We start from the raw sequence: 57,671 nt of genomic DNA on the forward strand, positions 1-57,671 counted from the left end.
ATCTACCCCACCACCCAGGCCCCACGCCTGCCAAAACCTCACGAACAGCCCCGCCGCAGGCACCGACACCAATAGCCGTTCGACCAGCAGGCCGATCACCGTTCCATCCCGGCCCGTTCCGCCCGGCCTTGGCCAACGAACCCCGGTGTCCGCAGACACCGCCCGGCACCGGGTTCATCCCGGTCGCGAGAAACTGAGCTCGAGCCGAGCGCATCCGTGCCCGGTGAGGAGCGTCCGGAGTGCGGCCGCACCGGCCCACCGGGTGGTGCGAAGCCTCAAGCCGTCCGCAGAGGGATCGGCTTGCGGACAGCACGAGATGCCGTCTTCGTACGTCCTCGCTCCGAGGGAGTCGATGCGTCGTCCCCTATGGGGGCACCACTGATCGCCGGGATGCGGTCGCGCGAAATCGGATGGCACTCCAGGGCGCGACAGGCTTATGCTGTCGGGCAGACGTAGACAGCTCCGGGAAGGTCGACTTCGACGCACCCGGAGCCAGGACGCTGAAATGTGTCCTGGCTCCGGGTGCGTTTTTGTTTCCCGGCGGAAGGAGTGATGAGCATGCTGAACGACCCGCGACCGAGTGTGGATCTCGAGCCTCGCAAGTACTCCGACCGGCTTGGCGTGATCGATGCAGACCAGTTCCAAGCAGTGGCCGACGAGTTCGGACTCGGCCGCGTCACCAATGCCGAACCGGCACCTGGGGGACTGTTCGGGCAGGTCGTGTTCCTCACGACGACCGACGGCCAGTACGCGATGCGGGGAAATCCGCATGGGTACGTTCAACTCACCAAGGAGCGGCGCGTCGCGCAGATCATCCGTGAGCGATCATCCCTGCCCGCGCCGTGGCCGTACCACGTCAGCGAGAAGACTGAGCTTTTCGGATGGACGTACGCGGTGATGCCGAGGCTGCCCGGTAGGAGCGGATCGGAGCTGTGGAACGCCGCCGACGATGAGCAACGCCTCGCCCTCGCGAGGGCGTTCGGCGAGGCACTCGGGCGGCTGCACGAAGCGAGGTCGCCGTTCTTTGGACCCTATGACGCCGACCTCGACGACTTCATCGCCATGGACAACTTCTCGGATTGGGCGCTGTACCGTCTCGACGTCACTCGCACCAAGTGTCGGCGCATCAATGCCCTGACCGTGGAGGCTGAACTGTTCATCGACAGCATGATCGATCAGTGCGCGGGCGCGTTTGCCGTGCCGTTCGAGCCTGTGCTCGTGCATCATGACTTCACCCTGGGCAACGTCAACCTCGCGGAATCTGGCCGTGGCTACGCTGCGACCGGTGTCTTCGACCTGTTCGAGTCGTACTTCGGTGACGGCGAGGAGGATCTCATCCGATTCCTCGGTCACGTCCAGACAGACGAGCAGCGTCGGGTGTTCGCCGATGCCTACAGCGCGCACCGCTCGCTGCGTCCGGGTGCGTCGGAGCGGCTCGCGTTGTACGCGCTCGCGGACTTCCTCGTCGCCTGGGAGTACGGCAAACGTAACCGCGTGTGGTTCGAGGATGTCGCGTTCCTGGACGCCGTTCGTCCGAACATCGCCAACGCGCGAGCCATCGGCTCGATCCACGGACGATGAGCTCACTGGCGGCGAATGGCGGCGGTGCTGTCATTACTCAAAGACACGTGGGGTGCCAGTGGCGCGCCCTGGCAATCACGACCAGCCCGGCGTTGCGGCGCACATGATGGCCGATGCCGTGCGGCCCGTCCACCACCTGTACGCCGCAATCTGAGACGATCGGCGGCATCGCGCCTGGTCAGGCCTGTCAGCGGCTGCTCTTGAAGCAGGGGGGCGCCGCCGCGTCGTTGCAATTGCCCAATGCGTCCGCGTGTGCCCGAGCCTGCAGGTGATCCAGCCTGACCCGTCCGGACCGGATCGTCAGGCGGTCACGTCCAGCTCGGCGACAATCTTGGTCGCGCGCAGTCGGACCACGAGCTCGCCGGGAACCGCGTTGCGCCTGCCGAACTCCTCGGCACGATCGGCACCCATGTAGCGACCCCCGACCGCGGTCGCCGTGCGCAGCAACTCGGCAGAGTCGTCGGAAACCGCTGCCACTCCTTGCACCTGCACGAACGCGTACGGCGGCTCCTCCAGATCGACACAGAGCACCAACCGGGGATCCCGGGCGATAGCGCGGCCCTTGCTCGTGTTCTGATTCGTGGTGAACACCAGCTCCGGTGCCTCGTCGGTGCCCTCGAGCACGAACCACACCGGCGCCACCAGCGGCCTCCCGTCGGCCGCAACGTAGCCGACCTTGCCGGTCCGGGTGTCCTCGGTGAGAAGGGCGCGAATCTCGGGACTGATGAAGGTGGTCATGCCATCGACCCTACGGCGCGTCGAGCCCGACAACCGGTCGCCTCAGGACGTGAAGCGCTCGCCGACGCGCTGCGGTGTATCACCTTCCATGCACCCGCCAGGAGCACCACCAGTTCTTGGTCGCTAGCCGAGGCCGCGCTGGTTCCCAGGTAGCGGCAACCAATCCGTGTCTCAGTGGAGGATTGGCTTACGAACAGGGTTCGCCCGCGGGCTGTCCGGGCGTTCACCAGCGCGTTCGACCGTGGCTTATGTCGGCGTCAGGCCGGGCGGCCAGATGACGATGGGCACCGAGGCTCAAGTTCCCGACGCGGACGCACCGTGAGCGAGGCGGACTGCGAGGAGTCGATGGTCAGTCGACGCTCGAGTCCGATCCTGTCGCGGCAACTTCTGTCTGAGCGTTGAAGACCAGTTCCCATAGATGCCCATCGGGATCGGCGAAGTACCCCATGTAGGACCCGTCGTACTCGCTGGCCGTGCCGGATACTGTTCCTCCCGACGCCCCAGCGCGCGCGAGGATGTCATCGAGCTCTCCCTTACTGCCGATCGCGCAGGAGATGATGCATCCACCCGGCGCGGGAACGCGATCCAACGCTACGCCGGCGCGACTCGCGTACGTCGCAAACTCGCTCTGCACGATCAGAAACAGCGACAGATTTGGCAACTCAAACAGGATCATTGTCTTGTCGATCTCTGACGGCGAGAGACCAAGCCCGTCACGGTAGAACCGCAGCGATCTATCCAGGTCCATCGCGGGCAACGAGACAATCACGGTCGCCGGTTTCATGCCGTCGACTCTATCGGCCCGCCAAAGCATCGCTCCAGGACACCGGCCAACCGCCTCAACGATCACGAGATCTGCTACCCGGCGTCGGTGGCCCGATGAGGAGAAACGTCGCGACCCGCGGATGGGCAGTGCACGAAAGGCGACCGAATCGTCCATGCCCTCTGTTGAGGATCGCCGACCGGGCATTCTGTTGGGGATCGCCGACCGGCACGCATAGACCAAGTCTGTCACGAGCGCCGACGGTTCCACGCGTCCAGACGTCCCTGCTGCGGTCGCCATACCGACGTCCAGTAGTCGAACGTCCCGAGCGTACGGATAGGGATCCCCGGGCGGACAAGCTGCTGAGATCGTTGGACGACCGGGTGCCGTTGCGCTGCCGGTGGTCCGGCCTCTTGACGGTGAGTTCTACGTTGGCATCCCCGCTTTCTCGCTAACCTGCTGGCGGACGTGAACCAGCTCGCCACCGAGGTTGGCAAGCACCTGGGCCCCGATGCATTCGCTCTCGCGGATCAGACCGAGCAGGATGTGCTCGGTGCCGACGTAGTTGACCCCATGCTGTGATGCCTCGAGCTGTGAGAGTTCGATTACCTGCTTGGCAGGTGCGGCGAACGGAAAGTACGCGCCGGTAGTCTTCGTGCGCTCGCCGACGATCGTCTTGACCTGCGTGCGTACCGCTTCGGTGGATATCCCGAGCTCCTGGAGGGTCTTGGCGGCGATACCTTCGCCCTCTTGGATCAGACCTATCAGGATGTGCTCGGTGTCGATGTACCTGTGACTAAACGTCTTCGCCTCATCGTGGGCGAGCACGGTCGCTCGCCTTGCGCGGTCGGTGAACCTTTCGAACATGGTCTGCTCCCTCTATCTGGTGGAAGGCAATCGGTGTCACGGCAAGCGTTTAAAGGTGGTGGACGCCGGTGCAGGTTCCTTGCCTCGCTGGCGCAACCGCAGACGTAGGTCGACGGCCGTCTGCGACAGTGGCGCGCCGGCCGCGACGCGAGCGAGCAGCTGGTCAATCTCAGTGACGGGCTCGAGGTTGAGGTCCCGGTTGTTCAGTGCGAACAGGTGCAGGGTCACCGCAACCGCAACTCGGCGGTTCGGCCCCTGGAACGGGCGGCGGCAGACGAGTCCGGTGAGCAAGGCAGCGGCCACATCGGCCTGGTCACCGCTGGCCGAGGCGGCCTTCGCCTCGACGAGTGTCACCTCTACTGCGCCGAGATCGGTCCGGTCGACGATCGTCTCGGAGTCACAGCCGACGACACAGCCAGCGACGGCAAGCACGTCCGGGAGCGTGAGGAGCATCACTGGTCGTCGTCCTCCCGAAGGAGGTCGAGGGTTCGCTCATGCCGGGCGAGACTCTCCTCGAGCATGCGGACGAACCGCTTGTCTGTTCTGCGGCTCTGGACCAGCTCTGTAATCGCCTCACGCGCGACATCGGACACCGATCGGCCCTCGACCTCGGCCACCGCCTGCAGCCGCTCGGCCAGCTCGGGATCTAGGCGCAACAAGATATTCTTCGTTCCCTGTGGCATGGATAGCATGATATCACGCTATCGTGGGGCCAGATCCGACGTGCAACAGTCCCGGAGGGCTGACGATGGCTGGTAACCCCCGCACCGGCCACTGCACTGATCGACACAAAGGTCAACGGAGGGTGGCGAATGACCGGGCCAGAGCTGATCGAGTCGACTGGTGATCGACTGTGCGACAGGATCGCTCAGGGTGTCATCGGGATCTTTGAGAATGCGTTTCCCGACAGGGTGCGCGGCTTCTACCTCCGTGGCAGTCACGCCAGTGGCACCAGCATCAACGGCAGCGATCTCGACCTGTTCATCGTCTTCAAGGACCGCTTCGCCGACGTAGCAGAGTACGAGCGTGCCCAAGCTCTGTGTCGTCATTGCGCTCGGCTGACGCCGATGCTGCTGGAGATCCTTCTATCCGGTGAACGCGGTCTTCGCCGACCGGACGCCCTCGGTGCAGTGCTGGGCCTCAAGCTCGCCACGCGCCTGCTGCACGGCGAGGACATCCGTCCGGAGCTGCCACTGTTCGACGCCGACACCTACGTGCGCTCGGTCGTCCACACGCCCTACTTCAGCTACACCTACCCGGTCCAGCGCCGGAACGCCGGCCATCTGGTCTACCCGCTGCAGCACTTCGACCCGGACGGCCCGTTCCTCGGCTACGACCAGTGGACGATTCCCGGCCCGGACGGCACCGACCAGCCCAGCACCAAGCTGCTCATCGCCACAGTCGGCTGGACCGCGAGCGCGATCATCGCGCTGCGCAGCGGCCAGTACGTCCGGGACAAGGCATCATGTGTCGAGCTCTACCAGAAACACGTCGCCGACGAGTGGTCTGACGTCGTTACCCAGGTGCACGACTTGTGCCGCAACCGCTGGCACTACCAACTTCCGTCCAGCAACGACGATCGGCAGACACTCCGCGCGCTGTGCGACCGGGCGCTGGGCTTCCAAAACCACTTTCTCATCCTGTACCGGCAGTACCAGCTCGCCGAGCTGGCATCCGGCGACCCGGATCGGCAGCAGCTCGCTGCCCAGCGGTTGAGCCACATCGTCTTCCCCGACCAGGAAGTAGCCGCCGCCCTGAACAACGCAGGCCACCCGAGAACTGGTTAGACGTGATGCCTGTGAAAGGCCCACACCTGCCCGGCCGAGCAAGACCTTCGAATCGCCACGGACACTCTGCGATCCTCGACAACCGACCCTGTGGAAGCGAGCGCAGTTGACCATTGACTCGTCGGTGAGGATTACGCCATGACCCGGCTGCAGGGTGAGCGAGTCGTCATACGTCCGCTGCTGCTGGATGATCTTGATCGTCTGTTCGAGGGTCGGCTGGGACTTGCTGAGCAGGGCGTTCTCGCGGCGCGCCCCAACCGTGAACAGCTGCGTTCCGATCTGGCTCAGTGGGGCAAGCTACGCGACGGCCGGATCAACCTCGGCATCGAGCTGGATGGCTGCCTCGTCGGCGAGATCCAGACCTTCCAACCCAGCGGCAGTCCACCGTGCCAGGCACGCGGCAGCCCCGAGCTCGGCATTTCGATCTATGACGTCGCCGACCGCGGCCGGGGCGTGGGAACCGACGCTGTACGGCTCTTCCTGGATTGGCTCTTCCAACAAGGCGTCGGGCAGATCCAGGCGAGCACAGCGCCGACCAACCAAGCGATGCGGAAGGTTCTCGAACGGGTCGGGTTCGCCCACGCAGACCATGGCGAACGGCCGAGGTCGGAGTACGTCCTCTACCGGCTCACGCGCGCCACGTGGAGGGCCGCGTCCGATGCGTAGAGCTGGAGATGTCGCAGCCATCGTCGCCTTCCTCTTCTCCGACGACGCCGCCTCGATCACCACCGGTGCCGTCCTACCTGTCGACGGAGGCATCCTCTCGAGTCGCCCGCCGGCCGAGCCCCGAGCTGACGCGCGCCGGCATCCGAGTTGATGCCGCTACCCACGGTTCGTGTGGGGAACCTCCCGCGTACGGATAGGGATCCCTTGCGGACACCCGCATGGTCGCCGTCGTTCTTATGTCTGGTTCCAACGCTCCGACACCACACATGCGCAGGGGGCCTGGCATCCCCACCTCTGGGTTGACCCGGCCCATGTACGGCCGGCACCGCTTCGACGCGGCCATGGCGGCCAGCGGAACGCAGATCAGCGACGAAGGAGCCCTCTCGGCCTGGTTGTTGTCCGATCCGGACGGCAACCTGGTCTACCTGTGCACATGGCAACCGGGGAGATACCGTCCTGTGCGACTCGCACTACCGACCGGGCGGAGCCAGCTGGGTGAGCGGAACCTGACCGCCTCGGGCTCGAAGGTCCGCCGCAGAATCCGCACAATACGCAGAATTGGCGGTTCGGGCGCGTCCCCGCAGGTCAGACAGGGTGCGGCCGTCGGTCCGCTCCGCGCCGCAGAATGCCACACAATTGCCGCAGAATTGCGGTGCTGTCGCCGGGCTCCTCGTGAGGGCGCCACGGATCGCGGTGGCGGAGATGGCCAGCAGGGTTTCTGCGGCAATTCTGCTGGATTCTGCGGAACCGGCTCCTCGACCTGGGACACCGCCGCTGGCCAGGGCAAACACCGCTAAGGCAGGCGTTCTGCGTATTGTGCGGATTCTGCGGCGGGACTCCAGCGCGGGTACGGAGTGACTGCCGGAGGTCCATCTGCATGGCTGCACTCCGAGATTCGGGATGCGATATCCGATCGGGCGGCACTGCCGAATCGGGCAGGAAGGGGGTGGGCCGAGGGATGCCGGACGTCGTCCTGCCACCCTCCCTAGCGACACACAGTTCCGTGCACATCGATCTTGATAGGCCGTCATCGCGGCGCCCACCAAGACTTTAGAGACGCGGTCCTCAGGAGGAACGAAGGCCCGCGACGGTACCCCCTACGCTCTGGACCGTTGCTGGGTCGAACTGAGGGTCCGTCTGGCCGCGCACTGCCTCAACAGCGGCGTCCACGGCGTGTCCCACCAGGGTAGGTACGTCGGTATGGACGTAGTGCCCACCCTTCCGGGCGATGAGCAGTGGTGCTCCCAAGTCGCCCGCGAGCCGACGCTGCCAGCCCTGCCAACGTTCGTCGACGTCGGCCATGCTGTACGGCGCGTACTTCTCCGGGGACTTCGCCGTCGACCACCGCCCGACTGGGCTGGCCACGACGACTGCTGGCACGTGCGGAACGCCGACCTGTGTGAATTCCTCCAGCCCGGCACGCCAGTCGAACACCATTCCGTGGTCGTTGTCGGCGACGGTGGGACCGAAGCCGGTGACATCGATGTAGAGCTCGGGGTCCGTGGCGTCGACGTACACGAGGCCAGCCACCTGGTCGGGCCAACGGGAGGCAAAGACGTGGATGATGAGCCCGCCAATCGAGTGCCCGACCAGCACCCGAGGAGCCGGAACGTCTGCGGCATCGAGGAGGCTGCGTAGCTGCTCGGCTGCCGCGCCGTACGACTGCGCCACACCGGCCGAAGCGTGCGGGAGGGGATCACTCTCCCCCAGGTCCGGGCGTTCGTACGTCACTGTCATGGTGCGCGCCTTGAGCGACGAGCGCACAGCGTCCCAAACGTGCCGGTCGTCGTTCAGGCCGGTCACGAACACGACAGGCGGAGTGCCGTCGCCGACGATCTCGGCTGCCAGCTTCAGGCCACCAACGTCCACACGGCGCGACAACGGCGTACCTCCTCGTGCCTTGCTCTCGTGGATACCTATGGATAACCTTCCAGAACTGTTGACCGCCTGTCCAGAGGTAAGGATTCCGTTCCGTGGCCAAGGCCCCACTCGACTCGCGGCGCCGGCTCGGCGGTGAACTCCGCCGCCTCCGACTCGCGGCGAAGCTGAGCGGCCCCGAGCTTGCCAGGCGGTTGGAGATCGGCCAGGCCACGGTCTCACGGATGGAGACGGGCCAGGTCAGACCAAGTGTGGACACGGTACGCGGCTGGCTGGAGGTAACGAAGGCACCGGCCAAGGTACGCCGAAGTGTCGTCGCACTCGCCGAGGATGCGCAGGTGGACGTCACCGGCTGGCGGAGCGTCTTCCGCGGAGGCATGGCGCCCCAGCAGCGGCAGCTCCACCAGTTCCATACTGCCGCGACCGCGATCAGGCACTTCCAGCCGTTCATGGTGCCCGGGTACTTCCAGGCGGCCGGGTACGCCCGGGGAACACTCCTCGGCTTCCGGCTCACCAAGGAGGTACCCGACATCGAGCAGACCGTCGAGGCCCGGCTCGAGCGCAGAAGGATTCTGGTCGAGCGAACCGACATCGCGTACCACCTGGTCGTCACGGAGCTCGGCCTGCGCACGCTCCCGGTCGGCGCGACGACCGATGACCGAGCCGAGTCGTGGTCAACGATGCTGGACACGGCGAAGCTTCCTCACATCACGATCCAGATCGTGCCCGCGGATGCGCAGATGGAGCAGATGCCGATCTGCGGCTGGACGACGTATGACTTCGCGGAAGGTTCGATCGACCCGACAATCGTCCAGGTCGAGACGCCTGCCGCGATGCTCACCTTCGCCGGACCAGACGTCCGGCCGTTCGAAATCGGCTGGGAGCGCATGCTCGCATCCGCCCTGAGTCCCGGGCAGTCGACGAAGCTCCTGCGTCGGATGCTCGGCAGCAAGTGAGGTTCCGATCCCGACAAGAGGAGAACCACCATGTCCAACGCACACACTCCACCGGCACTGGACGAGTTCGGAGCATGGAACACCCCCTCCGGCCCGTGGCGGGGCGGCGCTTGCACGGATGGGCCGTGTGTGGCGGTGGCGTACGGTCCAGATGGTTGGGTCGCGGTCACCGACACGAAGAACCCAGATGGCGCGGTCCTGACGTTCACCGCGGACGAGTGGAGCGACTTCCGCAAGGCAATCGTCGGCAACACCATCTGAAGAGGTTGAACACCATGTCTGGGGAGGACACGTGACGGCCGTCGGGCCGGTGCACGGATCGTCAGAGGTTGCATCTCGACCACGCGGTCTGCGGGCCCTCGTCACGGCGACGTACGTGTCCTCCCTGGGCGACGGCGCTTTCGCGGCAGCAGCTCCGCTGGCAGCGGCGGCCATCACCCGGGATCCGACCGCGGTTGCCGTCGTCGCTGCGGCGGAGTACCTCCCGTGGCTTCTGATGACGCCGTTCGCCGGAGCTCTGGTCGACCGCTGGCGGCTCCGGACGGTGTTGGTGGTTGCGGACCTGCTCCGCGCCGGCGGTCTTGCCTTGCTTGCGGTGCTTGTCGCCATTGGAGAGGCATCCATCCCGGTTCTGGCGGGACTTGCGTGCGCGATCGTGGTCGGCCAGATCTTCGGCGACACGGCAGCGCAGACCATCGTGGTGGACCTCGCCGGCCGAGACAGTGCTGCCCTCAACAAGGCCAACGGGCATATCTCATCGGCGACGACCGCTGGCAAGTCTCTCGCAGGACCGCCGCTGGGCAGCAGCCTTTTCGCGGTGGTGCCGTGGCTGCCGTTCCTCCTCGACGCAGTGTCCTTCGTCGCGAGTGCCGGCCTCGTTGCCACCCTGCCGAAGGGGCGGCCTGCGCCGCCTCGGCAAGCGCGCCCGCGGCTGCTTTCCTCGGTCGCCGAGGGTGCGCGGTTCCTGGTGCGAAATCCACAACTCCGTGCCCTGTGCCTGCTTGTGGCGAGTGCCAACCTGGCGAGCTTCATGTCGATGTCGACCTTCGTGTTGTACGCAACCGGTCGGCTAGGAGTGTCCACAGCCGGCTACGGCCTCCTTCTCGCGGCGACAGCCGTTGGCGGTGTGGCGGGCGGGTTCCTCGCCGGTCCGATCGCGAATGCCCTTGGCGCACGCACGGCGGTCGTCGTTGGGCTCGTTCTTCAAGTGGTTGCCTGGCCCGCGATCGGATGGACGAAGTCGCCGTACGTCGCTGGTTCCGTCCTCGCAGTGGTCGGACTGTGCGCGGCCGTGACGACAGTCGTCTGCATCACGTCACGACAGCAGCTCACCCCTCCGGACATGCTGGGCCGGGTGATCTCGGCGTTCCGGACGGTTGGCGCGGGCGCGGCACCCTTGGGTGCAATGCTGGGCGGCGTCCTCGCGGCGACGTTCGACCTGGTGACACCGTTCTACTGCGCTGGTGCCGTCCTCCTGGTCGCCGTGCTTCTCGCCCTACCTGGGCTCCGCCCTGTCGGTGCGGAATCCCGACCTACCGTCTGAGAGCCGCCGGCCTGGTCGCGTACTTGAGTTGACGCGGATCTGGATCTCGACCGAATGGCCTACCGACGCATCCTCGACGACATGAAGCCCCAGTTCGACGATCCTGCCATCGCGCGGATGCCAGTCCCTGTCTTCGTGTGTACGCCCAAGGAGTGGGTCGAGCGCGTCCAGAGTTGGCTTCCAGAGGTTGAGCCAGTTTCGTCGGCTGACGACAAACGCCAGCTCGAGCATGACCGGCCCATCTGGAAGCGGGGCCTGGCTGCGGATCTGCTCGCGGATCTGCTCCTTGTACGCGACCGTGCCAGCGGACTCGGTGGTTCGGACCTGAAGCCGCGCGCTGTCGGCGCGCTCGGCGGGTTCGGCGGGCTCGACGCGAACGCTGGACTCGGACCCATGCTGCTTGGTGCACCACGCGGACACCAGGCTCTCGCTGGTCTTGCTGGAGAGGTGTCGGGCTAGGGGGTAGAGGTAGTTGTCCAGATCGTGTTGATCGAGGAGTGGCACAGGCTCGGGTAGTCCGACATCGAGACGGAGTGCCCACGGAGCGCGCAACGTCTGCAGCTGCGGCGAAAGGGCGGCGCTCGCATACTCCAGGTAGTGCCGCAGCTCGACCTGGGCCGGATGCCCTGAGGCATCCCAGCTGGCCAATCTGGGGCGCAACCCCAGTCCGACAGGCTGCGCGTCCGGACGCTTGTAGGTGACGAACGGTCTGCGCACCGCTGAGTCGTCAGTTGCCACAAAGTCGCTCCCGCCAGAGACCTTCGTGCGCGTACCGAAACCGTATCTGCGCGGCTGGCTTTTGGCGCCGCTTCGGCCATGTTTGCGATAGCGGATATTCGCGGATAGCCTCCAGGCATCATGATCTATCCGCAATTATCCACGGAGGTTCCCCATGCATCTGAGGACCGCCGCGTCGCGCACTGGCCGACGCAGGGTGCGGATCTCCCGTGGAGGCTTCAGCGTCGCGGAGGTGGCCGAGATGTTCGGAGCCTCGGAGATCACGGTGCGTCGAGCCATCAAGGCTGGCGAGCTGAGGGCCTTCCGGCTTCGCGGTCGGGTCGTCGTCCCGGTCGAGGCAGTCGAGGCGCTGAAGAACGCTCACACCACCGGCAGCCGCGGACCCGAGGGCGGCGCGGCGTGAGGGCGGTGCACGAGTCGGTGGAGTCGACCTGCGATTGGAGAGTGCACTGATGGAGTACATCGATGAAGGTCGGCTTGCCGAAGCGAGTCGCCTCACCGAGTCCGTTCTTCGTGAGCGCACCCAGCGGAATGCCGACTGCTCCCGGGATCCGAAGCGCGCGGATGACTGGTTCCTCCCCGAGCCTCCGGCCACCTCGCCCCGGGCGCGTGCGAGTTACGAACGGACCGCCGAGAGGCTCTGCGCAGCGTGCCCGGTCCGGCCCGAATGCCTGGAGTTCGCACTTCGTAGGGAGTCCGGTCAACGCGCCTGGGGAATTTGGGGCGGTCTCGCTCCGTGGCAGCGGGAGCCGTTGGTTCGTGCTCGCCGCAGTGCCGCACCAGAGGAACTGGCTGCCGCGACCATTCGAGCTCTGTCGGAGGCGGCGTGACCTCCAACCACCAGCCCAGGACGGCCGCTGCCGACGCAGCGGCCGGGAACGGGCTGCCCTCGAACCGGCATCCGGGTGGCGTGTTGGCGGCCCGCCACCCGGATGCCACCCAAGCCGTCGCCCGCGGTGATGTTGCCCCCGCATCCCCCGTCACCGCGGGCGGCGCTCCACAGTGCGCAGACCAGGCTGTCGACCTCAGGCCGGCTTGGTTCCGACCGCCTGAGAGTCCGCCCGGGCGTTGCGCAAGTACGACCGCCGCCTACAACGGCACACCCGGGGCCAGCGCCGACCATGCCCGTGAGCACGACCGGTCGGACGCCGACATTGCAGCCGGGCGGGCGGCGGCGGAGTTGAAGGACTGGCTGTCCGACGCCGGGACGTTCGTGGTCGCGGGGACCGCCGGGTTCTCCTCGTGGGCTGGTTGGGTGAGCCTCGGCCGGTCGGTCGGCTGGGGGAGTGTAGGCGTGGTCGAGCTCGCTTGGCTGCTGCCGGTATCCGTGGACGTCTACGCCTTCGTGGCGCTGCGTACGTGGAACAACGCCCGGCTTCCGGAGGCGACCCGCACTGTCGGGAAGGTCTCGGCCATCGGTGCCCTGGCGCTCAGCATCGCCGGCAATGCAGCGGGGCACGCGGTGGAGGCGGGCACGTTCGCGCCGAACTGGATCGTCGTCGTGCTGGTCGCCTCGCTCGCTCCGATCCTGCTGTTCCTCACGCTCCACCTGCGGGTGCTCCGGACTCGCGACCAGGCGGCCGCCGCCCGGGCGGCACGCGAACGGGCCGAACGCAAGGCCGCCCGAACGAGCTCACAGTCCGACCGGCAACCGACGGCTGCCCAGTCGAGTCCCGACCGGCCGACCGGTCGCGACCGACGCCCGACTATCGACCGGTCGACCGCCGACCGGTCGATGGACACGGCCAGTGCGACGGAACGGTCCGAGGGTCGGAACCGCACCCGACCGGTCGACCGGACCGCCCGAGGCGACCGGCCGGTCGCCAGGAGTGCCGACCGCGAACTGGCCGAGCAGGTGCTCCGCCTGGACGAGGAACACGGTCGGCCCGTCGGGCGGGACCTGATTGCGAGTCGGCTGCGTGTGGGCTCCGGGCGCGCGACCCGGCTGCGGCAGCTGGCGGACGCCCGGGCGACGACCACGACCGCTACGGCCGACCTGAAGGCGACCGACCGATGACGACAACAAGCGCCGGGAGCGCGGAAAGTCCCTGGCAGGCCCGCGCTCCCGGCGTACCAGCCAACGACCCCAACAGCCAGCAGGCGGAAGGAGGTGGCGGTGCCCATGAGTAGACCAGACGGACGCGTGGTCGCCAAGCGACCGGTCGTGCGTCCGCTCACGACTGGAGTGGTCCCCATGCACATGCAGCTTCTCGACCTGACCCTGCTCCGCGCCGACGGCCACCGCTTCCCGACCGTCCGGGTGTTCACCGACCCGAAGAGCGGCCCGCTGCTGCGCGCCTACCTCGAGGTTCTCGCCCGGTCGCAGGACGCGAAGAAGGGCCGGAACGACTGGCTGGGCGAGTACCGCCTCGAGGTCGCCCGACCGGACCATCCCGACCCCGAGTTCACCTTCGCCGCTCTCGGCGACGAGCAGGAAAGGAGCCGATGAGAGGTGGCTGGCTACCGGAACCGGAAGGACCGCAAGACCACAGCCGAGCAGCGCTATCGGCGGCACGCCGCGCAGCTGAAGAGCAGGTTGGCGCTCGCGGCAACCGTCCGGGACCGGCTCTACATCGCCTACAGCCACTTCCTGTTCGCCTACAAGCACAGCCACAACCGACCGGCGACCCGCTCGATGGCCGAGAAGCTCGCCGCCGAGTACGCCCACGGCCTGCACCGCGCCGGCGACCAACTCATCGAGGAGCAGATCCGGAGCAGCCATGACCACGCGTGAGACGGCAACAGAGTGTGAAACTCCAACCTCCACTGGAGAGTCGGCCGCTACGTCGCCGACGGACCCCAAGGCGTCTCTGCACGCCCGTGCGCGCGAGGGTAACGCCGACTCTGCAGTCACCGACGGTGAGACACGCCGGGGGTGGGGCGATCTGGTCCGCCGCTTCGTGGCCTACTTCGACCCGCCGGAGATCGTGTCGGAGCGCAGGCCTTCGCTCGCCGAGGTGGTGCGGTACGCCCGCGAGGCGCCGTACGCACCGACGGAGGGTGCACTGCGTACGGCGGGGACCGGCTACGCGTTCACGGTGGCGGTCCCGGTATACGCGGTCACCTACATGCTCGCCTGGATCTGCGAGCGGCCCGCACGTCTCGCTTCGGCCGCCGCTCTCGTGGCCGCGTTCAGCTTCACGCCGGCCGGCGCATGGTGCCGGTCCGTGTTGGCGGTCGTACTTCGCTGGCTGGCGGGCCTACTCACCTGACGTCGGATTGCTACGTACGCAAGGAAAGGGAGGTAGTTCTGATGGGCTCGTGGTCCGCGGCGGCACTGGGCGCGATCCTGTTCGGGATCGGCTGTGTCTGCCTGAAGAAGCACAAACTGCTGCAGGGTACGCCGTGGCTGATGTTGTTCGCCGGCGCCTGCCTGGCAGGGATGCTCGGCGGCGTCATCGGCTGGGTGACCAGCACGATCGGGATGGTCGGCGGCACCGTCACCGGAATCGTCTTCGGTGTCGCGGTGCCCGCACTCGTGTTCGCCATCATCGCCACGATCCTCGTGATCGACATGCACCCGAAGCGCGGCCGTTCGACGAAGGTGACGCCGTGGCTCGCGCTGCTTGCCGTGCCGCTGGCGGTGGCGACGTTCGGTGGGGTGATGGCCGCCCTGCCCGACCGGATCAACGCGCTGGTCGCCACCGCGGGCAATGCGATCGCGCAGGCGCTCGGCGACGTCGTCGGAAAGCTGTAGGTGACCGCCGATGGAGATCTTGGTCTTGTGCTTCGTGGTCGCGGCGATGGTGCAGCACGCCGCCAAGGACGCCTTCGCGGGCGTCACGGGCAGGACGTTCCCGTCCCAGGCGTACCGGATGAAGCGCCTGGAACTCCGTGCCACCCGGGCGGGGGGCTCCGGTCAGACGCCGGCTCGGCGTTCGCCGGCCCGTGAGTACTTCGCCGGGTTGTGGGCGCTCGCGTGGGACACCCAGTCCCGCCGGCTCGACCAATGGAGTCAGGAACGCCAGGAGCGGTGGGAACGCAAACGAGCTGGCGAAGTCGTCGAGGCCGGCAAGCCTCGTCCGGCAAGGGAGTTCGCCCGGGTGTGGTGGCACACCGGGCCATCGCAGCAGTGGGCGAACGCCTGGCAGAGGGCGGCCGACAGGCGGCGCCGGAAGCTCGACGCCGCGGACGAACCCGCCGACCGTCAACCCGTCGACGAGCCACCCGCTCTGCCGGAAGGCGCTTCGGATCCCAAACCCGCCAAGCCCGTTGGGCAGGCGACGTCGAGCGAGAAGGAGGCACCCAAGACGGAGGAGGAGCCGGAACCACCTTCGGAGCCCGAGAAGGAACCGGCGGACGACGACCGCACTCGTGGCGGCGTCAATGACACCGACGCCACCACCGATGGAACGAACGAAGGGATCGATGAAATGACCACGACCACGATGGGCGGGCCGAGCCTGGCGACGGGCGAGGCGCCGGGTCTGGATGCCAAGCAGGCGTTCGTCCAGTCCTACGCCACGGTGTTCCCGGCGATCAAGCTCGCGTTCCTGAATTACGCGACGACCCTGGCGGCTGATGAGTACGGTCCTGCCACCCAGGCCGCGGCTGTGCAGGCGGCGGAAGCCGTGGAAGCGGCGGAGCTGGCAGTGGCGCGGCTCGCCGAGGTCGTATGCGGTGCCGCGGCCGATATCCGGGACAGGGCGGCTGCCTCCGGCTTCGAGGTCGGCCGCGACGCCCTCAAGCAGTAGCCCCTCCGACGGGTGCCCCCGGCCTTCCCCACCGGGGGCACGCCACCCGACTCCCTTGATGTCCGTACGCGCGAAGGAAAGGACCCGCCCAAATGCCCGCCGTTCACGGCTCGCCACGCCGGCTCCGGCACGGTCCGGCCGGTGCCCGCGATCTCGACGACCTGCTCGCCGGCCGTGCTGAGACGGCGCCGCCTGGAGCTGCGGACGGTACGGCCGACCGGGGACGTGACTGGTGGCGCGAGGCGAAGGCTTTCCTCTGGCGGCTTCGTCGTTCTGCCCTCCCGCATCTGGTTACCGCGTGTCTGCTCGCGGTCGCCGGCTTCCTCTGGGCCGTCAACCTTCGTACGGGTGGGACGTACGTCGCCGGCATCGCGCTCGGTGTCGCGACCGCTGCCGTTGCTGTTCTGGGCATCGCGTGGTGGTTGTGGCGTCGGCAGCTCTCATCCCGGTGGCGCCGTGACATCTACGCGGCCGCGGTGTTCGGCGCCGGCTGGCTGGTCGTCGCGTCCGTATGGCTGAACGCGACGACGGTCAGCGTCCTGCTTGCTGCCGAGTACGTGCTGGCTGCTCGGTGGTGGCGCACGACCCGGATCACCGCCGGCAGCCGCGACGACGCCGACGCCGACGGCGGATCAGTCCCGGAGCCGGTCGAGGACACGATCGAGGACTGGGACGGCTACATTGCCGGACCTCGTGGCGCGTTGCCGTCGGCGAGGCTCACCGAGCGACAGGTGATCGAGCAGGGTGTGCAGTACACGATCGAGTTCGTCCGCGGGCAGCAGTCGATCGGCGACGCGATCAACGCGATGGTCCGGATCGCCGGCGGGCTCGGCGTCAAGACCAGCCGCCTGGTGCTGGAGGACCACCCGTCGGACTTGCCCAACCTCGGCCTGCTCAAGCTCATGGACCGGACTCCGGTCGAGGACAACCCGCCGTACCTAGGTCCAGTCTGGACCGACGGCGCTGTCTCGATCGGCCCGTACGCGGACTGGATGGGCGAGGCCGGCTGGCGGCTGTGGACGCCGGGGGAGTCCGGCGACAACGACGGCTCTGCGTGGTCGGGTGCGCTGATCGGAGCACCGGGCTCGGGGAAGTCCCGCACGCTGGAATCGATCGCGATCGGCGCGATCTCCTCCGGCCTCGCGGTGTGCTGGTTCATCGACCCGCAGGGCGGCGCGTCGAGCCCGGCGTTGAAGGCGTACGCCGACTGGTACGTCGACCTGTCCGGTGCCGACGACATGCTGTGCGCGATCGAGCGGGTCGCTGCGTGGCGGGAGTTCGAGAACGCGACCGAGGGCTGGATCGGATTCACCCCGCGCCCGGACCGGCCGCTGCTCGTGGTCTTCATCGACGAGGCGCACGAGGTCCTCAAGGGGACGTGGGGGAAGCGGCTGTCGTCGCTGGCGCGGAAGATCCGCAAGCTCGGCATCTGCCTGATCATCGTGTCGCAGTACCCGGGCATCGAGACGTTCGGCGGGGACGAGGCGCTCCGGCTGTCGATCATGGCCGGGAACGGGATCTGCTTCCGTACCGCGTCCAACTACGCCGGCTCGCTGATGGCCGGGCTGGAGATGGACCCGAAGCGGCTGCCGGACGTGAAGGGCTACGGGTTCACCATCCGGGTCGAGGGATTCGCCCGGCTCGCACCGTTCCGGAACCGGCTCTGCAAGGAGCCGACGGAGTGGATGGAACGCTTCGCCAGCGCCTCCGCTGCTCTGGACCCCGGCTCGGCGAACGCGGCCGGCGAGGCGTACGGCGAGCGGGCGGTCAAGGCGGAGGAGTTCGCGAAGGCCTCCCGGGAGAAGCTCGAAGCCGTCCGCGCCGGGGAGCTGAGTGCGGCCGAGGTGATCGGGCACCACACCTCGCGAACGTCGGCTGGTTCGGCTGCGGACGCGACCACGGCTGCGCAGCTGCTCGAGGTGATGGGCCTGCCGGTCATGCCAGCGCCAGCGGGCGCGGCGGTCCCGGACGGCGGTGGCTCGGATGCTGGCTCCGGCCATGCAGCTGTGGTGCAGGCGCTCGGCGCCGGTGCGTCACGGCCGGGCGACATCGCCGGGGTGACCGGCTACTCGGCGTCCCGCGTCCACCAGCTCCTGGCCGACCTCACCGCGACCGGCCAGGTCGAACGGGTCGGTCACGGCCGCTACAGGCTGCCCACCACAGATTTCGACGCCGGCATCGACACAGGTCCCGACGTCGACGCGGACGGAGCCGCCGCATGAGACGCCGTGCTGCTGGAGCGGTGTCGCCGACCGGTGGCAGCCGAGTCGCCAGCAAGAGAACGGCTGAGGCGTACGTACCTTCCCTGCCCAGGTTCGTTGCGTACGCCTCAGCCACCCCACCAATGGAGGTAACGCAAGTGTCCATCACCACACCGACACCGGCCCGTGGCTGGTACAGCTACCGCTCTCGCAAGGTCCGTGGCGCGCTCGTCGGCAGCGGCCTGTTGGCTGGGCTGGTTCTGGTGGCCTGGTCGCCGATGCTGGTGGGCGGGCTGCTGTTCGGCTGGCTCGCCGCAGACGTACGCCGTCATCTCGTACGGGTGGCCGCATGAGGGCCAAGGAGTTCCTCGCCAGGGCGGTCGAGTGGACCCGGCCACGAGTCGGCGAGCTGATCGCCGCCGCCCTGATGGTCGGCGTCGCCGTCATCTGCCACCACGTCGCCGGCACGACCGGGCTGCGGATTGCCGCCGGGATCCTGCTGCTGGTCGGCGGGGTCGGTGGCGTGGTCTTCTCACTGCTGGGCACGAGAGACGACGCCGACGTGCCGCAGATGCTGCTCACCTCACACGTCGTCGACGTACTCGCCGACGAGCTGGGGAAGCTGGTCGAGGTCGCCGACCAGTGGCGCGCGACCTGCGAGCGTGCCGGCATCACACCGGTCCCGTCGATCGAGGTGCAGCCTGGCCACGGTCCGGCGATCCGGGTGGTCGGCGGCGAGCCGCGGCTGGTCATCGGCCCTGAGCTGGCCGACGAGCCGATGGCCGTTCGTGCGCAGCACCTCGCGCACGAGGCAGGCCACCTGGTGGCTGGCCATCATGTCCGCGCGTACGACGTGACCACCTGTCTGCGGGTCGTCCCGAGCATCGGGAAGTTCGCCAGCCTGGTCGCCGCTGGCGTCGGGTTGATCACTGGGATCGTCGGCTGGGTCGTCGTCGCCGTCGGCCTGATGGTGCTCGCGGCCGCGGTCCAGCTGGTCGGTGCGGCCTGGTCGCGCGACCGGGAGTACGCGGCCGACGCGATCGGTGCGCACGTCCTCGGCGCCGGACTCGATGGCGACATGACCCGCGCCTTGGTGGACCGGGATCCGCACAACCGCGAAACGGACCCGTTCGGCAGTCACCCCAGCTGGGCCGACCGCCATACCGCCCTCGTCTCCCACGCCGAACTGCTCGGTCGTGCCATCGAGCGGGAGGCCAGGAGGTGATCACCGACGGCCAGGCACGCCGGATCGCTGCGGAGTGGCACAGCGGGCAACGTTCCGCCATGTGTGCCTTCGCCACCTCTGGCGCAATCGAACGCGACAGGTTGTGCGGCGAGCTCTCATCCGAGCTGCAGACGGTCGGCGACGAACAGGACCGGCGCGACCTGCTCGCCCTTGTGGCGTACGCCTGTCGCTCCGGCGACCGATCACCGGTTCGGAGCTGGCATCGCCTGTGGGATGACGCACCAGTCCCAGCACGCGAGACCTGACCGGCATGTCAGCGCCCGGGGCGACCTAGCCGCCAAGCACGCCCGCCCCGGGCACCCAACCGAACAGAAGGAGCAGACACGATGTTCGAGATCGGAGCAGAGGTCCAGGTCGACGGCCGGGCGGGAGTGTGGCGCGCCCGCGTACTCCGTCATCACATCACCCGCGACGGTCACGCCAATGGGATCACCCGGGTGGAGGTTCTCGAGTCCGGTAACAGCCGCTATCGCGAAGGTGCCGTCCTCGACGTCGCCACCCCTCACCCTGTGGTCGCTCCGGTGACCGCCAACGACCGAGCCGAGGACGCGGCGGTTCGCGTGCTCCTGGCCGGGCTCCTGGAGCCAGCCGCCTGGACCGCTAGCGCCCTGTGCGCACAGGCCGATCCGGAGGCCTGGTTTCCGGAGGTGGGCGGCTCGTCGCGACAGGCCAAAGCCGTGTGCGCCCGCTGCCCGGTCCGCGTGGAGTGCCTGACCGAGGCGATGGCCAACCGCGAACCCTTCGGCGTCTGGGGCGGCCTGTCCGAGAAGGAACGCCGCGCACTCAGGCGCCGCAGCCACATCGACAGTGACGGTGGCCACGCCGACGCTGCATGACGGCCAAGCCCAGATGCGGTCCTGGGGCGGCCTAGCCGCCAAGCACGCCCGCCCCAGGACCTTCACCCAACCGAACGGAAGGAGTACGCACCAGTGTCCACACCCTGCTTCGTTCCTGCCCTCCGGGGCTGTCGAAGGGCGTCGAACGCCCATCGCCCGGCTGCCTCGATGGCCGCGCCGACCACCCTCCGACGGGTGGTGCGCTGATGGCCAGTGAACCGTTGAGCCCGGTCGACCTGTTCGGCCCGCCGCCGTACGACCACATCGTCGAGGACGTCTACGGCGACGGCGTGGAAATGTTCCTCGGCCACATCGACGCCGACACGGCGAACCAGCGCCTCGCGCGGCAGCCGTGGTGGTCGCCCGGCCTCGTCGTCGACGAGCACAGCCTCGACCACGCGCTGGTGACCTTCGACGTCCACGCGCCGCGCTGCGCCGCCGCGCCCGGGGCGGTTCCAGGCCGCGACTGTGACTGCGCGTGGGACACCTGGATCGCCTGGCACTACCGCGACGCCGAACCAGGCGACCCTGCTGCGGTAGAGGTCACCTTCGCCGAACTCACCAGGGAGGCGATAGCGGCATGACCCGTTTCCCTCACATGCCCACGGGCGGCGGGCAGGACGAGCGGTACGTCGTGGTGGGAGGCGACCTCCTCGTCGTCCTCAGCGACCAGGACAAGGCCGCGCTGCAACGCGAAGCCATGCTCGCGGCGAACCTCGACGTCGAGGTCCACGTGATGTCGGCCGCGACATGGCAGCAGGTCCGCGACCAGCTCGCCGCATCTCACCCCGACATCACCATCACCGATCTCACGGCGTAGCGACATAGACCGAACCGGGAAGGAGGCCTCGACGCCGTGGTCACCCCCATGGCAGTCGGCAACTCCGACGACGTCCGCCGCTGTGACGCCCACTGCCCCGAGGCCACCGAACCGGACTGCGACTGCATCTGCGGCAGCCGCTACCACGGCCAGGGCCTCGACGCGGCCCGCCAGCACCTGCACCAGGACCTGCGGGCGGGTCGACTCGGCCCCGACCTTGCCGCAGCCGTGGGCGACCTGGAGGCGCATGACCGGCAGGAGGTCCTGTTCTGAGCCTCGCCCGACCCCGTCCACACCATCCAGGCATTACGGAGGTCACGTATTCATGAGTGACGCCACTAGCAACAGGCAGAACTTGCTGTCGGCTGCGCTGGCGTACGCCAGACGGGGATGGCATGTCTTCCCGCTGCAGCCGGGGCGCAAGCGGCCGGCTCTACGGACAGACTGGGAAGGCCGCGCCACCACCGACCCCGACCGCATCCACGCCTGCTGGGAACACGACGCGTACAACATCGGCATCGCCTGCGGTCCGTCCCGACTCATCGTCGTCGACCTCGACACACCCAAGGGCCTCGACGACGGGCCGCCGCCGGAGTGGTCCATGCCTGGCATCACCGACGGCGCCGACGTCCTCGCCGAGCTCGCCGCCCGAGCAGGGGAGCGGCTGCCCGTCGACACCTTCTCCGTACGCACCGGCCGAGGAGGCCAGCACCTGTACTTCACCGCACCTGCTGGCCTCGACCTCGGCAACAGCGCCGGCCGCCTGGGCTGGCTGATCGACACCCGTGGCCGCGGCGGCTACATCGTCGCCGCCGGCAGCGTCGTCGACGCCCGGCCGTACACCGTCGTCCACGACGGCCCCGTCGGGAACCTTCCGGAATGGATCGCAGATCGGCTCCGGCCCTCGGTGCCGACTGGTCGGCCGGGAAATGCCGCACGTCTTCTCGCCCAGCTCGATGGTCGGCATGCCAGCGGCTACGTCCTCGCCGCACTCCGTGCCGAGGTGCAGCGGGTCCTCGACTCAGCGCCGCACACGCACAACGTCACCCTGAACGAGGCTGCGTTCGCGCTCGGCCAGCTCGTCGCCGACGGAATGCTGCCCCATGACCTGGTGGTCGAGGCGCTCCAGGTCGCCGGCGAAGCAGTCGGCCAGCCGCCTCGCGAGGCCGCAGGCACGATCCGTTCCGGCCTGGCGGCTGGAACCCGCAAACCCCGTCATCCGGCCGCTGGCGACATCCGGAGGGCGGTGCCTGCGTGACCTCTTCTGCAGCTGGAGTCCCGCTGTCTGCTGACCGGATCCTCGATCGTCTCGACGCCCGCCGCAGCGTCGAACAACACCACACCGGCCGCGAACCCATCCAGGAGCCGTGGGAGCCGCCGATCCCGCTGACCGGGCGCCGGCAGCTGCCACCGTTCCCGGTAGAGGTCCTTCCCGGCTGGGTCGCCGACCAGGTCGCCGCCGTGGCCGAGTTCACCCAGACTCCACCCGACCTGGCTGGCTGCGTCGCCCTCGCAACCTTATCCACCGCCGCCGGCGGCAAGGCCGAAGTCGTCGTACGCGGGTTCTGGCGCGAACCGGTGAACATCTTCACCGTCGTCGCCCTCCCACCCGGCGCCAGGAAGTCGCCGGTCTTCACCGCCATGACCGAACCGCTCCTGCTGGCCGAGCGCGCCCTCGCCGAGAAGACCCGCCCCCAGATCATTGAAGCCGAACTCGCCGCCTCCACCGCCCGCGCCCTCGCAGACCGCGCCGCAGCGGCCGCGGCCAAGGCCGACGCCGCCAACCGCGCCCAGGCGATGGCCGAGGCCAGCGACGCCGCCATGACCGCCCGCACCATCGAAGTCCCCGTCATGCCGACCCTGGTCGCCGACGACATCACCCCCGAAGCGGCGGCCGGGCTGCTCGCCGAGCAAGGCGGACGCCTCGCAGTCCTCTCCGACGAAGGCGGCATCTTCGCCACCCTCGCCGGCCGCTACTCCGGCATCCCCAACCTCGAGGTCTTCCTCAAAGGCCACGCCGGCACCATGCTCCGGGTCCACCGCCGCGGCCGCGACCCCGAACTCGTCGACAACCCCGCCCTCACCCTCGGCCTAGCCGTCCAACCCGACGTCCTTCACGACATCGCACAGATGCCCGGCTTCCGCGGCCGCGGCCTTCTCGCCCGCATCCTCTTCTCCGTCCCCGAGAACACCGTCGGCCGCCGCCGCATCGGCACCGCACCCGTGCCCGAACAGGTTGCGCACGCCTACACGCACAACCTGCAGAGTCTCGTTCTCACCCTCGCTGACCTGCGAGAACGCGCCCTGCTACCGCTCACCGATACCGCCAGCGAGGCTGTTCTGGCCCTCGAGGCCGACGTCGAACCCAAACTCGCACCCACCGCCGCCTGGGCCCACGTCGTCGACTGGGGCAGCAAATACGTCGGCGCCATCATCCGACTCGCGGGACTACTCCACCTCGCCGACCACCTCCGCGACGGCTACCAACAACCCATCACCGCCGCCATCATCCACCGCGCCGCCACCCTCGGCCGCTACTACGCCGACCACGCCCTCGCCGCCTTCGACGCCATGGGCGCCGACCCCCTCATCGAAGACGCCCGCGTGATCCTCGACTGGCTCCAACGCCACAAGCCTGACCGCCTCACCAAACGCGAACTCTTCACTGCGCTGCCAAGGCCGAGGTTCAAGAGGGTTACCGAACTTGATCCGGTCCTCGACCTCCTTGACCAGCACGGCTACCTCCGCCGACTCCCCGACCCACCCCGCACCGGTCCTGGACGTCCAGGATCGCCCGAGTACCTCGTCAACCAACTCGTCCGTTGAGTTCAAACACCGCTCACCGGGTGCCAGTGACACGCCAGCGAACGTGTGTGCGAGATCTGCACGCACCCGCTAATCTTCGTGATCTGACCGGGTGATCGACAGCCAGGGAAGGTACGCATGCAATCCGTCGTTGACCTCTTCGCCGGCTGCGGTGGCGGGTCGATGGGGTTCCACGCCGCGGGCCTGCGAACCGTCGGTGCGGTGGAGATCGACACGGACGCGGCGACCGCGTTCACGCTTAACGTCGGCATCCCTCCGATCGTCAAGGACATCCGCGACGTCAGCGGGGCGGATCTCCTGGCGGGTACTGGGCTCCGGCGAGGACAGCTGACCGTTCTGTTCGGGTGTCCTCCATGCCAGAGCTTTACCGTCCTCCGCCGAGGCGCAGCACCGACTCGGAAGGATCGACGACGCAATGCACTCGTGCACGAGTACCTCCGACTGGTCGACGAGTTGAAACCACGGCACATCGCATTCGAAAACGTTCCCGGTCTCGTCGAGGGCAGGTGGCACAGGTACTTCGACACCTTCCGGGACGTCCTCAGCGAACTCGGCTACAAGATTGACTGGCGAGTAGTTGACGCCGCGGAGTACGGCGTGCCGCAGAGGCGCAGACGGGTGCTCGTGATCGGCAGCCGTGTTACGGATCCGCGTCTTCCCGCCCCCACCCATGATGAGGTCGGCGGCGGCCGGCTGAAGCCCTTCGTAACCGTACGGGACACCATCTCCGAGCTCCGTGCGCTTTCAGCTGGAGAGTGCGACCCCGATGACGAATTCCACAGGGCACGCAGGCATAGCGACCTGGCCATCCGACGTCTTGCTTGCATCCCCGAGGGCGGCGCACGTGCCGACCTCCCGGAAGATCTAGTCCTCGCATGTCACAGGGAACACAATGGCCACTACGACATCTATGGCCGGATGTGGTGGGACCGAGTAGCTCCCACCCTCACCTCCGGCTGCACGAACGTAACGCGAGGACGTTTCGCTCACCCTTCCCAGAATCGAGCGATCACGTTGAGGGAGGCGATGCTCCTTCAAACCTTCCCACCGCGCGCCCGCCTGTCCGGTGGCATGGAGAAGATGAGTTTGCAGGTGGGTAATGCGGTGCCAAGTCGGCTCGCCGAACGCATTGGCAGGACGATCAAGTCAATGGAGAGAGCTGCAAGCCCAACGGCCAAGGGATCGGCTAAGAGATCTCGCTCTAGGTAGCGTGAAACCCTACCGAACTTGGCTAACACCGAGTCGGTCGCATACCTTGTCGGCGGCATCTGACGTGGACTCGTGGCACCAGAGTCGGAGCACGTTCCAGCCATGGTTCATCAGATGCTGCGTCGTCTCGCGGTCCCGCCGCTGGTTCCCATCCAGCTTTAACCGCCACCACTCACGGTTGTTGCGGGGCAACATCCCATGCCGTGGGCAGCCGTGCCAGAAGCAGCCGTCTACAAAGACCGCGAGCTTTGGGCCGAGGAACGCGATATCGATCTTGCGGCGAGCCATCCCGGGGACGGGTACATGCACGCGGTACCTCAGACCGCGAGAGTGAAGTGTCCGTCGCAACTCCATCTCGGGCGCAGTATCTTTGCGGGGATGGCGGCTCATCCGCTCCGAGACGTCCCGGGAAGGACGGACGATCTCGGGGCGCGCGGCGTCTGGGTGTCGTCCAAGTGCAGGCACCAGGTCCGAGCCTCCCTCCGCTGTGTGCGATCTGCCCGCAGTCTCCTGCGCACTGGTTCCAGCAGCCCATCCGGTCGGCCTAGCTGGAGAGTATCTCCTCCGGTCGACGATGCGTGATGGCGGCTTCGTATCCAGAGATGACATCGGCGAGCAGGCCATCCAGATCGCCGCTGTAGTCAGCTGCCGCAATCCGAAGGACCTGATCCACCAGCACACGGCCGGGGACGAGAACCAACGGGTACTGATCGTCGATTACTTCGATCTGGGCCCGCCTCGAGAAGGTACCGGTAGTGACGAAGATGCCGAGCCATCCTCGGCGGAGCCGAGCCACGACGCGAGCGACCTGGTCCGGGCTGACTGAGGAGTCGGGGATGATGCACTTCGCCTGACCCAACACGACAAGCGGAGTGCTGGTGGCGGTCGTGCCGACATCGAGCCGGCCGACGAAGTCCATGCCCCCGTCACCTCCGATCCGGGTAAGCCAGCCATCGCGATACACAGATCCTGAGCGGCTTAGGAGCTGGGCGGCAACCCGTGACGCGAGGTACTCGAAGGCGTGCTTGCGGCCGTCGAAGAAGTGGTAGAGCTTGCGAAGAGCGTTGTCCTCCAATGAGCCGGGCACGGGCAGTTGGGCATCGTGGGACTTGACCCGTGACGAGACAACGCGTCGCCGGATCCGGGGAATGGCTGCACTCCCTTCCTTGATCCACCGCTTCCACGCTTGCGGCGCATGCCGTGCGGCCTCCTCTGCAGTAAGCGTTGGGTCCCGTCGATCGTCAAGCCAACGCAGATCCAAGGTGTCTCCGCACTCGGACATGTCCACGACTGCGAGGTCGAGAAGGAGGTTGGGAAAGCTGCGTCCGGTTGCCGGATCGCGCTGAACGACATGCTCGAGGCCCTCGATAACTGCGGCGCCGCAGAACTCGACGTAGCCCTTCACGATGGCCCGACCTTCCTTACGGACGGTAATTGAGCGGAACAGCAGAAGCGGCGGTGCGAGCACCCGTTCGCCAGCGCTGGTTCCAGCATGGAACCGCACCGCTTCCAACAACGCCTTGTTTCCAGCTGTGACTCCCGGCAGGCCCATCGTGCGTGGCTTGTGGTCGCCGTAGTACCGCACGTGGCCGTGATCCAGGTCGAACTCGTCATGCCAGGGGTTGGTGATGTGTCCGGCCTTCCAGGGGCTCGACCGTATGGCGATGACTGGTCTCCGGGGTCCATCTGGCCCGCGGACGTGAGCAGGTGGGTTGATCCCTGCTTCGAGCAGGACCTTCGGTAGCGCCTTGCCTGGTGAGGCCATGAGATAGTAGAAGTTCGGGTGGCCATCCACCATCACCTCGACGGAACTGGCCGCGCGCGCATATCGCAGGATGTCGTGCATCGCGATCGGTCGAGGGTTCATGATCACATCATGCCTGGCGAACCGACGTCAGCGACCACAGTCGGGTTCGAAGCTGCAGGATCGACCTCATACTGCGTCGTCGCGATCGACTATCGCGCCTGCGTCGGACTTGCGGGTGCGGAAGCCAATCCGCCCGCTGGGTGCACAGTCATAAGGTAGCGCCAGAGAGAACAGGCTTGCGATGTCCTTGGTCGCGATCGTCGTGCCGGGCGGGAGAGTCGACGCACGTGCCTTCTGGTCGGCCGTGTCGAGCGCTAGCGTGAGAAGAAGAGCGCCACGGGTCGGACGTCGCAGTTCGACCGCGAGTGGACCGCCAGAGGTGAGAGGTACGCCACCTGCGCGCTTGCCGGCGATGGTCTCGATCGCAGGGCGTTGTCGCGGGGAACTGCCGGAAAAACCACCTCGCGTGCCGTCGGTACGTCGCGTACGAGTGAGGATTTGGAGCCTGTCGGCACGGCTGCCGATTGTCTGTTGACTGCCGCCGGCCAGATTGGGTAGCAGCACGGCGAAGTCGGTGAGCGACCCGGCGTTGATCGCCTCGCGCATGAACGTGAGGGTGGGAATGAAGGTGTAGTTCGGCATCCATCGGAATCCGGCCAGCGTGTCGCATACGGATTCGGCCGAGACGATGCCGTAACGCGCCTCGTACGTGACCTGCTTGTTGTTGACGTCGCAGTAGCGGAAAGTGCCGGTGTCGGTAAGTGAATCCAGCAGTGGGGCAATCAGCTCGAAGTGGTTGGCGTTGGTCGAGCCGTCACCGCGCTCCGGCTGGCGCGAGAAGTCGCGGAGTTTGCCGCCGATGCCTTCCTGGGTTAACTCGGCGTTGTACATCTTGTTGGTGGCCGTGGGCTTAAGCCAGGGCACCTGCTGGAACACCATCGGAGGTACGTCTTCCGGGGTGATCTGCGGGTGGCCCGTTTCTTCGTTGATGGCCGCGTACCGCTCGAGCTCCTCTCGGAAGTCCTCCTCGTCCCGGATGACCGCCTCGAACGCCTCATAGAGGTCCACTAACTGGTTACGGGGTGCGGGGACGTTTCGGCCGATGAAGAGGCGGACGAGATCGCTGTAACCTTTCCGGAAGCCGAACCAACGGCCCATCTGCATGAGACTGTCCGCTTGCAGCGTGCGCCGGGTGTAGTAGGAGACAGTAAGTCCTTCCACGGTGAAGCCTCGGCTGAGTTTGGCCCCACCGACGAGGATCTTCCAGACGTCGTCGCCCTGGAAGTCGAGGGCGTCCTGGGTGTAATCCTTCTCGGCGGCCCCGTTGACGACGATGACCGGAGATGTGCCGCGGTCGATCAGGTCGAGAGCCCTACCGATCCAGTTGCCGACACGTAGTGCATCGAAGGCGGGCGGCATGCTCGGAGTCGGTGGTGAAGGCGTGCCCTCCCTTCGTGCCGCAGAAGTCGACCGTCGATGCAGAGCTGCCGTCACTGGCGCGAAGTCGGTCTCGTACAGATCGTGTAGCCGTGTCAGGCCGACGCCGGTGTCGTAGCCCGAGCGACGCCAGATCTCCCGGATCTCCTCGGCGAGCGCGGCGTGCTCGGCCTGTTTCACCGACTCGTGTACGAGCATCGTGTGGTGCCGGAACTTGTGCTCAGTGTCTCGCCGGAACAGCTTCAGCGCTCCGGTGAGCACGAACGAGTCGAGCGCTTTCTGTATTTCAGGGCGCCGCTTGTCGGCGTCGTCGACAGCGACGAGATCGCGGACGTATGCTTTCTCGTTCGAGTTATCGATGGTTTTCGGCTCGCCGCCGAAGTCGGCGTCGAGGTCGTGGAAGTCGCGGGCACCCATGTAGTCGACGGGGCGCTCGAGGCTGACGATGAAGTCCCTGGGGAAGATGTCCTCGGAGTCGTCCGGGTCCACGAATACGTTGGCGAAGGGTGTAGCGGTGTAACCGACGTATTGCGCGCGTGTAAGCAATCCGAGCATGTCGGCGATGCGTCGGTTGACGGCGGTGCGTTCCTTCTCCTCGGGGGTTTGCGTCTTCTGCTTCTTGGTGTTGACCGAGGCCAGGTCCGCCTCGTCATCGACGATGAGAGTGGGGATCTCGCCGAGCTCGGCGCGGATCTCACTGAGGTCGTCGACCAGCCGCTTGAGGACGGTGCTGTTCTTCTTCACCACCGCGATGCGGACGTCGCTGCGGAACAGGTTGACGGGGTCGTACAGCGGTCGGCCGCGGTCGGCGAGTTCGTGGCCGGCACGGAAGTCGAGCGTCGACAGTCCCTGCTTCAGACGGCGGTATTCGCCCTTGAAGGTGCTGAGCCGGCGGATGGTGGGAACGTGGTCGAGATTGTGGATCGGCACGCCGTGTCGCAGGAACTTGCCGCCGATCCAGTCCTGGTCGGTGTGGTAATCGGTGGTGGCGACCTGGTCGGCATTGTTCTCGTCGATGCCGCCGAGGATGTTCTCGACGCCGACGAGTTCCATGTCCAGGCGACGTTGGGTCTGGCGTCGCAGGATTTCGACGGTGCCCGTGAGGACGATGATCAGCCGATACCCGGCATCGATCGCCTTGGCGATCACGCCCGTGAAGTTGGCGGTCTTGCCACTTTGGACGTAGCCGACGACGAGGCCCTTGGACTGGTACCGCTCTGGCCAGGCGGGATCGGCGAGTCGGCGAACGACCGACGTGGTGGCGCCGTCGAGTCGTGCGATCGCACCGCAGTCCCAGCCGGGGTCGGCCTCGAGGAGGCCGGAGTAGGCCTTCCAATAGAAGTCGCGCTCGGCTTGCCGTGCGGCGTCGTACCACGGCTTCCAGGCCCCGCCGTCGCCCTCGATGACGATTGCGCCCGGATCACGTGGAAACGCGGCGTCGAGCCGGGAGCGGGCATCGTGGCCAAACTCCAGCAGCTCGTGGATCAGTGCGCGACGCATTGCGCTATGAGGGACGGTCGCCGCCACCCACTTCTCGTCCGTGGCCCCGTTCCAACGACTGATCAGGATCTGGAACCGGACTCTGGCCGCGGCGTTGAGGTCGTCGGTGGTGAGAATGTCGACCAAGGCGCTCTCGTCTATCTGGGGTGTTGCCGACCTTGTTAGGTACCGGTTGACCTCGTCCAGCAACGGTTCGGGCGCCTCACCCTCGAGACTCTTCAGGGCGCGAAGCACTGCAGGTGTCGCGTCTGTCATGCAGATCCACCTTCCACGAATCCGCCCAAGACACCGGGCGGGACACCGGCGCTGAGTCCGGTGACGTCCAGACGGTAGGAAACCGGACCGACAAGTTCGACCCGCGGTACGACGGCCCCCAGCCGCGTGCGGGTGATGGCCGGGAACCCGTCGTCAACGAGGTATGCGCGGGGCCGGGTGCGGGGCATATATCGCTCGAGGTAGAGGTCGACATCGCTGTCGCGCCACCCCAGTCTCCCGAGATGCGCATCCATCACGGCTTCCGACGTGGCCAGCCGTGCTCGGACCCGTGTGATCAGTGACGGCAGTGTGAAGGCTTCTGTCGCCGCTCCGGCGCGGGTCAGTTGGATCGAAACCAACCACAGCGGCCGGGTCGCGCTGGGCTGCAGCTGTGTCTCCGAGCCGATGACGTGACTTCGGCGTTCGGAGAGCGTGGTCTTGACCTCGGCATCGAGGTCGGCGAGTACGAAGTCGTGCTCTGCGGCATGGGGGCCGAGCCATGCCCGAACTGAGCTGCCCTCGTCGCAGACGCTCAGCAGGTGCTCGAGGACAAGCAATTCTCCGATCAGGCCGAGGGTGCGTTCCTGGCTGAGTCGACCGCGTCCGGCGAGGAGGTCGCGGAAGGAGGCGAGCGAGCGGGCAACCGCCATGTGAAAGGTCCGGCCGGCTGCGAGATCGTCGACGACGGCGGCGAGCAACGAATAGGCCTCGAGGTGTGCGCCGCGGGCGTCGACCGTCAGGACGAACCAGAGTCCGTCGTCGAGGTCTTCGGTGCTGATGGAGACCCGGTTCAATGTGCTGACGTCGGGCTCCGGCCCGGCCGCGGGCGTCCAGAGCTCGAGCCGCTCGCTCGGTGCGTCGATCCGCAGCGTGCAGGGCGGTGTCGTCGCGAGGCTGAGCGGGACGATGGAGCCGGAGCGGAAGTAGGTCCCCAGGGTCTCGGCGGTGAGCCGGACATTCAAGCCGTCGGCGGCGCCGGTCATGACTTCTCCTCCGGGACGCTCTGGGCACGTAGCGCAGCCAGCAGGATCGTCTGCCAGGCGGCGATCTCGCGCTTGTCGCGGTCGCCGAGATGTGAGCCGGCAAAGTAGGTCTGCATCAGTAGGAACATCAAGCTCTTCAAGACGGGGGCGTCATTTGGGTCGAGGCTGCGGGTGCCGACCAGGGCTGTCCGATGGCGGAGGTTCAGCTCGAGGGTCCTGTGCTCGAGGTCGATCCGGAAGACCTGGGCATCGGGAAGCAGTCGCCACCGGACGTCCACGGGGGGGTAGTCGGGGTTGTACATGACTGCGTCGTGGAAGGCGTCGAGAACGGCCGCCGGCAGCCCGATGCGGGGCTCGACCAGCGTGACCGGGCGGCGGACCCTCGCGCGGCTGCGCCGCTCCTCGCTTGCGGCACGGTCGAGGTACTCCCGAATAGAGGTGCCGGATGCCCGGCATACCGCGGTTTCCAACGCTCGCCGCAGGTCGGCGGAGAACTCGATGCCCGATTTCTCCGGGTTGATGGTGACGTGCGCGGCGGCGGTATCGGTGAGGTCGACCGCGATGCGGGCGAGTTCCCAACCGGGACGGGCGGGCCACAGGCCGCACCAGCCGCCGATCTGCAGCAGCCGGTCTCGGCGGTAGACGAAGAAGCCCTGATAGTCGACGCCGGGCTCGCCGCCGATCTTGAATCCGGGATCTTGTGACCTGGGTGGCCAGACGTGCGCGGTAGCCTCCACCGGTTCGGTACGGTCCGGCAGTCTGATGACGAGCTCTTGGGGGAAGTCGGGATCGCCACTGCGGACGTAGCCGAACGGGTGGATGGGGAAGACTGCGCGGGCGCTCCCGGGTGTCCGGTCTGCAACGCCGAGGGTATCGACGGCGACGTCCGGGCCGCCGTCGGACAGGACGCGGTGGAGAACCAGGCCGATGTGGGACCGGACTTCCCGGATTGCCTGCTCGAGCCACCGCGCTCGCTCGTCGTCGTCACTGGTGCTCGGAAAGGCGCGGACGTCGCGCCATTCGACGACCGTCCCGGTGTCCAGTGGGACGCCGATGTCGGCGTCATCGAGCCGTGCCGCGGCGTCTTCGTTCGTGAGATCGCCGACGGTGGGTTGGGCGCCACTCGGGGACCGGGTCAGCTTCCGCCCGACCGGAGCCGACCCCCAGGCGCGCGAGCAGATCAGGACGGTGTCGGCCTGACTAAGCGAGGCGGCCTTGAGCCCGACTCCGAAGTGCCCGAGGTCCGACTGGCGGTACGCGCGGGTCCCGGCGTACGTCATGGCGCGGTCCACCGCGATGGAGTCCATGCCCTGGCCGTCGTCGATGACCTGGACCCCGACGGGCGCTGTCCCTTCGAGGAGGATCCGGATCCGGATGGTGCCAGCGCTGGCGTCGAGGGAGTTGTCGACGAGGTCGGCGATCGCGGTGGCGAGCGAATGGTGGAGCCCGATGCTGTTGACCAGCTTCGGGTCGAGCTCGACCGGTCTCGTCCCCGTGGCGGCGGGGATGGCGGAGATCATCCGTCGTCCCGGAAGCGGTTGTCGGCGAAGCCGAGGGTGGTGCCGTTCTCGGTGACGGTGCGGACGGTGCGTTCGTCGAACCCTTCGAGTCGCGTGGCGTCGATCTCCAGGGTTATGTCGAGGGCGTCCGGGTCCGCGGCCTTGAGGTGGTCGAGCAGTTCCTGGGTCGCATCTCGCAGCTGGGCCGCGATGTCGGCGGAGGCGTCGACCGTGAGCCGCGCGCGGTAGCGGACGTTGCGGACCGGTTCGAGCGCCTGCACTTCAGGTTGGTTGGGGGTCTGCGGTGTTCTCGATCGGGCCCCTGTGCCCGGCTGCTGCCCGATGCCGACATCGTCAACGTCGCCCTGCTCATCGTGTAGCGTGCTCTCGCGTTCACGCTGAGCGAGGGCGAGGTGGGGAGCGACCAGCAAGGTCTTGTCTGTGACCGGTCCGAACGTGTCCGAAGTGTTGGGCAGGGCGAGTCCGGTGAACTCGCCCGTGGCATCGTCGTAGTTGGTGGCGAGCGCGAATCCGCCGCCGTGCCACTCCATCTCGTCCAGGGCGGCCGCGACGGCTTCGTCGAGGACCCGGCGGTTGCGCAGGCGGTCGAGGTAGGGGTAGCGGCGGTAGTAGTCCCAGAGGGCACCGACCGTGATGCGGCCGTCGTTCCACCTGGCCCGGAGCCGCTGGTCCAAGGCCAGCCGCACGTTTTGAACGCCGAGACCGGTCAGCAGCAGTTGCTCCTTCACGAGCCGGTTCGCGGTGCGTACGGCCAGCCCGGTGTCGTTGCCGTCGACCTTGAGCGCTTTGGTCTCCAGCGGCTTGGCCCCGTCGGGCTGGGCGGGGTGGAACGTCCAGATGAAGGTTGTGGGGATGCGCTGATCTACGACGCGGCTTGTCTCGTCCCGGCGGCGATTCACCATCGCCTCGTTCTGCTGGGTGAGGTCGAGTTCCGTGATACGGCCGGCCATGTCGCGCCAGGCGAGGTGTTGCCGGACGGCGGACTCGAGCTCGGCGTAGCGCTGGGTGTCGGCGGCCAGCGCGATCAGCAGGTTGCGCCTCTCTCGGGGCGCCGTGCCGCGTTCGGTCATCAGGCGGCTCGCGAACTCGGCTGCGTCGGACGCGGCGTTCTTCGCCGAGTGGGTGAATCTGGGGTGCAGGATCACCAGGCGCACCCCGTCCGGCTCCCCGACCTCCGCGGTCGAACTCGGAGCCACTACGACGTCCACGAAGTGCCCGGGGCGCACGCGTTCGACCCGGTTGAGGCGTTCGACGAGTTCGGCCCAGACGTCTTCGGGCGTGAGACTCTCGGCCTTCTCGGCGGCCTTGCGGTTCAGCGATGGCTGGGTGTCGTACCAGTACCGGTCGCCCTCACTGTACAGAAACGTGGCGCGGTCGGAGAGTAGCTGCAGTGCCGAGCCGAAGTTGCCTACCGTGTCGCCGGGTTGGGCCACGCCGAGGAACAAGCGGTGCCGCTCGATGCCTTTGTGGGCGCTGCGCAACGTGGCCGCGGAGCCGAGGAACAGCGCCCGTGCGATCCGCCTGCTGAGGGCTCGGGTGCCGAACAGCGGTCGCTCTGCGTCCACGCGGGCTGGGACGGAGTCGCCGCCGTCGACGTCGGAGTCGACGATCGGCTTCCAGTTGTCGTCGAGGTACTTCGCAATTTCATCGCGGACGCCGATCGCATCCAGGGGGATCGAACCGGGCATGATCAGCGGGGACTTGTCGCCGTTGGTGTACAGGCTGTGCACCACGCTGCTCATCAACCGCAGAACGCCGCGGGTTCGCTGAAACTTCTCCAGACTGGACCAGTCCGTGTACAGCCGGTCGAACAGCTCGGGATGGATCGGGTAGGCGATGCGGATGCGGCGCTCGTAGTCCGAGTCGAGCGTCTCGCGGGGGAACTCGCCGCGCGAGCGGCGGTAGAACTCGACGAAGGCCTTCGCCACTGAGCCGATCCTCGTGCGGGCGGTGCCATCCGGGTCGGAGAACAAACGCCGCCGGACGATCTCGAAGGACTCCTGCGAGGACGCCGGACGCCACTCGTAGGAGGTTCGGCCGATGACGTTCTGCAGACGCTCCAGTGCCTGCCGCCCGTGCGCGCCACCGATCTCGAGGTCGGACGCGTCCCGGCCACCGGCCTCCTGACGGACGTCCGACGCAGGCACGGAGACCAGCAGCAAGGCCCCAGGCGTCGCCGCAACGGCCTCGGTCAGCGTCTGGGCGAAGGTGAACTGGGTCTCGAAGGTGCCGCCGCACAAGTCGTCACGGGCGTACAGGCCTCGGGCGTATGCGACCCACTCGTCGATCAGGATCACGCACGGGCCGTACCGTGCGAGCAGGTCCTTCAACAACGCGCCCGGGTTGGACGCACTGGCGTCGGAGCCTGCAACCAGGTCGTAGGCCTCGCGGCCGCCGAGCTGCCAGGCCAGTTCGCCCCACAGCGTGTTGACCTCGGTGCCGTCCGCCTTCCGCATCGGCTGGCCCGGCGGGATCTCGTTCCCGACGAGTGCAACACGGCGGACGGTCCGGTCCCAGCCGGAGACGTCCGTGCCGGACAAGAGCTCCTGAACCTCCTGCGGGTAGTCCCGGGCGTGGTGCCCGGAGACGAGGTGCCAGACCGCGAGCATCGAGTGCGTCTTGCCGCCGCCGAAGTTCGTTTGCAGGTTGATCACCGGGTCGGCCGCGGTATCACCGGACAGCCGAGCTGTGGCGCGGGTCAGTAGCTGGCGCAGGCCCTCGGTCAGGAACGTGCGACGGAAGAACTCGACCGGATCGGAGTATTCGGCCTCGCCTCGCCCACCGGCGACCTCATGCAGGTCGGCGGCGAACTCGGATGCGGCGTACCGCCCGGCTGCGATGTCCGGGTGTGGCGTGAGAACGTCGCTCCACGCCGGCAGTCCTTGCGACTCGAGGCCGGGTAGGGAGGTCTGTGCCCGCGAGGTGCGAGCGACTTCGCTCTCGAACTCCCGACGCTGCAGGTCGATCCGGATCGCCCGTACCTCGTCTGCTTGGGCGACCGCGTTCGCCGCGCGAAGCAGCCGCTCGGTGGTGTCCAGTGCCCGATAGGTGTCGTCGGCCGTGAATGGCTTTTGGTGGGCCCACTGGTTGCGAACCTCGCGGAGCTCGCTGGCCAGCGACTTCTCCGCGCGCGAGAGGTGGTTGTCGAATGGGAACCACCCGGGTGCGAGGTTCTCGGTGAGCACCCGGAGCTGGTTCTGCACGTCCGTGCGGTCGTAGCTGCGCGACGTCCCGTTTCCGGCGTCCTTCGTGGCAAGGACTAGCGTCCAGTCCTTCCCTGTCGGCACACGGTCGGACAGTGCGTTCTCGATGAAGGGGTCCAGCCCGGCGGACAGCAGGGTCAGGCCGCGTTCGATGCGGTCCCGGTTGCTGGTGGCCATACCGTGAACTCCTCGTGGTCCGGCTAGTAGGTCGACTCGAGTGTCAGCTGCTCGGCGTGGTCGTCGGTGATGCGCCGGGCGGCATCGACGACGTCGGCCCACGAGGCAGCGAGCATGTTGAAAAGCTGGGCGATCCCGGACCACCTCTTGTCGTTGGCGATCGAGAAGACGAGGTAGGCGAGTTCCTTGGCCGCGTCCAGGTCGATCCGGGTGCTGGCCCGCGACATCATCTGGCCGGCCGTGTCGAGACCCTTCCCGTCCAGCGCCTTCGCCAGATGCAGCACGACCTCCCACAGCGTGACATGATCGTCGGCGCGCGGGTCGTAACTGGCCGGCAGGCGCTCCGGCGGGACAAGTTGCACCTTGCCGGCCCCCGATGTCAACCCACCGGAGCGGGCGAGACCGGCCACCGACGTGTTGTACGCGGACGCAAGCGTCTCGGCGTCGCCATACAGCCCTTCGCCGAAGCCGTTCGACTCGAACCACTTCAGGCACCATCGGGTCCCGGAGTCGAAGTCACCCTCCTGCTCCGAGAGCACTTCCCCGAGGATCTGATTGATCACCTGCAACGCAGATCGAACGGTCATCGCCGACCCATCCGCCTCGACCACCCTGGCGTACTGCGAGAAGACCGTCATGCCCGGACCTATCGCTGCCTGCGGCAGGTCGACCGGCGCGATGGACCCTTGTTGCAACTCACGCAACTTGCCTGGCAGGGACTCACGCAGATCCGCCACGAAGCCCCGTCGATCGGTCACGGTGACGCCCTCGGGCCGCGGCCGAAGCGCGAGCACAATCGACGACGCCAGTGCGTTACTCCCAATGTCGCGCATTCGACCCGCACGCTCCGAACGCATCGGCCACGTTCCAGTAATACGCCACCCACCACGAACCATGCCTTCCAGCAGAGTCTCCCAACCAGTCGATGCGTTCCCGGACACGTCCGACTCGGATTGCTTGAACGCGTAGTAGACCGTCATCGGAACGTCATCTCGTGCGCTGCGCCTCGCCATAGCGAAGACATCGCGAAAGCCCGCTTCGAAGAAGGTCCTGGCCCCGGACCAACCGGCATGCCGGAACGGGTTGGCTACAAGCTCTTCTGCCTTGGGAACGAGAAGCGTACTGAGCAGATCCGGGTATACGTCCCGAAGAGAGCGACGGATCCACACGTAGAAGAAATCCGAGAGGTCGGAGTACCCGATGTTGTCGTAGTAGGGAGGGTCTGTCGCGACTACGGCAGGGCTGACAGGAGGAAGGTCACGTGCGTCGGCCTGCTGGGCAGTTGCAACAAGTGGGCCGACCACGTCGATCACTTTCATCATGTTCCGAACTGTTACCACGAAGGAACCAGCCGCAGCTTTGCCAAATGGACAAGTTTCGGCGAAATCCCAGATCATTGGGATTGCCTGCCTCGTGAAGAGGTGTGTTGCCTGATTGGCTGATGGTGACCAACTGACCAATCGGTTGGATATATCAGCCATCTTGCTTACGGCGAGTCCTAAGAGAGTAGCGACCGCGTCGGAGTAGGCGGCGGCGTCAGCGCCGCCCGCAGCGAGTCGCTCACCTTCCGCCATCCCACAGGCAATGGCATCTTTCAACACCTCCTCCCGAGCCTCAGCGACAAGGTCACTGAACGTTGTCAACGCGACCAGCTGCCGATTCGTAAAGAGGTCTGCGTATTCGGTCATGCCATAGGCTTGGACTCGGAACCCCAACGCTGCTTCAGGTAACCTTCCAGGCGGTAGATTCGTAGGGCGATCGATTTCCGTCGCCTCGACTTGATCATCAGACGGTGCCAGGTAGATTCGCGATCGCTTTCCTTCCGCGACAGTGGCAGTGAGATGGGCTCCGATGCGACCGGCCCGCCCTTCGGCACGGATGTAATCGAAGGACACGGCCGCACCGCAATGGATGCAAGTTGTCCCGCTGCGCATCACTGTCCCGCCGTCATTCCCAGACGGGCCGCGTTTGGGGTCGTGGCCGATCGTGTAGCGCACCACGCCGTCGAGGACCTCCGGGACGACGTAGGCCTCCTTTCCCTTCTTCTTGCCGAGCCACCACGACCGGACCAATGGCATCCGGATGCCACATGCCGGGTTAGGACAGGTGACCGTCCGCGCCCAGATCCAGGCGATGGCCGTCGCTTGCGATCCGTCCGGGAGGGTGACTTTCGGGTACCGGTGTCCGATCCGGCGCTCAGCTTCGTCTCGCATCCACTGCCCGTATCGGCGTACGTCCTCGGCCAGTCCAGTCGCACGCGGCCACGCGCCGAGTCGCGCGTCAGCCGCGCCGGGGAACACTGGCGGGCGCCCGGCGAACTTCGGAGGGATCTCGATCAGAGCCTTGTTGATCAAGACTGCTACGGGGTTCAGGTCCGAGGCGTGGGCCTCAAGCCCGAGCCGCTGAGCTTCGAGGGGGATCGTTCCGCCGCCGGCGAAGGGGTCGAGGATGGCGGGAGGGCTCCCGTCGGTGGACCGCATGATCTCGGCGCGCGCCGCGGCGAGCACCCGCTCGTTCGTGGAGTTCTCCCACGTCACGAGTTCCTCGATGAGCCGGAACAGGCGGGTGCGTTCCGCCGCCACCCAGGCTGCCCTGTCGTCGGGGTCGGAGATCGCCTCAGCTTCGGGACGGGAGTCGGGGTCGTCTACGAGCTGCGCGAACAGGACGGCACGCGCTGCGGCGAGGGGACGACGAGCCCACCAGAGGTGCAAGGTTGACGGGTGGCCGTGGCGGATCGACTTCTCCCGTGCCGCCTCTTTGTTAATGGCCTCGAGCGGCAACGCCACCTCGATCAACTTCCGCCGCTCCATCCGAAGTCCTCTCGTTCCACAGCCCGATTCGTCGACGATCACCGACTCGCGACCTTCACATTCGATCAGACGACCACGCCCTCTGCCGCTCAACGCTGCCACGGCCATGGCCACCGCGTCGAGCGCCACGCGCTCCCAGAGTCGGGGCCGTCCCAGGCGATAGAGCGGAGATGCTCGTCGGGCTTGCAGCCGGGGTACCTTCGCGACGAGCCAGGGCGCTCCTCCGGTGCGCCTGCGGGACAGTATTGCGTATACGCAACGCGAGTGCAAGCCATGCCACCGACCTGCTTGCCGCGGCCTCGTGTTGCGAGTCGGAAGGTGAACGGCTGCCGGTATCCGCATGACGCGCGCGTGTCATCCAGGAGAGTCATCCAGCTCGCTTCGGGCGAGCCGGCGTTCGTAGGCGCCGTTGGGTGTGAGGAAGACCAGGACAGCGTACTCGACGTCCTGCCCTGTGGCCGCCTCGACGCAGCGTACGTACGCCGCCATCTGCGGCCGGTAGAGCGCCACTCGGGCGTTGATCGCACCCAGCGGGACCGCGTCGGTCTTGTAGTCGACGATGACGAGGCCGCGGTCGGATCGGTAGATGAGGTCGACGAAGCCCTCGAGCACGACCTCGTCGTCACCTGTGTTGGTGCCGAGCGCGGCCGCCAGGCGGGCGGTTGAGGGACCGGTCACGACGGTGCCGACGTAGGTCTCTTTCCAGTGCGGCCGCCGTGCCGCGACCTGGACGACGTCGGCCGCGAGCGCCGACCGGGCCAGCTCAGCCACGAGGTCGGACTCCTCGACCACGCCTTCGGCGAGTGCCTGAGCGGCGACGGCGTCGTCGAGGCCGGCGTCGGTTGCCAGGTCGATGGTCTGCAGCACGCCGTGGACGGCGCGTCCGATCGCGGTACCGAAGCGGCCTTTGGACCACGGTGGTAGCTCGAGGTCGCGGGCTCCCTTGGCGAGACCCGGATCCAGTGTCTCCTGGTCGGGTCCGACTAGCGGGTCGGTGCCTTCGAGCCCAGATGCGCTGACGGACGAGCTTCGCGCGGCCCGTTGTCGGACGCCGGTGACATGTGCCCGCCAGTCCTGCCAGCCGGGCGGTGGGCCGAAGCTGGGCGGCGCGACGGGCAGGGCAGCAAGGGCGTCCAGCGCAACGAACCACTCGGCAGGAACGCCATTCCCCGCCGACGCCAGCAGCGCCGCGTTGGTCTCGGCCGTCGACTGGGCGCAACGGTGCGTCGATACGACGAGATGGTCGCGGGCACGTGTGCACGCGACGTACAACAGCCGTCGGCGTTCGTGCTGGTCCATCTGTTCGTCCACCGGCTGGGCGGCCTCGAAGTCGCCGGTCTGGACTCCGCGTCCGAGCTTGACGGCGAACCCGCCGGTCGGTGGCCAGAGGACCTGGACGCCGTTCGCGCCGCGCGGTTGGGAGGTCATGCCGGACAGGACGACCATCGGGAACTCCAACCCTTTGGCGGCGTGGATCGTCATCACGCGTACGGCGTCGGCGTCTGTCTCCGGTAGCACCGCCTCGGCAACGCGCGACGATTCATCGCCTTGGTGCCCGGCCCATGCGAGGTAGGCCCGAAGCCCGCCGTGTTCGGCCTCTGACCATGCCCGGGCCTGGTCGACGACGAACCGGAGTCGCCGCCAGGTGTCGCGCATCCTGGGGCCGCCAGCCGCCGTCTCCAGCATGCGCCGGTCGGTGACGAGTGCCCCGAGCAGCTCGCTCGGTGTCATCCAGCGCGCCCGGCGGTGCAGCCTGAGCAGGTAGTCGATGGCCGCTGCGACCGGGTGCGCATCGGAGGCGCCGGACGGTGGTGGAGCAAGCAGGTTGAACACTCCGCCGGCCTGCTTCCACGTCCACAGGTCGTCGTCGCCGCACCCGAACAGGGGAGACCGGAGCGCGGCGACGAGGGCGAGCGCGTCGGAGGGGTCGTTGATCGCCCGTACGCTTGCGAGGAGATCGCGGACCTCCTGCGCCTGGTAGACGAGGGAGGTGGTCTCGGCCCGGTACGGCACGCCGGCGGCGTCGAGGGCGTCCTCGAGCTGGGGGAGCGAGGTTCTGGCGGGCACGAGGATCGCGATGTCGCCGAGCCCGACGGCACGCCACCCGCAGCTGCCGTCGTCCCAGACCTGCCACCGCTGCGCGATCGCGGTACGGATGACGGCGGCCACCTCGGCGGCTTCGCGTTCGCGGAGCTGGTCGGCGGACAGTCTGGCGGGGTGGGGGGTGGCGCCGAGGAGCGTGACCGGCGGTCCCGAGGGCGGCTGGCCGCGGTGGGGGTCGAGTGATTGGTAGGCCGGTTGGGAGTCGGGTGTGTAGGTGATGAGCTGGCCGAACACGGCGTTGATCCAGTCCAACACGGCGGACGTGGTGCGGAAGTTGGTGCTCAACCGCACACCCGTGCCGAGGCGAGCCTGGGTACGCAGGTAGGTGGCGATGTCGGCGCGGCGGAAGCGGTAGATCGACTGTTTGGGGTCGCCGACGACGAACAGCCTCCCGGGTGGAACGTCGACGTCCTCCCATCGGTCGGCGACCGCGCCGGCTCCGCCGGCGATGCGGACGGCCAGCTCGATCTGGATGGGATCGGTGTCCTGGAACTCGTCCAGCATCAGGCGCTGGTAGCGCTCGCTCAATGCCTCGCGCACCTCGGTGTTGCTCCGGAGCAGGTTGCGCGCCAGCACCAACAGGTCGTGGAACTCCAGCCGTCCTTCGCGCCTGCGAGTTTCTGCAGCCGCGACGGTGTCGGCCGCGATCCGCCTGGCCATCGTCCGTAGCACTGCGTCGACGATCGTGTCGGCATGCCCCTTGGCTTCGGAGGCGAGGGACCGGCAGCTGTCCTTGAGCTCGTCGAGGCCGCCGCCCCAGTTGGCCTTGCGACCGTAGCCCCAGGTGAGGTCGGCCGCCTGGGTGAGGCAGGTCAGGCGCGCCGGATCGTCGGGTGCGGCGGCGAGCCGGTCGGCCCACCGGCTCAACGCGTCGAGCCTGGGCAGGAACTTGTCCGTGTCGTCCGTACAGCGCTCGGCCATGTCGGCAAGCCGCCGAGCCTGGGCGACCAGGGCTTCGACGCTCGGCAGCCCCGGCATGGCCGGCTCGGGCCCTTGCAGAACCCGATCGGCCACGAGGTCCCAGTCCGCGGTGAACGACTTGGCCAGCGACCGTAGGTGCTCGAGCTTGAGTCCGGCAGCGAGCCCGAGCAGGAGCGGGCGGGCGAGCGCGTCGTCATCGAGGAGTGCCCGGCGTTGCTCGGCCCATCGTTCCTCGAAGGCCACGCTCGATCCGACCTCGTCGAGCACCTCGATCAGCGGTGGTAGTCCCGCCTCGACCGGGTGCGCGGTCAGGATGCGTTGCGCGAACGAGTGCAGGGTCCCGATGGCTGTGCCGTCCAGGCCGTCGAGGGCGTCGTCGGCACGTTGCCGTCGTACGACGTCATCCGGCGCGGACCGGTGCGCTGCCTCGAACTCGGTGCGCAGCCGGTCCCGCAGCTCGGCGCCGGCTTTCTCGGTGAAGGTCACGGCCGCGACGTTCTCGATCGGCACGCCGGCCAGAACAGTGTGAACGACGCGGTCGACAAGGGATTTGGTCTTGCCGGAGCCGGCGCCGGCCTCGACGAAGAGGGTCTCGTCCAGCGCGGCGACGATCCGGGTCCGCGCCTCGGCATCGGCGAGCGGGGTGGCGGCAGCCGGGCTCGTCATCGCTGCCCCTCGAGCGCTGTCTCGACGAGGGCGTCGGGTTCGGCGAGTCGCACGTACGCCTCGAGTGCCGGGTCGTGACGCTTGCGTTCCCAACGGGTCCGAGCATCCTTGTGCCCTGCGCCATCGGGATCGCAGTACGGGCACTCGACGAAGCCCCAGCCCGGCGTCTCTGGCGGGCGATGCGGAAAGAGCCCGCGGGCGATGCTGTCGGCGATCACGGCCAGCGTGTCCGCATAGAGTCGTTCCACCTCCGGCGTCAGGTGCACGTCGATCCGGGCGCCGCGGTCCTTGCGGACGAACCAGTACGCCGCCTCCACCGGAGTAGCGGCATTGCCATATCGCCGCCGGGCCGCGTAGGCGTACACCGGAAGCTGCAACTTCGTCCCACCCAGCACCGGGTCACGATCCAGACCCTTGTACCTGCGGGTGCTTCCGGTCTTGAGGTCGACCACGACCAGCGTTCCGTCCGCCGCCAGGTCGACCCGGTCCGCACTGCCCCGGAATCGGATCGTCCGCCCGCCACTGATCGGCACCTCCACGGCAGGCTCGCCGTCCATGCCGAACGTCATCTCGCTGCACAGGAGCGTCGCCTGCCGCTCCGCACGCCACAAGTCATCGGCGTCGAGCAACCACGCCAGGTCTGCCCGGATGCGCGTCCACTCCTGAGCCCACAGCCTCGGGTGGCCGACGAGTCCGTGCCGCTGCAGCTCCTGCGCCCTGGTCTCGGCAATAGTGAGCAGCTGCCGCCGCTGGTCACCGGTCCAGCCTTCGCCGGGTCGCGGCGCCGCGTCGCCCACTGCTTTCACGAAGGCGTCGAATGCCTCGTGCACCAACGTCCCTACCGTCAACGGGCTGATCTCCATCAGCTCCTCGGGTGCCTCGACAGGGAAGACGCGTAGCAGCCGTTGGACAAAGTAGGCGTGGGGACAGCTCGCCCACGCCTCCAAGGCTGTCGGGGATACGACGCGGCGCCCGTCGGCGATGTCTGGAAGGGCGAAACCGGCGAGGTTGCCGTCGTAGCGGGTGAACGCCGAGCTTGCGCGGGCCCTGATCATCGCCTCGGCGGCCGCGAGGACCGGGTCGTCGATGGCCGCTCCGGCCGTCAGGGTCCGCAGCCGCCACTCCTGCTCCGTGGACGGAGCATCGGTGACGACGAGACTGCCGGCGTACGACGGCGAGCCGACCAGCCAGCCACCTGGCGGCACAGTGTCCCAGCCTGTGCCGGCAAGCTCACGGTCACCGGACAACCGACGCAGCGCCGGAAGGAGCCACCGACTGGGCAGGCGATGGCTGTGCCGGCGCAGATCACCTCGAGGGAACGACGCCACCACCACCGGTGCGGCGGCGAACGCGGCCAGCAGCTGCCGGTGCTCGCGGTCCAGCCGGTCACGCGACGCCGGCAGCTCACCTGCGGCCGCAAGGCGTACCCGGTCAGGAAGCAACGCGTCCTCGTGATGCCGGCCGGGGTAGAGGTCTTCGGCCAGTCCGAGGACGAACACCACGTCGGCGTCGAGCCCGACGGCGGACGAGATCGGCGCGACCAGGACGCCCTCGCCGAATCGGCCGAGCCGGGGCAGGGTGTCGGCGAGCTCGAGCTCGACCACTTGGCGCAGCGCCTGCAGGTCGGCGGACGGTTCGATGTCGTCCAGCCCCTGCAGGCCCGTCAGCACCTGCTCCACTCGGACTGCCGCCCGCGCCTCCTGCTCCGGAAGCCTGCTCAACGCTGCCTCGTCGCCGAACAAGCCATGGAACAGACCGAGTGCCCATGGGGCGAGGTCCCGCCAGGTGCGCGCACCGGCACCTTCGGCGAGCCTGGCCGCGAGATCGGTCACGAAGCTCCGCAGCTGCTCGGCGGCGTCGGCATCGCGGACGTGGCGGGCGATCAGGCCCTCCGAAGCGTCTTCGGCGCCGCGTTCGCGGTCGGCCGCGGCCCGCTCCTCCTCGACGTACAGGCGGAGCCGGGTGTCCCAGTCCTCGCCGCGTACGACGCCGGCGCTGCGGGAGATGCGCTCCCAGCGGGACACGGGCACCCGGTCCCCGTTCGCGTCACGCACCGGTGCGTCGGCCAACAGCCGGAACAGATCGTCGCGGCGCAGCCCGTGCGCGGGTAGGTCGAGCAGGTCGAGCAAGCCACGAGCGAGCGCATGCTCGTGGGTGGGACGGACTCCAACGCCATTGACGGCCACGCCGGCTGAGGCGAGGTGCTCGTGCAGGAGCCGCGCGTACGGGTCGGCGGACCCGTACAGCACGGCGACCCGGTGCGCAGGCGTTGCGGTCAAAGTGTCGACGACCTCGCGGACGACGCACCGCACCTCATCGTCGGCGTCGGAGGCATGCACGATCCGTGCCGCGGTCGCCTGGCCATCCACAGCCGAAGCGTCCGTCTGGTCAAGGCCGAGGCGCTCCAGCGACCGTCGTACCGCCCCGTCCGCACGTGCCGCCCCGGTCAGGCCAGCAATGACGATCACCCTCGTGCTCTCCGCGAGTGCACGGGCGAAACCTGCCGAGGCCTGGTCCAGGTCCTGCGGCAAGAACAGCACCGCGGTCCCCACCGACGAGGTGATCCTCTCACCGGCCGCCTCGATGGCGGCGCGGAGCAGGTCCGTGGTGTCGTACCACCTGTCGGCGAGCCGGTCACAGACGCGCTGATGCAGCCGAACCATGTGCCCCGCGAGCGCCGTGGCGGCGGCGACCTCGGCGAGAGCGGGCACCGACAGATCCCGAAGCGTCCGATGCGCCTGGACCAGGGCGCGGACCGTCGACGGGTGCGTCGCAACCGGCTCGAACGGACCCGGATCCTCAGCAAGCGCACGACGCCACGCCGCTGCCAGAATCGGGCCCGTCACCGGACGCCGGCCCTGCCCTGTCAGCGTGGGTGCGGCGATCAACTCCGCCAGCCGCGGAAGAGTGGCTACAGCGAGACCGGCGATCCCTCGATGCGCACTCCCGTACCCGCGGGCAAGCATGCGGCGCGCGACCAGACCGCACAGGTTGGTCGGAACGACCAGGGTCACCGGAGCCAACGGATCGTCCCGCTTGACCTCCGCAACCGTCCTACGGAGCACCTCGTACGCGGCCGCACCGTAGCCAGTCGTCACCGCCTCGATCGGAATCGCCCCCTGCCGAACGGTCGTGCGACCCACCGTAGACCGATCCGTACACCGACTGGGATGTGGCGCGCAGAACTGCGCCACATCCCAGCCGCGGAGCACGGTGGTAGTGGTGAACCATCGGCCAACTCTGACGCCGAACGGCTGCAGTGCAGGGGCAGGGCGCCGAACCGGCGCAGTGACCAGGTCGTGGAGGAGGTACGCGCCATGCCACGCTGCCTTGACGACCGGTCAAGATGCATCGAAGGGTGACCTCTGTGTTCGTCCCGGCTCGAGCTCACCGGTGTCGGACATCTCTTCCAGGTGCGGTGCTCTCCTTCAGGTGCCCGAGAACGACTCCACCCACGCCTGATCGCCCGGCGTGGGTGGAGCGGACGAAGTGCTGCGCGATCCGCACCGGCCGCGGTGAGTCAGCCTCCGGTGCGAGAGGTCGATCTCGCCCACTGCTCCGGCCAGTTTGACGATTGCCTCGCGGGTCAAGCGCCCAGCAGCGCACGGAGCGGATGTCCAAACCAGGCATGGCATCGGCGAGCCGATCGGCTGCGGGCCTGGGAACTACCGATAAAGATCGCCAAAGAGGCCCGCCGTGCCAAGGCTGCCTGGGAGTCCCACGAGCGTGGCACGATCGAGTGTCAGATTGAAGCGCTCACAGCTTGTCTCGGGCAGCAACAGGCAAGCGTGGCAAGCCGCAACGTTCATCCCGTTCACCCCGGACCCGGTGGACTCGATGCACACCGGATCCGCGGTGCACCAGCGCGCGCGGCGGATGCCGTTGGCGAGAGTCTGCCGGAACCGGTCCTTGTCGCTCAGTCCGGCTAGCCCACCCAGGCTGCCTGCCCCGTCCGCAGTTGCTGTGTAGATGAGAATCCCTGCCTGCTCAGGCTCGTCGTAGATGCGCTCGCGCAGCGACGCCGCCGGGTAGCCGCAGGTAAGGGACATCTCGTCCACCAGGACATGCGCTAAGGAGTGCAGGGCCAAGACACGCGGTGACACGTCAAGTGCGGCAGTCAACGTGCTTCGTCCCAGCTGTGCCTGTGATCGCAACAACGCCCTAGATCGAGAGCGTGCGAAGTCGCTCGCCGCCCATCGGTTGAAGATGGTTTCGTTCAACCGTAGGAAGATGCCCTCTCCGAGGACCTCCACCGCCGGTAGCCAGCTGGGCTTTCCTGAATCGACAAGTGGTGCCACCACAACGTCGTCGTTGTCACCCGTCGACGGAACCACCCGCGTGAAGCCCGCTAGGGCTCTCACTTCTCGGAGTCTGCTCACCCGTGATACCTGGGCGATAAGTTCCGGTATCCCGCTATCGACGAGGTCGACTTTGACGCACAGAAACTGGTCGTGTGCGTCGACGGCACCTCGACCACGGACGAGGGCGGTGTACTCCTCAGTGCGCAGTTCTCGATCCGAGGGGGCGGCGGTCGTAACAGCGGGGTTCCTCCACCGCTCAATGGCGCGGATCAAGTCCTCCGTCGTGCAACCGTCCGGGGGCCTGAAGCCGCGGGCGATCTCTTCTGCCGAAGCGTTTGGATTCGCATCCGGCATCCGCGTCTCGATGAAGGCGTCGGCGATGTTGGGCACGGAAGGGATCGAGATCGCAGACCGCACAACAGCAAACCAGACGTTCGAGGAACCACGCTGGAGCGTCCGCAGCTCTTGGTCGCATTGCGGATCTGGGCTCGTGAGCCAGGGCCGGGAGCCGGAGCACCTCTTCAAACCGCGCAACGCTCCGGAGTCAAAGGCGCCCAGCATGGAACGTCCGAGTCCGCACTCGCATTCGACGATGAGGTCCGACAGAGCGGACGTGTGACCGCGGGCGACCAAATTGAGGCCGTGTCCGTCGTGGCCGACGCCGGCGTCCTTATGGACCCATGCGCGGTAAGGGAAGTCCTCGATGTGGCCGTTCATGCAGCAGGACACGAATCGTGACGGAGACGTCGCAGCATTGCACCTGGCACACATCTTGGTCTCGCGGTCGGAGATCTCCCAGAAGGGACCCAGCCGTCGGCAGTCCGTGCAGAACGCCCACTCGGGAAAGCGGACGGCCGGCACATCGCCGTTGCTCTTGCGCCACGTCGGCGGGCTACGGAACTCCCTTACGCCTAGACTCCTTGCCAGCCTGGGCTCCGTGATGAGGTCGCCCTCGTGCCAGTCGTCGAGCCCGCACAGCATGACGCTGTCGTCCTGCGCCGGTAGGAGGGAACCGACTCCGAAAGTCGACACGAGGCTTGTACGCCTTACGTTGGCGACGATCTCAGCCATCACGACGCCTCCTCCTCCGTCGAACCAAGAAGACACTGGACTCTGCATCGACGTCACGCATGCTCGTGAGCGTCGGCCAAGGTGGATCCGCCGGGGGAAAGTCGATTTCTCGTTCCTCTCGCCCGAGCACGCGTGACGCCTCGACAAGTAGCGCACCCCGCTGGCGGTTGAACCACCCCTCGTAGTGAGACACGCGCGATTCGGCCCAATTGTCGATGAGGTCCAATAGCTCGCTGCGGATCGTCTGGTCGGACTCGTCGTCCGGACACTCCCCCTCGTGGGCCCGAACGGCCTTGGCACGGGCGAGGATGACGGCGACGAGCGCCTCGAGATCGTCGAGCCAGTTAGCGGCATCCGCGGCGGCGCGACTCGGACCGGCGGCGGCGACGCGGTGTCGGGCCAGGGAGACAAGGATCGCATGGAGGGCTCGGTCACGTGCCCGCGGTGCGAAGGGAGTGGCCCCCGTGGCCTCGACGTGGCGGTACAGCATCCGGTGGTAGGCGGCGAAGTTCTCATAATGCGACAGGTCCCGACTCCGGCCAGAGTTGTATACCGTGACCACGAGCCCTGGCATTCGGCGACCGACTCGTGAGGTCGCCTGGATGTACTCCGAACTCATCTGGGGCTGGCCCATGACCACCATGAGTCCCAGGCGGTCTACATCGACACCGACCGAGATCATGTTCGTGGCTAGAACCACGTCCGCCGCATCGGTCTCACCGCGCCGACGTTCCAGGATCCGGAGCTCCTCCGGGATCTCAGAGGAGCGCTTACGGGAGGTCATCTCGCGGATCGCCCTCGGATCCCTCATCTGTTCCTCGCGGCGACGCGCGATGACCTTCATCTGGTCCGGGACGTCGTCCAGGACCTGTATGTAGGCACCGCCGAGGACCCGCAGGCTGTTGAAGTACCCGAGCAGGGTCCAATAGAGGTCGGCAGACGGGTCCGGCGCTGGCACCATGGCTGCGGACTGCAGCAACGAGGCATAGACGCGGACCATGAGAGTCGTCTGGCTCGCTCCGGGCGCCATCGCTCCCACGTACTCGCGGCTGGCTTTGGAGCCCCGCGGCGCCTCGACTGCGAAATACGAGTCCCGATGGGTGAGTCCAGGCGGAGGAAATTGCCGGGCTTCCCTGGCGAAGACAGCCATGACCTGATCGTGCGCGCGCCGGATGGTAGCGGTGGACGCGACGACTTTTGCGGGGGCCTCCGCACCTGTGATCGCATCGACCGCCGTCTCGTACAGACCGACCATCGTTCCCAGCGGGCCACTGATGAGGTGGAGCTCGTCCTGCACGATGAGGTCGGGTGGTGGATGATGGAATCGCGCGTCTCTGACCGGGGTTGCGGACTCCACTCCGAGGAGTGCCCCAACCTCACGTTTCCACGGCATCATCGCGAATTTGTCGACCGTGCCGATCACGAGGGACGGTCGGTTGGTGTAGACATCGCTGTCGATGATGTGGACGGGCAGGCCGTTTCGGAAGGCGCAGGTGGACTCGCCGCATGCGACCCGCATCCAGGTCTTGTCGATGACCTCGTAGTTCCGGTGGTCGAGCGCGTGGCCGCACCACGGGCACTGGCGCAGCTGCACGGGGTCGCTGCCGTCCCCGTCAGCGTCCTTCGAGCCGGGCCGTCGAGCACGCTGAAGGGCGCGGCGGGCCGCATCCGCGTCGTTAGGAGTCGACGCCTGCCCCACCCACAGCCCGACTGAGATGGGTGCCGTTCGCGGCATGTGCTGGGTACGGATCGTCTCGAGCGCACAGATGAGACCGGTTGCGCGTTGGTACTGCTGCAGGGTGAGCAGGCGAAGTGTATAGCGCATCAGGACCGAGACGCCGGCAGCGTCCGGGTCGCGCAGCCTTCGAAGCAGGATGGCGATGCCGATGAGTCCGAGGTAAGCCTCGGTCTTGCCTCCGCCTGTGGGGAACCAGAGAAGGTCGGCAATACGACGGTCGGCGTGGTGACGATCCACCAATCCCCGCATGTTCATGAGGATGAACGCGACCTGGAAGGGACGCCAGGCCGCCCCGGAGGTAGACGTCGGGTTCCCCTTGCCACCCGATCGATGGTGTTCCTGCCTGCTCCGCTGCTGCGCCATCGCGAGATTCGTAAGCTGGAAGGCCCGACGAACGTCTGCATCGTTGCGGAGCAGCTCGAGACCCGACTGCATGCGGCCAGCGGCTTCCCGCGCCTCCGCGACGTGGCGCCGCACGGTCTCTGTCTCGTCGTCCGACGGACGGACGGCTGACGCGGACTCGAGCTCGTCGATCCAGGTCCGGTACATGGCAATCAGCCGCTCGAGCACGTCGAACGACTCCTCAACAGCTAGGGCGTCCATCGACAGGTCCAGGCCGTCGCCGCCCGCAGCTTCGCTGAGCAGCAGCTCGTGGCGGGGGAGGAACGTCGTCGCGACAGAGTCAGGCGTGTTCCCCTCCCACGTCACGGCGCATCCGTGTCCGACGGCGAAGGACCGGACGTCGCGGAACAGCATTCGTTGGGAGGCGACCTCGAGTTCGTCGACGCCAGCAACCGCAACCGGTGGCCGCTCGCGGAGCGCCGTGCCGGTGGCGCGGGCGACGATGCTTGGTCGGAACCAGCACGAGGCGTCTTTCTCACCATGCAGGGCGGTGAGGGTGTTGACCAAGGTCAGTGTGATTGCGATGGTGCCGTCGCGCGCCTCTCGTGAGTGGACGACGAGGTGGAGGCCCTCCTCGACCGCAATACGTTCCAGCCGGGGTGGGTGAGCTTCGATCACTCGACGCCACGGCGGCAGCTCGCGTACCCGCCAGCTTGTCTCATCCGACTGCTCGTAAGTCGACGCCGATACAGAGACCTCGAGACCCGCCCCTGTCTCGTCGCCGACGGCGAGGGTCAATCCCATCGATCGCGGGTACCGGACCCGGGACATTGACACACCGGGGTCGACGACGGTGTCCTGAGCCCCATTGCCCGCCTCGACCTCGACGTCGTTCTCGACGTCGTCCTCAACGGATTCGGGTTGGGCGGGCGAGTCGCCCTCGACCTCCGGGAAGAGAATACCCATGACGAAGCGCGACAGCGGGAGCTCGCTCAGTACGTCGTCAGCGGAGCCTCCGAGGAGATCCTCCGAGAGGCGCCGCAGCATGAACTCGCGCGTGTCGTAAGCCTGCTGAAGCCTGTTCATCTCGGTGACTCCCACTCGAACGATAGAGGACCGCTCACCATTGCCCCGATCCACAGACCATGCTGGCCGGGGCCATTCTGCACAGGAGATCCGACAAGGGTCTCCAGTCCCTCGAGGCGGCCGCCAATGAGTCGCGGTACTGCCCCTCCGAAGGACAGTCGCCGGATTAGCTCGCCGAAGTTCTCACCGGTCCGGGCGACGACGTGACCGCCAGCCGCCGCGACCCACGAGGGGACCTCGTACGCGTCGGCGGTGACAAGATCATCGGTGCGGGACCACGTAACCGATGAGCCGACCGCACGTGAGAGGTCGCGTGGCGCGGGTCCGAGGTCCCGGGCGAACGCCGGTTCGAGCAGGAGCCCAAGAGTCCCTCGGCCATTCGGAGACTTGCGGAGCCATACCCCGTCGCGCGCGTCCTTCCTCCAGAACTTGGTGGAGATGCCGCGGGTTCGCGTCAGCCGCGACCTCGCCCGGGACATCGCGACGAAGAGTCGACGCGCGGATACACCGACGTCGCCGGCGTCCTCGACCCACGACTCGGGATCGACCAGGACTACGTTCTCGAACTCCAGTCCCTTGGCACGGTGCACCGTCGATGAGATTGTCTGGGTTCCTGGGGTACGTAACAGGGACGCGGGGAACCTCCGCGAGCGCAGGCCGGATGAGAGCTCCCGGAGGTCGAGTCCCCTGCGCGATCGCGCCACTCGAACCAGGTTCCGCCACTTGTCCTCGGCCTCCTCGAGCTGTGCGCGTTCCGCCAGATCCATGAACTCGTCGAAGTCCACCACGCGCGAATCCTGATCGGCGAGCAGTCCGGCGATCCACGGTGCGAGAGACGGATAGGTCGTAGTCGCGGCCAACTCCACCGGTACTCCGAGGCCCGAGAGGCGTGCGCCGACCAGGCCGGCGCGGGCGTTGGTGTCACACAGAAGCGCCGTCGTCCCCCGCCAGGCGCGTAGATCGTCGGCGGCGTCCTCGTCGAGTTCGCCGAGGGGGGGAACTCCGGCAGAGAGGCGCCGCAGGCGGAGTAGCTGGTCCGAGGGCGCCAACCTGTCGAGGGACCCCCGTGCGAGAGCCACTGCACGCGCATCCGGCGTCCGCGACCGGTACTCACCCTTGAGCACGACAGTCTCCGCGCCGTAGCCCTCGCGCACGCGTTTGAGCAGGGTCTCCGACGTCCACGCACCCAGCTCGTCGAGCTGGAAGTCGTAAAGGCTCTGCATGGGGTCACCCAGGAGTGTGAAGCCGAATCCCTCGTCGAAGGCGTGGCCGAGGAGCGTCAGCACGAACTGGGCGCGGACCCCGACGACGTCCTGCACCTCGTCGACGATGACATGCCGCACCTCCGGGAGCACGGGTTCGTTGGCGCCCTCGAGCAGCCGGGTGGCGCGGACGATGGAGTCGTCGTATCCGGTGAAGGCGCGGTCGGAATCGTCCAGGTCCGCCTGAAGTCGCGCCGCAAGTGAGTCGATAGTCACACAGTCGACACCTCGGCCCTTGTCGACAACATTCTTCGTTCGGGCTCGGACGACGTCGACTGCTGCGTTCGAGAAGGAGATGACGAGGATCTCCTCCGGATACACGTCCTTGTCTAGCAGGCGGCGGCAGCGGTCCCCGACTACCTCGGACTTCCCGGCACCAGGTCCGGCCATGACGATCTGACGGGCCTCCGGACATGCCGAGGCGGCTCGCTCCTGATCGGGATCGAGGGCCAGGGTCTTCGTCATCTCCCGCGCCCCCGGCCCCAAAGGTGCTCGAAGTGGCGGAAGGCGAACTCCTCGCCGAAGTTCGTGAGATTGTCCGCCACGTTGACGATGAGCACCTCGTCCTTGCCGCCGTTGAGGGGGCCACGCAGTCCACGACCGATCATCTGTTGGTACACGTTCGGGCTGAACGTCGGCCTCGTGATGAAGACGGCGTCGACTTCGGGAACGTCGAAGCCTTCGGTGAAGACGTTGTAGTTCGTGAGGACACGTACTCTCTTCGCCTTGAAGTCCTCGACGTACCGGCGTCGGGCGTGGGCATCGGTGATTCCTGCCACCGCTCGGGCCTCGACACCGTTGTAGGTCAAGAGGGCGGCAAGCACCTTGGCGTTCTCCACCGAGGTCGCGAAGAGGAGGGCTGTTTCGCCCTCCCCCATCTCGAGCACGGACCGGACGATCTCGTTGTTCCGCTTGTCGTCTTGGCCCAGTCGGTTCTCGACAGAATCGGGAAGGCGACGCATCTGTGTCGCGTGGAGGATCTCGTCGTCGGTGAGCTCGACGTCGGCGCCCCGCAGCTCGCGGTGCCTGATTCGGGCGAGGACTCCGTACTGCTGGAGATACCTGTAGACATCATCGCCTGGGAACACCCCGTCGTCGAGGAGGTTCTTGTGGTAGCGCCTAGCGAGCTGTTCCGTCTCGGCGGCGTTGAATCCCCGGAACGGCGTCGCGGTGAGGCCGATGATCGGCGTGGTCATGTCTGCCACGCGCCTTGTGCCACCCACTGCACTCAGGGTCCGCGTGTACTGCGGGCCGATCGAGCGGTGTGCCTCGTCGACGACGATGATCGTCGGGTCGACGAGCCAGCCGTAGCTATCCTTCCAGTTGTTGCGGTTGATGATCCAGTCCAGCTTGGCCAGCGACGCCACGACCACCTGATGGCCGTCCCGCTCGTTCGGCTCATTGCTGGCCCAGAGGCGGCTCAGCGTCATGGGTGTTCCAGGCTTTCCCCTAGCCCGCCAGACTTGTGACCAGGTCTGGGTCGCCTGCTCGCACAGCTCGTCCGTCTCGGCCAGCCAGAGGATGCGAACGTCCGACTCGGCCTCCGACATGTGCTCGACCAGTGCCTGAACCGCGACTCGGGTCTTGCCGGCGCCGGTGGGCAGCGAGAGGAGGCCTCGACGCACCTCGCCGGCGGGGTCTAGCAGGCCGCGCACGCGGTCGGCGATGCAGCGCTGGTACTCGTGGAGCTTGCCGAGAATGGGCGGCCCCTCGATCTCCATCTCGGCCTCGCGCCGCATCCCGGAGAAGCCGGCGAACTCGATGGGGAAGCCCAGTACCCGAACCCACTCGCGTGCAGTGCGCTTGCCTGCCCAGATCGACGGAGGGTCGAGGCCATTTCGGGTCAGGCTCCCTACATGACTCTGGAGGATCCCGTACCCCTCCACGGCGAGCGCGAGCTTGGCGATCTCCCGGTCCTCCAGCTCGAAGGCCGTGGCGTGCTTCAGCCCCTCAAGTGCAGCAGTTGGTACCGCACTCCTGAGCTCTTCCACGCCGACCGCGAGCAGCAGCTTGTCGAGGACGTCCGGGGTCTCGGCTATGTCCTGCCGGAGCTGACTACGACGCTGTTCCTCCATCCGGCGCAGGACGACGTCGGGCTTGAAGGTCGCCTCGAGCGACCGGGCGACCTGGGCAAGGATCTCGCGCTCGTCCTCGGTCGTCACGAAGATCCTGCGACCGTCGAGGTACTGCGGGAGCGGGCGGGACTGTTGTCCGCCTGGGGTCGAGGTGAGGACCTCGAGTCGCTTGCAGGGTTGAACGAGGAGGTCGTGATCCTCGAGAGCGAGCGACGCACGTAAGGGCGGGAATCGGTCGATGAGTGCGTATGCCTCGCCGGCCAGCTCGTAGTCGATCGTCTCGGTGAGCATGTCCTCGCCGTTGTGCATTCCCCAGTTGTCCTTGAGCACTTCGAAGTCGTGCTGTGACGTCGCGAGGACAGACGGGACACCGGCGGTCGCGAGAGAGTCGAATACCTCGGTCCGGTACGTGACAGCCGCCTCGTTCGCCGGAACCTCGATGTAGCCGGGGCCTCGCTGCACCCTGATGCGGTCGGGTGGTGGCTGGTCCATGTAGGCGGCCCATGCATATACAAGGAATCGCTGGTCGCTCCGCCAGGCCCTGGCCTCCTTGAGGATCGCGGCCCAGTCCTCGGACTTGAGCTCGTCGGGCTCGGTCTTGAGGCCGAGGGCAACTGCCTGCTCCTCGCTCACCGTCGGCTGGACGTAGGGAAGAGGCTGCTCGACTCCGTCGATCTCGACCCCTTCCGCGTTCCACCTCAGACAACGCGACACGGGCTGGATCCCGATCTGGGTCCGGAGACGTCCGTGGTCGCGCAGGTGGTACCACGTCATGTCGGTGACGAACATCTGCTGGGCGGCACCACCGATCCGAGTGATCCTCCACCGCTCGTCGCCGAGCAGCTGGCGCATGACGGACGCGGTCAGGGCGGTCCGCGACGCATCCGACAAGCGGGGGAGGACGTCGAGTGGCCAGATCGTGCGACCCTCGTCGATGTCGATCGCAGAGTCGGCGAGCCGCGGCTGACCAGACTTCTTTCTGTACCGCTCCCGGACGGCATCCCGTCGGGCCTCCCGCCACGCCTCCATTGGTGGCGAGGCGAGCCTGCGGGGCGCCGAGACCAGGCCTAGTCGATGCAGGAGCTCGATGTCCTGCTGATGGAATCGGGGGTCCACGAGAAAGTCGCCGTCCCGGGATCCGTCCGCAGGGATGATCTCCCCCGCAAGGAAGACGTCCCCGGGCCCCTTCCACTTTCCCGAGTAGGTTCGGACGCGCAACTTCTCGAGGAGCCGATCTCCGAATACGTCTCGGAAGATGGCCTCGGACTGCTCGATCGCATTCTTCCGAGCTGATGCCCACACCCGGTCCCAGCGAACTTGGCCGTCGGTCAGCTCGCTGCGAAGCTCCCCGGCGTTGTCGAAGATCTCGATCCCAAGAGCCTTGAGGGCCGAGACGACCCTGCCGTCGGCAGCGACGATTGGGTCGATGATGAGGCGGCCCGGCTGAGGAGTCGGTCCAGGCAGGAAGACCTGCCCGCGCCGGCACGCGTCGACCGATCCGTCCTCGAGAAGGAGCACGCGGGCCTTCTTCAGCTGTTCCACCTGATCCCGATCAGCGATGCGGCCGATCAGCGATGCGACCAGGCGGACTGCTGCCGCGGATCCCTCAACGGTCGGCTCCTTGACTAGGTGCTCTACCCACTGGCGCAGCGTCACCGCGTCCCTCTTGTGGTAGCCCAGGAGACGGACGACCTTCGAACGGTGCTCCGCACTCAGGACGGTATGGCTCGTCCAAGCGTCCGGGTCGGTGCACGCCGAGGCCCACAGCCTTAGCTCGTCGACCGTGAGCCCGTCGGGATGGAGCCGCACGCGAGTGGGGTGACGCAACCCGCCACCGAGGATCGGGATGCACTGCCTCTCGCTCACGGCCCGCATCACGGGCTCGTTGAGGATGTCGTCAGCGTGGTTGCGTGCCTCTTTGCCCCGCGCAGGCAGTACGTCGAGAACGGCGGTGGGCTTGTCCACCCTGTAGATGCTCGTGAGCGCGTCCCCAACGAGCTTGGGCAGCACGCCGGTCAGAAGCTCGTCGTTGAAGGCACCGGGAAGGAGTGACTCGCGGTCGTCCGCCAGCTTCCACGGCGCATTGACGATACCGGAGAGTGTGGTTCCGGACGTCGTGGGGAAGTACGCCCAGAACGTCCCAACCCCCTTGAGCGTACCCTCCAGCGGGGCGGCCCAGGAGATCTCGACGCTCTCACGGGCCGCGGCGTACCCACCGTCCTTTAGAGCGTCCTTGCTCGGGTGGTGCCGCTGCGACCTGACCACCCAGACGGATCGGCGGTTCGCATCGTTGAGGACGAAGGCCCCCGACTCGTCGCGGGACAGGGTGATGGCTCGGGCGGTGCCCGACTCGCGGTCCTCGAGCCTTAGCCGTTCGACGTGCTGGGAGAAGAGGAGGAACTCGGCCGGGAATCCGGCCAGGCTCCCCGCGAGGATGTGCCGGTTGCCCTTGAGCGGCGCGACGACGACCGTCGTGGCCCACTTCATGAGGGCCGTGAGGATCGTGTCGTCACGACTCTCGTCGGTCGGGTCAAGCGCCCGCGCCCAGCGCATGACCGGGTAGTGGTGCAAGCCCGGCACCAACCCACCTAGGACCTGCTCGGATGCCTTCCGGTCGAAGACGAAGGAGCCGGAGCGGCTGAGCACGCGCGGGGAGTCGGTGACAGCGAGTAGGGACTTGAAACCGAGACCGAAGCGGCCGATCTTGTCGTCGCGCTTGATCGAGTCGTGGGTGCCCATGAGGGCGATGACGCCGTTGGCGGTGAACGGCTCCCCCGAGTTCGCGACGTAGAGGGTGTCCTTCGTGAGAACAACCTCGCACCGTCCGCCGGAGGAGTCCACCTCCATCGCGTCGGCCGCGTTCTGAACCAGCTCGAACAGCTGGCGCTTTGCGTACGCCCCTTCGGCGATCGATCGCTCGATGTTCGCGTCCTGGCCCATCCGCCGAGGCTCGTTGCGATACGTCTCGAGCGCGGTCCGACTCTGCTCGTCGACGGCCTGCGCCAACGCGCCGTCGAGCCCCTCCCAATATGTTGCCACGTCGCCTCATTCCCTCGATCTGTTCC

Annotated in this window: 44 protein-coding genes and 1 pseudogene; 25 read left to right on the forward strand and 20 right to left on the reverse strand. The window is 67.3% G+C overall.

All coding sequences use genetic code 11. From position 1 onward, the window contains the following. Positions 1 to 552: 552 nt before the first annotated feature. Complete coding sequence (locus ABNF93_RS30090) at positions 553 to 1,581, forward strand: phosphotransferase family protein (protein WP_349331616.1); 1,029 nt, start codon at positions 553 to 555, stop codon at positions 1,579 to 1,581. Positions 1,582 to 1,881: 300 nt separating this feature from the next. Here ABNF93_RS30090 and ABNF93_RS30095 read toward each other — a convergent pair whose 3' ends face one another. The 5 genes and pseudogenes from ABNF93_RS30095 to ABNF93_RS30115 all read right to left on the reverse strand — a co-directional run bounded on the left by ABNF93_RS30095 (position 1,882) and on the right by ABNF93_RS30115 (position 4,632). After that, complete coding sequence (locus ABNF93_RS30095; protein WP_349331617.1) at positions 1,882 to 2,319, reverse strand: PPOX class F420-dependent oxidoreductase; 438 nt, start codon at positions 2,317 to 2,319, stop codon at positions 1,882 to 1,884. A 349-nt stretch (positions 2,320 to 2,668) separates the two neighbouring features. Continuing rightward, a complete protein-coding gene (locus tag ABNF93_RS30100; RefSeq protein WP_349331618.1) occupies positions 2,669 to 3,103 on the reverse strand; it encodes a VOC family protein in 435 nt (144 codons plus the stop codon). A 432-nt stretch (positions 3,104 to 3,535) separates the two neighbouring features. Further along, positions 3,536 to 3,949, reverse strand: a pseudogene (locus ABNF93_RS30105) (Clp protease N-terminal domain-containing protein); the annotation flags it as partial. A gap of 36 nt (positions 3,950 to 3,985) precedes the next feature. Then, positions 3,986 to 4,402 (reverse strand): hypothetical protein, encoded by a 417-nt coding sequence (locus tag ABNF93_RS30110; RefSeq protein WP_349331619.1) that lies wholly within the window; start codon positions 4,400 to 4,402, stop codon positions 3,986 to 3,988. Further along, complete coding sequence (locus ABNF93_RS30115) at positions 4,402 to 4,632, reverse strand: ribbon-helix-helix protein, CopG family (RefSeq protein ID WP_349331620.1); 231 nt, start codon at positions 4,630 to 4,632, stop codon at positions 4,402 to 4,404. Before ABNF93_RS30115 ends, ABNF93_RS30110 begins: the two co-directional genes overlap by 1 nt. A gap of 129 nt (positions 4,633 to 4,761) precedes the next feature. On the opposite strand from ABNF93_RS30115, the gene ABNF93_RS30120 reads away from it, so the two are divergent. Further along, entirely contained in the window at positions 4,762 to 5,736 is a 975-nt protein-coding gene (locus ABNF93_RS30120) for a nucleotidyltransferase domain-containing protein (RefSeq protein ID WP_349331621.1), read from the forward strand. Between the two features lie 138 nt (positions 5,737 to 5,874). Beyond that, on the forward strand, positions 5,875 to 6,402 hold the full coding sequence (locus ABNF93_RS30125; RefSeq protein WP_349331622.1) for a GNAT family N-acetyltransferase: 528 nt from the start codon (positions 5,875 to 5,877) through the stop codon (positions 6,400 to 6,402). Positions 6,403 to 7,467: 1,065 nt separating this feature from the next. On the opposite strand, the gene ABNF93_RS30130 is transcribed toward ABNF93_RS30125, so the two are convergent. After that, positions 7,468 to 8,283, reverse strand: a complete 816-nt coding sequence (locus tag ABNF93_RS30130; RefSeq protein ID WP_349331623.1) for an alpha/beta fold hydrolase — start codon at positions 8,281 to 8,283, stop codon at positions 7,468 to 7,470. Positions 8,284 to 8,375: 92 nt separating this feature from the next. Here ABNF93_RS30130 and ABNF93_RS30135 point away from each other — a divergent pair, with 92 nt between their 5' ends. Genes ABNF93_RS30135 through ABNF93_RS30145 form a run of 3 tightly spaced genes read left to right on the forward strand, consistent with a single transcriptional unit; the run spans position 8,376 to position 10,779 of the window. Beyond that, positions 8,376 to 9,236: a helix-turn-helix domain-containing protein gene (locus tag ABNF93_RS30135; protein WP_349331624.1), complete on the forward strand. Its 861-nt coding sequence runs from the start codon at positions 8,376 to 8,378 to the stop codon at positions 9,234 to 9,236. 30 nt (positions 9,237 to 9,266) lie between these two features. Continuing rightward, a complete protein-coding gene (locus ABNF93_RS30140; protein WP_349331625.1) occupies positions 9,267 to 9,497 on the forward strand; it encodes a DUF397 domain-containing protein in 231 nt (76 codons plus the stop codon). Between the two features lie 31 nt (positions 9,498 to 9,528). Continuing rightward, positions 9,529 to 10,779, forward strand: a complete 1,251-nt coding sequence (locus tag ABNF93_RS30145) for an MFS transporter (protein ID WP_349331626.1) — start codon at positions 9,529 to 9,531, stop codon at positions 10,777 to 10,779. On the opposite strand, the gene ABNF93_RS30150 is transcribed toward ABNF93_RS30145, so the two are convergent. Further along, entirely contained in the window at positions 10,732 to 11,517 is a 786-nt protein-coding gene (locus tag ABNF93_RS30150; protein WP_349331627.1) for a hypothetical protein, read from the reverse strand. The genes ABNF93_RS30145 and ABNF93_RS30150 overlap by 48 nt on opposite strands. Before the next feature lie 154 nt (positions 11,518 to 11,671). Here ABNF93_RS30150 and ABNF93_RS30155 point away from each other — a divergent pair, with 154 nt between their 5' ends. The 19 genes from ABNF93_RS30155 to ABNF93_RS30245 all read left to right on the forward strand — a co-directional run bounded on the left by ABNF93_RS30155 (position 11,672) and on the right by ABNF93_RS30245 (position 25,349). After that, positions 11,672 to 11,920 (forward strand): helix-turn-helix domain-containing protein, encoded by a 249-nt coding sequence (locus ABNF93_RS30155; protein WP_349331628.1) that lies wholly within the window; start codon positions 11,672 to 11,674, stop codon positions 11,918 to 11,920. Between the two features lie 49 nt (positions 11,921 to 11,969). Further along, positions 11,970 to 12,347 carry a WhiB family transcriptional regulator gene (locus ABNF93_RS30160; protein ID WP_349331629.1) on the forward strand — a complete coding sequence of 126 codons (378 nt, stop codon included), beginning with the start codon at positions 11,970 to 11,972 and terminating at the stop codon, positions 12,345 to 12,347. Further along, on the forward strand, positions 12,344 to 13,534 hold the full coding sequence (locus ABNF93_RS30165) for a hypothetical protein (protein WP_349331630.1): 1,191 nt from the start codon (positions 12,344 to 12,346) through the stop codon (positions 13,532 to 13,534). Before ABNF93_RS30160 ends, ABNF93_RS30165 begins: the two co-directional genes overlap by 4 nt. A 105-nt stretch (positions 13,535 to 13,639) precedes the next feature. After that, positions 13,640 to 13,966 carry a hypothetical protein gene (locus tag ABNF93_RS30170; protein WP_349331631.1) on the forward strand — a complete coding sequence of 109 codons (327 nt, stop codon included), beginning with the start codon at positions 13,640 to 13,642 and terminating at the stop codon, positions 13,964 to 13,966. Between the two features lie 3 nt (positions 13,967 to 13,969). Then, positions 13,970 to 14,251, forward strand: a complete 282-nt coding sequence (locus ABNF93_RS30175; protein ID WP_349331632.1) for a hypothetical protein — start codon at positions 13,970 to 13,972, stop codon at positions 14,249 to 14,251. Next, positions 14,238 to 14,729, forward strand: coding sequence for a hypothetical protein (locus ABNF93_RS30180; protein ID WP_349331633.1), 492 nt, complete (start codon positions 14,238 to 14,240; stop codon positions 14,727 to 14,729). Before ABNF93_RS30175 ends, ABNF93_RS30180 begins: the two co-directional genes overlap by 14 nt. A gap of 41 nt (positions 14,730 to 14,770) precedes the next feature. Beyond that, positions 14,771 to 15,214 carry a hypothetical protein gene (locus ABNF93_RS30185; RefSeq protein ID WP_349331634.1) on the forward strand — a complete coding sequence of 148 codons (444 nt, stop codon included), beginning with the start codon at positions 14,771 to 14,773 and terminating at the stop codon, positions 15,212 to 15,214. A 10-nt stretch (positions 15,215 to 15,224) separates the two neighbouring features. Next, on the forward strand, positions 15,225 to 16,211 hold the full coding sequence (locus ABNF93_RS30190; RefSeq protein ID WP_349331635.1) for a hypothetical protein: 987 nt from the start codon (positions 15,225 to 15,227) through the stop codon (positions 16,209 to 16,211). A 92-nt stretch (positions 16,212 to 16,303) separates the two neighbouring features. Then, positions 16,304 to 18,433, forward strand: a complete 2,130-nt coding sequence (locus ABNF93_RS30195; RefSeq protein ID WP_349331636.1) for a hypothetical protein — start codon at positions 16,304 to 16,306, stop codon at positions 18,431 to 18,433. Between the two features lie 137 nt (positions 18,434 to 18,570). Then, positions 18,571 to 18,765, forward strand: a complete 195-nt coding sequence (locus ABNF93_RS30200; RefSeq protein WP_349331637.1) for a hypothetical protein — start codon at positions 18,571 to 18,573, stop codon at positions 18,763 to 18,765. Further along, positions 18,762 to 19,637, forward strand: a complete 876-nt coding sequence (locus ABNF93_RS30205) for a M48 family metalloprotease (protein WP_349331638.1) — start codon at positions 18,762 to 18,764, stop codon at positions 19,635 to 19,637. The genes ABNF93_RS30200 and ABNF93_RS30205 overlap by 4 nt, the downstream gene beginning before the upstream one ends. Next, the gene (locus ABNF93_RS30210; protein WP_349331639.1) at positions 19,634 to 19,903 is read left to right on the forward strand and encodes a hypothetical protein; all 270 of its coding nucleotides are present in this window, start codon (positions 19,634 to 19,636) and stop codon (positions 19,901 to 19,903) included. The genes ABNF93_RS30205 and ABNF93_RS30210 overlap by 4 nt, the downstream gene beginning before the upstream one ends. A 315-nt stretch (positions 19,904 to 20,218) precedes the next feature. After that, positions 20,219 to 20,494, forward strand: a complete 276-nt coding sequence (locus ABNF93_RS30215; protein WP_349331683.1) for a WhiB family transcriptional regulator — start codon at positions 20,219 to 20,221, stop codon at positions 20,492 to 20,494. Positions 20,495 to 20,700: 206 nt separating this feature from the next. Beyond that, a complete protein-coding gene (locus tag ABNF93_RS30220; protein WP_349331640.1) occupies positions 20,701 to 21,078 on the forward strand; it encodes a hypothetical protein in 378 nt (125 codons plus the stop codon). Next, on the forward strand, positions 21,075 to 21,314 hold the full coding sequence (locus ABNF93_RS30225) for a hypothetical protein (protein ID WP_349331641.1): 240 nt from the start codon (positions 21,075 to 21,077) through the stop codon (positions 21,312 to 21,314). The genes ABNF93_RS30220 and ABNF93_RS30225 overlap by 4 nt, the downstream gene beginning before the upstream one ends. A gap of 36 nt (positions 21,315 to 21,350) precedes the next feature. After that, positions 21,351 to 21,587 carry a hypothetical protein gene (locus ABNF93_RS30230; RefSeq protein WP_349331642.1) on the forward strand — a complete coding sequence of 79 codons (237 nt, stop codon included), beginning with the start codon at positions 21,351 to 21,353 and terminating at the stop codon, positions 21,585 to 21,587. A 52-nt stretch (positions 21,588 to 21,639) separates the two neighbouring features. Beyond that, positions 21,640 to 22,572, forward strand: coding sequence for a bifunctional DNA primase/polymerase (locus tag ABNF93_RS30235; protein ID WP_349331643.1), 933 nt, complete (start codon positions 21,640 to 21,642; stop codon positions 22,570 to 22,572). Next, complete coding sequence (locus ABNF93_RS30240; protein ID WP_349331644.1) at positions 22,569 to 24,140, forward strand: YfjI family protein; 1,572 nt, start codon at positions 22,569 to 22,571, stop codon at positions 24,138 to 24,140. Before ABNF93_RS30235 ends, ABNF93_RS30240 begins: the two co-directional genes overlap by 4 nt. Before the next feature lie 117 nt (positions 24,141 to 24,257). Continuing rightward, a complete protein-coding gene (locus ABNF93_RS30245) occupies positions 24,258 to 25,349 on the forward strand; it encodes a DNA cytosine methyltransferase (RefSeq protein ID WP_349331645.1) in 1,092 nt (363 codons plus the stop codon). Between the two features lie 9 nt (positions 25,350 to 25,358). On the opposite strand, the gene ABNF93_RS30250 is transcribed toward ABNF93_RS30245, so the two are convergent. The 13 genes from ABNF93_RS30250 to ABNF93_RS30310 form a co-directional block, all read right to left on the reverse strand. After that, positions 25,359 to 25,973 carry a very short patch repair endonuclease gene (locus tag ABNF93_RS30250; RefSeq protein WP_349331646.1) on the reverse strand — a complete coding sequence of 205 codons (615 nt, stop codon included), beginning with the start codon at positions 25,971 to 25,973 and terminating at the stop codon, positions 25,359 to 25,361. Then, positions 25,894 to 27,216, reverse strand: a complete 1,323-nt coding sequence (locus tag ABNF93_RS30255) for a restriction endonuclease (protein WP_349331647.1) — start codon at positions 27,214 to 27,216, stop codon at positions 25,894 to 25,896. The genes ABNF93_RS30250 and ABNF93_RS30255 overlap by 80 nt, the downstream gene beginning before the upstream one ends. A gap of 66 nt (positions 27,217 to 27,282) precedes the next feature. Further along, positions 27,283 to 30,348, reverse strand: coding sequence for a Z1 domain-containing protein (locus tag ABNF93_RS30260; protein ID WP_349331648.1), 3,066 nt, complete (start codon positions 30,346 to 30,348; stop codon positions 27,283 to 27,285). Beyond that, entirely contained in the window at positions 30,345 to 31,331 is a 987-nt protein-coding gene (locus ABNF93_RS30265; RefSeq protein ID WP_349331649.1) for a PD-(D/E)XK motif protein, read from the reverse strand. Before ABNF93_RS30265 ends, ABNF93_RS30260 begins: the two co-directional genes overlap by 4 nt. Beyond that, entirely contained in the window at positions 31,328 to 32,851 is a 1,524-nt protein-coding gene (locus tag ABNF93_RS30270) for an ATP-binding protein (protein ID WP_349331650.1), read from the reverse strand. The genes ABNF93_RS30265 and ABNF93_RS30270 overlap by 4 nt, the downstream gene beginning before the upstream one ends. After that, positions 32,848 to 36,231 (reverse strand): Swt1 family HEPN domain-containing protein, encoded by a 3,384-nt coding sequence (locus tag ABNF93_RS30275; protein ID WP_349331651.1) that lies wholly within the window; start codon positions 36,229 to 36,231, stop codon positions 32,848 to 32,850. Before ABNF93_RS30275 ends, ABNF93_RS30270 begins: the two co-directional genes overlap by 4 nt. A 23-nt stretch (positions 36,232 to 36,254) precedes the next feature. Beyond that, on the reverse strand, positions 36,255 to 39,170 hold the full coding sequence (locus ABNF93_RS30280) for a DUF1156 domain-containing protein (protein ID WP_349331652.1): 2,916 nt from the start codon (positions 39,168 to 39,170) through the stop codon (positions 36,255 to 36,257). Positions 39,171 to 39,395: 225 nt separating this feature from the next. Beyond that, positions 39,396 to 42,731, reverse strand: coding sequence for a UvrD-helicase domain-containing protein (locus tag ABNF93_RS30285; protein WP_349331653.1), 3,336 nt, complete (start codon positions 42,729 to 42,731; stop codon positions 39,396 to 39,398). Beyond that, entirely contained in the window at positions 42,728 to 45,829 is a 3,102-nt protein-coding gene (locus ABNF93_RS30290) for a PD-(D/E)XK nuclease family protein (protein WP_349331654.1), read from the reverse strand. Before ABNF93_RS30290 ends, ABNF93_RS30285 begins: the two co-directional genes overlap by 4 nt. Before the next feature lie 567 nt (positions 45,830 to 46,396). Next, entirely contained in the window at positions 46,397 to 48,103 is a 1,707-nt protein-coding gene (gene drmB / locus ABNF93_RS30295; protein WP_349331655.1) for a DrmB family protein, read from the reverse strand. Then, positions 48,096 to 51,269: a helicase-related protein gene (locus ABNF93_RS30300; RefSeq protein ID WP_349331656.1), complete on the reverse strand. Its 3,174-nt coding sequence runs from the start codon at positions 51,267 to 51,269 to the stop codon at positions 48,096 to 48,098. Before ABNF93_RS30300 ends, drmB begins: the two co-directional genes overlap by 8 nt. After that, positions 51,266 to 52,996 (reverse strand): UvrD-helicase domain-containing protein, encoded by a 1,731-nt coding sequence (locus ABNF93_RS30305; protein ID WP_349331657.1) that lies wholly within the window; start codon positions 52,994 to 52,996, stop codon positions 51,266 to 51,268. Before ABNF93_RS30305 ends, ABNF93_RS30300 begins: the two co-directional genes overlap by 4 nt. Continuing rightward, positions 52,993 to 57,645, reverse strand: a complete 4,653-nt coding sequence (locus tag ABNF93_RS30310; protein ID WP_349331658.1) for a sacsin N-terminal ATP-binding-like domain-containing protein — start codon at positions 57,643 to 57,645, stop codon at positions 52,993 to 52,995. Before ABNF93_RS30310 ends, ABNF93_RS30305 begins: the two co-directional genes overlap by 4 nt. Positions 57,646 to 57,671: the final 26 nt, after the last annotated feature.

It is taken from the genome of Actinopolymorpha sp. B9G3 (assembly GCF_040120725.1).
Taxonomy (GTDB): Bacteria; Actinomycetota; Actinomycetes; order Propionibacteriales; family Actinopolymorphaceae; genus Thermasporomyces.

What these genes read in the sequence shown, in the direction of transcription:
- ABNF93_RS30140 (WP_349331625.1), top strand. Translation starts at nt 9,267, where the DNA reads ATGTCCAACGCACACACTCCACCGGCACTGGACGAGTTCGGAGCATGG.
- ABNF93_RS30090 (WP_349331616.1), top strand. Translation starts at nt 553, where the DNA reads ATGAGCATGCTGAACGACCCGCGACCGAGTGTGGATCTCGAGCCTCGC.
- ABNF93_RS30180 (WP_349331633.1), top strand. Translation starts at nt 14,238, where the DNA reads ATGACCACGCGTGAGACGGCAACAGAGTGTGAAACTCCAACCTCCACT.
- ABNF93_RS30185 (WP_349331634.1), top strand. Translation starts at nt 14,771, where the DNA reads ATGGGCTCGTGGTCCGCGGCGGCACTGGGCGCGATCCTGTTCGGGATC.
- ABNF93_RS30190 (WP_349331635.1), top strand. Translation starts at nt 15,225, where the DNA reads ATGGAGATCTTGGTCTTGTGCTTCGTGGTCGCGGCGATGGTGCAGCAC.
- ABNF93_RS30100 (WP_349331618.1), bottom strand. Translation starts at nt 3,103, where the DNA reads ATGAAACCGGCGACCGTGATTGTCTCGTTGCCCGCGATGGACCTGGAT.
- ABNF93_RS30255 (WP_349331647.1), bottom strand. Translation starts at nt 27,216, where the DNA reads ATGAACCCTCGACCGATCGCGATGCACGACATCCTGCGATATGCGCGC.
- ABNF93_RS30250 (WP_349331646.1), bottom strand. Translation starts at nt 25,973, where the DNA reads ATGGCCTGCTCGCCGATGTCATCTCTGGATACGAAGCCGCCATCACGC.
- ABNF93_RS30225 (WP_349331641.1), top strand. Translation starts at nt 21,075, where the DNA reads ATGACCCGTTTCCCTCACATGCCCACGGGCGGCGGGCAGGACGAGCGG.
- ABNF93_RS30115 (WP_349331620.1), bottom strand. Translation starts at nt 4,632, where the DNA reads ATGCCACAGGGAACGAAGAATATCTTGTTGCGCCTAGATCCCGAGCTG.
- ABNF93_RS30195 (WP_349331636.1), top strand. Translation starts at nt 16,304, where the DNA reads ATGCCCGCCGTTCACGGCTCGCCACGCCGGCTCCGGCACGGTCCGGCC.
- ABNF93_RS30110 (WP_349331619.1), bottom strand. Translation starts at nt 4,402, where the DNA reads ATGCTCCTCACGCTCCCGGACGTGCTTGCCGTCGCTGGCTGTGTCGTC.
- ABNF93_RS30265 (WP_349331649.1), bottom strand. Translation starts at nt 31,331, where the DNA reads ATGACCGGCGCCGCCGACGGCTTGAATGTCCGGCTCACCGCCGAGACC.
- ABNF93_RS30305 (WP_349331657.1), bottom strand. Translation starts at nt 52,996, where the DNA reads ATGACGAAGACCCTGGCCCTCGATCCCGATCAGGAGCGAGCCGCCTCG.
- ABNF93_RS30120 (WP_349331621.1), top strand. Translation starts at nt 4,762, where the DNA reads ATGACCGGGCCAGAGCTGATCGAGTCGACTGGTGATCGACTGTGCGAC.
- ABNF93_RS30235 (WP_349331643.1), top strand. Translation starts at nt 21,640, where the DNA reads ATGAGTGACGCCACTAGCAACAGGCAGAACTTGCTGTCGGCTGCGCTG.
- ABNF93_RS30095 (WP_349331617.1), bottom strand. Translation starts at nt 2,319, where the DNA reads ATGACCACCTTCATCAGTCCCGAGATTCGCGCCCTTCTCACCGAGGAC.
- ABNF93_RS30205 (WP_349331638.1), top strand. Translation starts at nt 18,762, where the DNA reads ATGAGGGCCAAGGAGTTCCTCGCCAGGGCGGTCGAGTGGACCCGGCCA.
- ABNF93_RS30170 (WP_349331631.1), top strand. Translation starts at nt 13,640, where the DNA reads ATGAGTAGACCAGACGGACGCGTGGTCGCCAAGCGACCGGTCGTGCGT.
- ABNF93_RS30220 (WP_349331640.1), top strand. Translation starts at nt 20,701, where the DNA reads ATGGCCAGTGAACCGTTGAGCCCGGTCGACCTGTTCGGCCCGCCGCCG.
- ABNF93_RS30300 (WP_349331656.1), bottom strand. Translation starts at nt 51,269, where the DNA reads ATGAACAGGCTTCAGCAGGCTTACGACACGCGCGAGTTCATGCTGCGG.
- drmB (WP_349331655.1), bottom strand. Translation starts at nt 48,103, where the DNA reads ATGGCTGAGATCGTCGCCAACGTAAGGCGTACAAGCCTCGTGTCGACT.
- ABNF93_RS30155 (WP_349331628.1), top strand. Translation starts at nt 11,672, where the DNA reads ATGCATCTGAGGACCGCCGCGTCGCGCACTGGCCGACGCAGGGTGCGG.
- ABNF93_RS30160 (WP_349331629.1), top strand. Translation starts at nt 11,970, where the DNA reads ATGGAGTACATCGATGAAGGTCGGCTTGCCGAAGCGAGTCGCCTCACC.
- ABNF93_RS30275 (WP_349331651.1), bottom strand. Translation starts at nt 36,231, where the DNA reads ATGGCCACCAGCAACCGGGACCGCATCGAACGCGGCCTGACCCTGCTG.
- ABNF93_RS30245 (WP_349331645.1), top strand. Translation starts at nt 24,258, where the DNA reads ATGCAATCCGTCGTTGACCTCTTCGCCGGCTGCGGTGGCGGGTCGATG.
- ABNF93_RS30270 (WP_349331650.1), bottom strand. Translation starts at nt 32,851, where the DNA reads ATGATCTCCGCCATCCCCGCCGCCACGGGGACGAGACCGGTCGAGCTC.
- ABNF93_RS30260 (WP_349331648.1), bottom strand. Translation starts at nt 30,348, where the DNA reads ATGACAGACGCGACACCTGCAGTGCTTCGCGCCCTGAAGAGTCTCGAG.
- ABNF93_RS30285 (WP_349331653.1), bottom strand. Translation starts at nt 42,731, where the DNA reads ATGACGAGCCCGGCTGCCGCCACCCCGCTCGCCGATGCCGAGGCGCGG.
- ABNF93_RS30125 (WP_349331622.1), top strand. Translation starts at nt 5,875, where the DNA reads ATGACCCGGCTGCAGGGTGAGCGAGTCGTCATACGTCCGCTGCTGCTG.